Source organism: Bradyrhizobium sp. UFLA05-153 (assembly GCF_054185185.1).
This window is the reverse complement of sequence record NZ_JBBIAM010000032.1, coordinates 1-55505: the sequence shown is the minus strand read 5'-3', so window position 1 is coordinate 55505 and position 55505 is coordinate 1. Positions and strand designations below refer to the sequence as shown.

55 protein-coding genes (1 of these 55 running past the window's edge) are annotated in these 55505 nt (G+C 63.9%); 30 read left to right on the top strand and 25 right to left on the bottom strand.

Going from position 1 to position 55505, the window contains the following annotated elements; translation table 11 throughout:
- Window positions 1-650, top strand: partial view of a putative bifunctional diguanylate cyclase/phosphodiesterase gene (locus tag Q2941_RS20525; RefSeq protein WP_458193555.1) — the final stretch only. 1465 nt of this gene lie to the left of the window's left edge; only the last 650 of its 2115 coding nucleotides appear in the window; its start codon lies beyond the left edge, outside the window; its stop codon occupies window positions 648-650.
- A gap of 295 nt (window positions 651-945) precedes the next feature.
- On the opposite strand, the gene Q2941_RS20520 is transcribed toward Q2941_RS20525, so the two are convergent.
- Entirely contained in the window at window positions 946-1476 is a 531-nt protein-coding gene (locus tag Q2941_RS20520) for a MarR family winged helix-turn-helix transcriptional regulator (RefSeq protein ID WP_254109171.1), read from the bottom strand.
- Between the two features lie 174 nt (window positions 1477-1650).
- On the opposite strand from Q2941_RS20520, the gene Q2941_RS20515 reads away from it, so the two are divergent.
- The 3 genes from Q2941_RS20515 to Q2941_RS20505 are packed head-to-tail and all read left to right on the top strand — an operon-like array spanning window position 1651 to window position 5194.
- Complete coding sequence (locus tag Q2941_RS20515) at window positions 1651-2691, top strand: branched-chain amino acid ABC transporter permease (protein WP_254109172.1); 1041 nt, start codon at window positions 1651-1653, stop codon at window positions 2689-2691.
- A 5-nt stretch (window positions 2692-2696) separates the two neighbouring features.
- Window positions 2697-4466, top strand: a complete 1770-nt coding sequence (locus Q2941_RS20510) for a branched-chain amino acid ABC transporter ATP-binding protein/permease (RefSeq protein WP_458193554.1) — start codon at window positions 2697-2699, stop codon at window positions 4464-4466.
- Entirely contained in the window at window positions 4463-5194 is a 732-nt protein-coding gene (locus Q2941_RS20505; protein WP_027521317.1) for an ABC transporter ATP-binding protein, read from the top strand. The genes Q2941_RS20510 and Q2941_RS20505 overlap by 4 nt, the downstream gene beginning before the upstream one ends.
- A 205-nt stretch (window positions 5195-5399) precedes the next feature.
- Here the strand turns inward: Q2941_RS20505 and Q2941_RS20500 are convergent, their stop codons facing one another.
- A complete protein-coding gene (locus Q2941_RS20500; protein WP_458193553.1) occupies window positions 5400-6023 on the bottom strand; it encodes a pyridoxamine 5'-phosphate oxidase family protein in 624 nt (207 codons plus the stop codon).
- Between the two features lie 123 nt (window positions 6024-6146).
- Between Q2941_RS20500 and Q2941_RS20495 the strand changes: the two genes are divergently transcribed.
- Complete coding sequence (locus Q2941_RS20495) at window positions 6147-7031, top strand: LysR family transcriptional regulator (RefSeq protein ID WP_458193552.1); 885 nt, start codon at window positions 6147-6149, stop codon at window positions 7029-7031.
- Between the two features lie 133 nt (window positions 7032-7164).
- On the opposite strand, the gene Q2941_RS20490 is transcribed toward Q2941_RS20495, so the two are convergent.
- Together Q2941_RS20490 and pobA are read right to left on the bottom strand one after the other, a co-directional pair.
- Window positions 7165-7584 (bottom strand): PaaI family thioesterase, encoded by a 420-nt coding sequence (locus Q2941_RS20490; RefSeq protein WP_458193551.1) that lies wholly within the window; start codon window positions 7582-7584, stop codon window positions 7165-7167.
- Window positions 7585-7819: 235 nt separating this feature from the next.
- Window positions 7820-8989 (bottom strand): 4-hydroxybenzoate 3-monooxygenase, encoded by a 1170-nt coding sequence (gene pobA / locus Q2941_RS20485; RefSeq protein WP_027521321.1) that lies wholly within the window; start codon window positions 8987-8989, stop codon window positions 7820-7822.
- 261 nt (window positions 8990-9250) lie between these two features.
- Here pobA and Q2941_RS20480 point away from each other — a divergent pair, with 261 nt between their 5' ends.
- The 9 genes from Q2941_RS20480 (at window position 9251) to Q2941_RS20440 (ending at window position 18491) form a co-directional block, all read left to right on the top strand.
- Window positions 9251-10267, top strand: a complete 1017-nt coding sequence (locus Q2941_RS20480) for a TRAP transporter substrate-binding protein (RefSeq protein ID WP_254109177.1) — start codon at window positions 9251-9253, stop codon at window positions 10265-10267.
- Between the two features lie 260 nt (window positions 10268-10527).
- Window positions 10528-11037, top strand: a complete 510-nt coding sequence (locus Q2941_RS20475) for a TRAP transporter small permease (protein WP_027521323.1) — start codon at window positions 10528-10530, stop codon at window positions 11035-11037.
- 2 nt (window positions 11038-11039) lie between these two features.
- Window positions 11040-12359, top strand: coding sequence for a TRAP transporter large permease (locus Q2941_RS20470; RefSeq protein WP_027521324.1), 1320 nt, complete (start codon window positions 11040-11042; stop codon window positions 12357-12359).
- Between the two features lie 9 nt (window positions 12360-12368).
- Window positions 12369-12830, top strand: a complete 462-nt coding sequence (locus Q2941_RS20465) for a DUF3237 domain-containing protein (protein ID WP_027521325.1) — start codon at window positions 12369-12371, stop codon at window positions 12828-12830.
- 435 nt (window positions 12831-13265) lie between these two features.
- Window positions 13266-14075, top strand: a complete 810-nt coding sequence (locus tag Q2941_RS20460) for a crotonase/enoyl-CoA hydratase family protein (protein ID WP_027521326.1) — start codon at window positions 13266-13268, stop codon at window positions 14073-14075.
- Complete coding sequence (locus tag Q2941_RS20455; RefSeq protein ID WP_458193550.1) at window positions 14072-15955, top strand: feruloyl-CoA synthase; 1884 nt, start codon at window positions 14072-14074, stop codon at window positions 15953-15955. The genes Q2941_RS20460 and Q2941_RS20455 overlap by 4 nt, the downstream gene beginning before the upstream one ends.
- A gap of 25 nt (window positions 15956-15980) precedes the next feature.
- Window positions 15981-16742 carry an SDR family NAD(P)-dependent oxidoreductase gene (locus Q2941_RS20450; RefSeq protein WP_254109180.1) on the top strand — a complete coding sequence of 254 codons (762 nt, stop codon included), beginning with the start codon at window positions 15981-15983 and terminating at the stop codon, window positions 16740-16742.
- 86 nt (window positions 16743-16828) lie between these two features.
- On the top strand, window positions 16829-17248 hold the full coding sequence (locus Q2941_RS20445; RefSeq protein WP_254109181.1) for an acyl-CoA thioesterase: 420 nt from the start codon (window positions 16829-16831) through the stop codon (window positions 17246-17248).
- Between the two features lie 91 nt (window positions 17249-17339).
- Entirely contained in the window at window positions 17340-18491 is a 1152-nt protein-coding gene (locus tag Q2941_RS20440; RefSeq protein ID WP_458193549.1) for an ABC transporter substrate-binding protein, read from the top strand.
- 59 nt (window positions 18492-18550) lie between these two features.
- Here the strand turns inward: Q2941_RS20440 and Q2941_RS20435 are convergent, their stop codons facing one another.
- The gene (locus Q2941_RS20435; RefSeq protein WP_027521331.1) at window positions 18551-19279 is read right to left on the bottom strand and encodes a glutathione S-transferase family protein; all 729 of its coding nucleotides are present in this window, start codon (window positions 19277-19279) and stop codon (window positions 18551-18553) included.
- Between the two features lie 36 nt (window positions 19280-19315).
- Window positions 19316-19579 carry a hypothetical protein gene (locus Q2941_RS20430; protein WP_254109183.1) on the bottom strand — a complete coding sequence of 88 codons (264 nt, stop codon included), beginning with the start codon at window positions 19577-19579 and terminating at the stop codon, window positions 19316-19318.
- A 113-nt stretch (window positions 19580-19692) separates the two neighbouring features.
- On the opposite strand from Q2941_RS20430, the gene Q2941_RS20425 reads away from it, so the two are divergent.
- Window positions 19693-20391 carry a helix-turn-helix transcriptional regulator gene (locus Q2941_RS20425; protein WP_027521333.1) on the top strand — a complete coding sequence of 233 codons (699 nt, stop codon included), beginning with the start codon at window positions 19693-19695 and terminating at the stop codon, window positions 20389-20391.
- Window positions 20392-20396: 5 nt separating this feature from the next.
- Window positions 20397-20723 carry a YkgJ family cysteine cluster protein gene (locus tag Q2941_RS20420; protein WP_254109184.1) on the top strand — a complete coding sequence of 109 codons (327 nt, stop codon included), beginning with the start codon at window positions 20397-20399 and terminating at the stop codon, window positions 20721-20723.
- Window positions 20724-20831: 108 nt separating this feature from the next.
- Here Q2941_RS20420 and Q2941_RS20415 read toward each other — a convergent pair whose 3' ends face one another.
- Both Q2941_RS20415 and Q2941_RS20410 read right to left on the bottom strand, forming a co-directional pair.
- Complete coding sequence (locus Q2941_RS20415) at window positions 20832-21230, bottom strand: hypothetical protein (RefSeq protein ID WP_027521335.1); 399 nt, start codon at window positions 21228-21230, stop codon at window positions 20832-20834.
- Window positions 21231-21356: 126 nt separating this feature from the next.
- Window positions 21357-21704, bottom strand: a complete 348-nt coding sequence (locus Q2941_RS20410; RefSeq protein WP_051389621.1) for a DUF3307 domain-containing protein — start codon at window positions 21702-21704, stop codon at window positions 21357-21359.
- Window positions 21705-22103: 399 nt separating this feature from the next.
- Between Q2941_RS20410 and Q2941_RS20405 the strand changes: the two genes are divergently transcribed.
- From Q2941_RS20405 to Q2941_RS20390, 4 genes are all read left to right on the top strand, one after another.
- The gene (locus Q2941_RS20405; RefSeq protein WP_027521337.1) at window positions 22104-23558 is read left to right on the top strand and encodes a TAXI family TRAP transporter solute-binding subunit; all 1455 of its coding nucleotides are present in this window, start codon (window positions 22104-22106) and stop codon (window positions 23556-23558) included.
- A 485-nt stretch (window positions 23559-24043) separates the two neighbouring features.
- On the top strand, window positions 24044-25153 hold the full coding sequence (locus Q2941_RS20400; protein WP_458193548.1) for a cyclic nucleotide-gated ion channel: 1110 nt from the start codon (window positions 24044-24046) through the stop codon (window positions 25151-25153).
- 12 nt (window positions 25154-25165) lie between these two features.
- The gene (locus Q2941_RS20395) at window positions 25166-25951 is read left to right on the top strand and encodes an enoyl-CoA hydratase/isomerase family protein (RefSeq protein WP_458193547.1); all 786 of its coding nucleotides are present in this window, start codon (window positions 25166-25168) and stop codon (window positions 25949-25951) included.
- A 459-nt stretch (window positions 25952-26410) separates the two neighbouring features.
- A complete protein-coding gene (locus tag Q2941_RS20390) occupies window positions 26411-26650 on the top strand; it encodes a hypothetical protein (RefSeq protein WP_458193546.1) in 240 nt (79 codons plus the stop codon).
- Window positions 26651-26711: 61 nt separating this feature from the next.
- Here Q2941_RS20390 and Q2941_RS20385 read toward each other — a convergent pair whose 3' ends face one another.
- The 7 genes from Q2941_RS20385 to Q2941_RS20355 form a co-directional block, all read right to left on the bottom strand.
- Window positions 26712-27410 (bottom strand): nitroreductase, encoded by a 699-nt coding sequence (locus tag Q2941_RS20385; RefSeq protein WP_458193545.1) that lies wholly within the window; start codon window positions 27408-27410, stop codon window positions 26712-26714.
- 134 nt (window positions 27411-27544) lie between these two features.
- A complete protein-coding gene (locus Q2941_RS20380; RefSeq protein WP_458193544.1) occupies window positions 27545-28789 on the bottom strand; it encodes an acyl-CoA dehydrogenase in 1245 nt (414 codons plus the stop codon).
- Between the two features lie 111 nt (window positions 28790-28900).
- Complete coding sequence (locus Q2941_RS20375; protein ID WP_458193543.1) at window positions 28901-30148, bottom strand: acyl-CoA dehydrogenase; 1248 nt, start codon at window positions 30146-30148, stop codon at window positions 28901-28903.
- A 119-nt stretch (window positions 30149-30267) separates the two neighbouring features.
- Window positions 30268-31395, bottom strand: coding sequence for an acyl-CoA dehydrogenase family protein (locus Q2941_RS20370; protein WP_458193542.1), 1128 nt, complete (start codon window positions 31393-31395; stop codon window positions 30268-30270).
- Between the two features lie 157 nt (window positions 31396-31552).
- Entirely contained in the window at window positions 31553-33424 is a 1872-nt protein-coding gene (locus Q2941_RS20365) for an AMP-binding protein (RefSeq protein ID WP_458193541.1), read from the bottom strand.
- Window positions 33425-33742: 318 nt separating this feature from the next.
- Window positions 33743-34501, bottom strand: coding sequence for an SDR family NAD(P)-dependent oxidoreductase (locus tag Q2941_RS20360; RefSeq protein WP_027521347.1), 759 nt, complete (start codon window positions 34499-34501; stop codon window positions 33743-33745).
- An 83-nt stretch (window positions 34502-34584) separates the two neighbouring features.
- Complete coding sequence (locus Q2941_RS20355; protein WP_254109193.1) at window positions 34585-35244, bottom strand: TetR family transcriptional regulator; 660 nt, start codon at window positions 35242-35244, stop codon at window positions 34585-34587.
- A 152-nt stretch (window positions 35245-35396) separates the two neighbouring features.
- Here Q2941_RS20355 and Q2941_RS20350 point away from each other — a divergent pair, with 152 nt between their 5' ends.
- From Q2941_RS20350 to mbfA, 4 genes are all read left to right on the top strand, one after another.
- Entirely contained in the window at window positions 35397-36569 is a 1173-nt protein-coding gene (locus Q2941_RS20350; RefSeq protein WP_027521349.1) for an acetyl-CoA C-acetyltransferase, read from the top strand.
- Between the two features lie 187 nt (window positions 36570-36756).
- Entirely contained in the window at window positions 36757-38301 is a 1545-nt protein-coding gene (locus Q2941_RS20345) for an acyl-CoA synthetase (protein ID WP_458193540.1), read from the top strand.
- A gap of 184 nt (window positions 38302-38485) precedes the next feature.
- The gene (locus Q2941_RS20340; protein WP_458193539.1) at window positions 38486-39649 is read left to right on the top strand and encodes an alpha/beta fold hydrolase; all 1164 of its coding nucleotides are present in this window, start codon (window positions 38486-38488) and stop codon (window positions 39647-39649) included.
- 59 nt (window positions 39650-39708) lie between these two features.
- Window positions 39709-40680, top strand: a complete 972-nt coding sequence (gene mbfA / locus Q2941_RS20335; RefSeq protein WP_458193538.1) for an iron exporter MbfA — start codon at window positions 39709-39711, stop codon at window positions 40678-40680.
- Window positions 40681-40905: 225 nt separating this feature from the next.
- On the opposite strand, the gene Q2941_RS20330 is transcribed toward mbfA, so the two are convergent.
- Both Q2941_RS20330 and Q2941_RS20325 read right to left on the bottom strand, forming a co-directional pair.
- Window positions 40906-41994 carry a Zn-dependent alcohol dehydrogenase gene (locus tag Q2941_RS20330; RefSeq protein ID WP_254109196.1) on the bottom strand — a complete coding sequence of 363 codons (1089 nt, stop codon included), beginning with the start codon at window positions 41992-41994 and terminating at the stop codon, window positions 40906-40908.
- 75 nt (window positions 41995-42069) lie between these two features.
- On the bottom strand, window positions 42070-43854 hold the full coding sequence (locus Q2941_RS20325) for an acyl-CoA dehydrogenase family protein (RefSeq protein ID WP_458193537.1): 1785 nt from the start codon (window positions 43852-43854) through the stop codon (window positions 42070-42072).
- Window positions 43855-44098: 244 nt separating this feature from the next.
- On the opposite strand from Q2941_RS20325, the gene Q2941_RS20320 reads away from it, so the two are divergent.
- Window positions 44099-44800, top strand: a complete 702-nt coding sequence (locus tag Q2941_RS20320) for an SDR family NAD(P)-dependent oxidoreductase (RefSeq protein WP_254109198.1) — start codon at window positions 44099-44101, stop codon at window positions 44798-44800.
- A gap of 118 nt (window positions 44801-44918) precedes the next feature.
- Window positions 44919-45749, top strand: coding sequence for an enoyl-CoA hydratase (locus tag Q2941_RS20315; protein WP_458193536.1), 831 nt, complete (start codon window positions 44919-44921; stop codon window positions 45747-45749).
- A gap of 68 nt (window positions 45750-45817) precedes the next feature.
- Here the strand turns inward: Q2941_RS20315 and Q2941_RS20310 are convergent, their stop codons facing one another.
- The gene (locus Q2941_RS20310; RefSeq protein WP_458193535.1) at window positions 45818-46708 is read right to left on the bottom strand and encodes a LysR family transcriptional regulator; all 891 of its coding nucleotides are present in this window, start codon (window positions 46706-46708) and stop codon (window positions 45818-45820) included.
- A gap of 127 nt (window positions 46709-46835) precedes the next feature.
- Here Q2941_RS20310 and Q2941_RS20305 point away from each other — a divergent pair, with 127 nt between their 5' ends.
- On the top strand, window positions 46836-47678 hold the full coding sequence (locus Q2941_RS20305; protein ID WP_458193534.1) for an oxidoreductase: 843 nt from the start codon (window positions 46836-46838) through the stop codon (window positions 47676-47678).
- A 54-nt stretch (window positions 47679-47732) separates the two neighbouring features.
- On the opposite strand, the gene Q2941_RS20300 is transcribed toward Q2941_RS20305, so the two are convergent.
- Entirely contained in the window at window positions 47733-48356 is a 624-nt protein-coding gene (locus Q2941_RS20300) for a GNAT family N-acetyltransferase (RefSeq protein WP_458193533.1), read from the bottom strand.
- 69 nt (window positions 48357-48425) lie between these two features.
- Entirely contained in the window at window positions 48426-48629 is a 204-nt protein-coding gene (locus Q2941_RS20295) for a DUF1127 domain-containing protein (RefSeq protein ID WP_027521360.1), read from the bottom strand.
- Window positions 48630-48741: 112 nt separating this feature from the next.
- Between Q2941_RS20295 and Q2941_RS20290 the strand changes: the two genes are divergently transcribed.
- Entirely contained in the window at window positions 48742-49635 is an 894-nt protein-coding gene (locus Q2941_RS20290; RefSeq protein WP_027521361.1) for a transcriptional regulator GcvA, read from the top strand.
- 142 nt (window positions 49636-49777) lie between these two features.
- Window positions 49778-51109: an MFS transporter gene (tcuC, locus tag Q2941_RS20285; protein WP_458193532.1), complete on the top strand. Its 1332-nt coding sequence runs from the start codon at window positions 49778-49780 to the stop codon at window positions 51107-51109.
- Between the two features lie 122 nt (window positions 51110-51231).
- On the opposite strand, the gene Q2941_RS20280 is transcribed toward tcuC, so the two are convergent.
- The 3 genes from Q2941_RS20280 to Q2941_RS20270 are packed head-to-tail and all read right to left on the bottom strand — an operon-like array spanning window position 51232 to window position 53836.
- The gene (locus Q2941_RS20280) at window positions 51232-51645 is read right to left on the bottom strand and encodes a Rieske (2Fe-2S) protein (protein WP_458193531.1); all 414 of its coding nucleotides are present in this window, start codon (window positions 51643-51645) and stop codon (window positions 51232-51234) included.
- Window positions 51645-52754 (bottom strand): amidohydrolase family protein, encoded by a 1110-nt coding sequence (locus tag Q2941_RS20275; protein WP_458193530.1) that lies wholly within the window; start codon window positions 52752-52754, stop codon window positions 51645-51647. The genes Q2941_RS20280 and Q2941_RS20275 overlap by 1 nt, the downstream gene beginning before the upstream one ends.
- 23 nt (window positions 52755-52777) lie before the next feature.
- Complete coding sequence (locus Q2941_RS20270) at window positions 52778-53836, bottom strand: amidohydrolase family protein (RefSeq protein WP_458193529.1); 1059 nt, start codon at window positions 53834-53836, stop codon at window positions 52778-52780.
- Between the two features lie 140 nt (window positions 53837-53976).
- Between Q2941_RS20270 and Q2941_RS20265 the strand changes: the two genes are divergently transcribed.
- The gene (locus Q2941_RS20265; protein ID WP_458193528.1) at window positions 53977-54459 is read left to right on the top strand and encodes a CinA family protein; all 483 of its coding nucleotides are present in this window, start codon (window positions 53977-53979) and stop codon (window positions 54457-54459) included.
- Window positions 54460-54628: 169 nt separating this feature from the next.
- Here the strand turns inward: Q2941_RS20265 and Q2941_RS20260 are convergent, their stop codons facing one another.
- Window positions 54629-54904: a DUF1488 family protein gene (locus Q2941_RS20260; protein WP_027521367.1), complete on the bottom strand. Its 276-nt coding sequence runs from the start codon at window positions 54902-54904 to the stop codon at window positions 54629-54631.
- Between the two features lie 81 nt (window positions 54905-54985).
- A complete protein-coding gene (locus Q2941_RS20255) occupies window positions 54986-55504 on the bottom strand; it encodes a tetratricopeptide repeat protein (protein ID WP_458193527.1) in 519 nt (172 codons plus the stop codon).
- Window position 55505: the final 1 nt, after the last annotated feature.

Below are 55505 nucleotides of genomic sequence, written 5' to 3'. Positions count from 1 at the left end.
GACTGATCCCTCCGGGCAGCTTCATTCCGCTTGCCGAGGAGATCGGCCTGATCGTGCCGATCGGCGAGTGGGTGATCCGGCAGGCCTGCATGACCGCCAGCCGGTGGCCAAAGTACCTCCACGTCGCCGTCAACATATCGGCCGTACAATTCCGTTACGCCGGTCTTGCCGAGGTGATCGTGGGCGCGCTCGCGGCCGCGGGGCTGGACGCCAGCCGGCTCGAAATCGAGATCACCGAGAGCGTCCTCTTGCAGGACAAGGAGGGGACGCTCGCCACGCTGCACCGGCTGCGCGAGCTCGGGATCCGGATCGCGATGGACGATTTCGGCACCGGCTATTCGTCGCTGACCTATCTGCAATGTTTTCCGTTCGACAAGATCAAGATCGACCGCTCCTTCGTGCGCGACGTCGCCACCGATGCCGGATCACTCAACATCGTGCGGGCGATTGCTGCGCTCGCAAGCGGGTTGGGAATGACGGCGACGGCGGAAGGCGTCGAAACGCACGAGCAGCTCGACCGGATCGCGGCGGAAGGATGCACGGAAATGCAGGGCTATCTGTTCAGCCGCCCACTGCCCGCAGCCGAAATTGAGCGCCGCTTCCTGTCCCCGGAAGCGCCCGCCTTGCCCGACCGGATCGCTGCGGCGTAATCGCTTCCGGCAGCGGGGCCGAGCAAGCGATCGCCTTGGCATCAAACGCAAACCGCCAAGCCCGCGAGCATCGAGTCTCTTGCCGCGCGACAGGTGCGTTCCCTCCCCCCTTGCGGGGGAGGGCCAGGGAGGGGGGGTGCCGCACGGCGCGCTCTCTCGGCTCTAGCGAATCGACCGCTCGCGAATCTCACGCACCTTTTGCTGGGCTACCCCCCTCCCCTGCCCTCCCCCGCAAGGGAGGAGGGAGCGTAGGGTGTTGCGGGGCGAGAACCGAGCTCCGGGGTGACGAGATCGCTCAAAACTCGTTGGCGATCTTGGAGAGCATCGCGATCAGGGACTCGCGGTTGGCCCCACCCAACAGCTCGTTCAACCGCGCCTCATGCTTGGTGGCTACGAGCTTTTTGGCGCGGCCAAGCACGGCCTTGCCCTTGTCGGTCAGGACCAGGATGTGCGAGCGACGATCGTTGGTGGAACGGATCCGCGCGCAAAGGTCGCGACTCTCGAGATTATCCAGCATGGCCACGAAATTCGGGCGCAGGATGCCGAGCGTGGAGGCGATCTCGGTTTGATTGCGGCCGGGATTCTTTTCGACCAGCAACAGCACGGAAAACTGCGCCGGCGTGAGCTGGAGCGAAGCCATGCAGCGCAGGAAGTTCTCGAATACCTTGAGCTGGGCGCGCTTGAGCACGTAGCCGAGCTGTTCGGAGAGCTCGCCAAGCTGAAGCGCCTCGCCGGCTTCATCGCTGGCGTCCCTGCGCGCCCTGGCTGCCTCCGCGCCCTTTGCCGTTGCTTCCGCCGATTTTTCCGCCGCCTTGGAAACGGTCATCGCCTGTTGCTCGCAATCCCGTTAGATTTAAGCCCGGTGTTCCCCGGCCCTTGAAGTTATATTCGATAATTGTTATTGACCATATCAAATATCGTCAGCGATTTTCAATGGCTGTGAGGGACGATCCACCGCGAAAGGGGGATCGGTCCGGATCTTAAGGGGGAGCGTCCGGTCTTGAATACCACCATCCTGCTGTTCCTTCTCCAGGACGGCATCACCAACGGCGCGATCTACGCGCTGCTCGGACTGGCGCTGGTGCTGGTGTTCGCCGTCACCCGCGTCATCCTGATTCCACAAGGCGAATTCGTCACTTATGGCGCGCTGACCTATGCCTCGCTCGCCTCCGGCCAGATGCCGGGCACGGCCAAACTTGCGCTCGCGATGGGCATCGTCGCCTTTGTGTTCGACCTTTTCGCGGCGCGCAAAGCGCTGCACGGGCGGTTGATCCTCCGCACCTTCCTCACCAACATCGTGCTGCCGGGAATCGTGCTGGCGGCGACCCTTTACTTCGCCGGCCAGAAGCCGCCGGTTGCGATCTCGATGGCGCTGTCGCTCGTCATCGTCGCGCTGATCGGCGTATCGCTCTATCGCATCGTCTTCCAGCCACTGGCGCACACCTCGGTGCTCGTGCTGCTGATCGCCTCCGTCGGCGTCCATCTTGCGCTGCAGGGCCTCGGCCTTCTGTTCTTCGGCGCCGAAGGCCAGCGCGGACCGGCGGTGCTGTCGACGGCCTTCACGCTCGGCGCGTTGCGCTTCACCGGCCAGAGCATCACGGTCTACGGCATCACCATCGCCTTCATCGTCGGCCTCTGGCTGTTCTTCGGCTTCACGCGCTACGGCAAGGCGCTGCGCGCGACCGCCGTCAACCGGCTGGGGGCGCGGCTCGCCGGCATCCGCACCTCGCTGTCGGGGCAGATCGCCTTCCTGCTGGCGTCCGTGATCGGTGCGCTGTCGGGCATACTGATCGTCCCGATTACAACTCTCTACTACGACAGCGGCTTCCTGATCGGCCTGAAGGGCTTCGTCGCCGCGATCATCGGCGGCCTCGTCAGCTATCCCTTGACGGCGATCGCCGCGCTCTTTGTCGGCATCGTCGAGGCGTTCTCGTCCTTCTACGCCAGCAACTACAAGGAGGTCATCGTCTTCATGCTCCTGATCCCGGTGCTGCTGCTGCGCTCGCTCGCGGCCCCCGCGGTCGAGGAAGAGAAGGACTGAGCGCGATGAACGGCCGGCTCCCCATTCTCGTCTTCGCGCTTGTCATGGCGGCGATCCCGTTCATTCCCGGCATGCCGCCGTTCTGGATCGTGCTCCTGGACAATATCGGCCTCGCCGCGCTGGTCGCGATGGGCCTCGTGCTGCTGACCGGCGTCGGCGGCCTCACCTCGTTCGGACAGGCGGCCTTCGTCGGCTTCGGCGCCTACACTACTGCAGTGCTGTCGACGGCGTATGGCCTGTCGCCCTGGCTGACCTTGCCGCTTTCGCTGCTCGTCAGCGGCCTGTTCGCGGTGCTGCTCGGGCTGATCACGGTCCGCCTTTCGGGCCACTATCTTCCGCTCGGCACGCTCGCCTGGGGGCTCGGACTGTTCTACCTCTTCAGCAAGCTCGAATTTCTGGGGCGTAACGACGGCATCTCCGCGATCCCCCCGCTATCGATCGGCACGTTCAAGATGCTCTCACCCGGCTCGATCTATTACGCGATCTGGGTTGCGGTGATCGTCTCGGCGCTGCTCACCATGAACCTGCTGGACTCCCGCACCGGCCGCGCCATCCGCGCGCTCAGGCGTGGGCATGTCGCAGCCGAAGCCTTTGGCGTGCAGACGCCGCGTGCCAAGCTGCTGGTGTTCATCCATGCCGCCGTGCTCGCAGGTCTCTCCGGCTGGCTCTATGCGCATCTCCAGCGCGCAGTGAATCCGACGCCGTTCGGCGCGCAGGCTGGCATCGAGTATCTCTTCATCGCGGTGGTCGGCGGCGCCGGCTATGTCTGGGGCGGCGTTCTCGGCGCAGCGATCGTCGTGATCCTGAAGGAGGTGCTGCAGAGCTATCTGCCGCTCATCCTGCCGGGCTCAGGACAGGTCGAGACCATCGTGTTCGGCATCATGCTGGTGGCGCTCTTGCAGCTTGCGCCCGGCGGCGTCTGGCCGTGGCTGATGTCGTTCCTGCCGCAGAAGGCAGGCGGCAGGAAGCCGGACACCTCGCTGACCCTGCCGGCGCGGGTCCGCGCGCCAGGCGAGGCAAGTGTGCTGCTCCAGGTCGAAAAGGCGCGAAAGCAGTTCGGCGGCGTAATCGCGGTGAACAATGTCTCCTTCGACGTGCAGGCCCGCGAGATCGTCGCGCTGATCGGTCCGAACGGTGCCGGCAAGAGCACGACGTTCAACCTGATCACCGGCGTGCTGTCGGCGACGTCGGGCTCGATCTCGGTGCTCGGCAAGAAGGTCGATCGGGCGCCGCCGCAGGAGATCGTCAAGCTCGGCATTTCCCGCACCTTCCAGCACGTGAAGCTGGTGCCCGACATGACCGTGCTGGAGAACGTCGCGATCGGCGCGCATCTGCGCGGCCATTCCGGCCCGATTGCCTCGATGCTGCGGCTCGACCGCGCTGACGAGGCGCGGCTGCTGGCGGAAGCCGCGCGCCAGATCGAGCGCGTCGGCTTGGGCGAGCAGATGCATCAGCTCGCGGGCTCGCTCTCGCTTGGACAGCAGCGCATCGTCGAGATCGCACGCGCGTTGTGCGTCGATCCGATGCTGCTGCTGCTGGACGAACCGGCCGCCGGCCTGCGCCACATGGAGAAGCAGCAGCTCGCCAAGCTGCTGCGCGACTTGCGCGACGGCGGCATGAGCGTGCTGCTGGTCGAGCACGACATGGGCTTCGTGATGAATCTGGCCGACCGGATCGTGGTGCTCGATTTCGGTACCAAGATCGCGGAAGGCACGCCCGCCACGATCAAGACCAATCCCGAAGTGATCAAGGCCTATCTCGGAGTGGCGGCATGAGCGCGCTGTTGTCAGTCACCGACGCGCATGTGTCGTACGGCAAGGTCGAGGCGGTCCGCTCGGCCTCGCTCGAGGTCGGAGCGAACGAGATCGTCACCATCGTCGGCGCCAACGGCGCCGGCAAGACCACGCTGCTCTCCGCCATCATGGGTATCCTGCCGCTGAAGGGCCGCGTCGCCTTTGCCGGGCAGGATCTCGCCCGGCTCGACATCGAGGACCGCGTCGCGATGGGGCTAGGGCTCGTGCCGGAGCACCGCGAATTGTTCGTGACCATGAATGTCGAGGACAATCTGGAGCTCGGGGCCTTCCGCATCGAGAAGAGCAGGGCGAAGAGCTCGATCGAGCGCGTCTACGCGCTGTTCCCGCGGCTGAAGGAGCGGCGCAAGCAGCTCGCCGGCACGTTGTCCGGCGGCGAGCAGCAGATGCTCGCAATGGGCCGCGCGCTGATGGGAGAACCGAAACTGCTGATGCTGGACGAGCCGAGCCTGGGCCTGGCTCCGATTATCGTCGCCGACATTTTCCGCATCGTCATCGAGCTGCGCGCCAGCGGCGTCTCGGTGTTGCTGGTCGAGCAGAATGCACAGGCCGCGCTGAAGATCGCTGACAAGGCTTACGTGATGGAGCTCGGCGAGTTCGTGCTAAGCGGAAAGGCCAGCGACATCGCGGCCAACGAGCGCGTCGCGGCGAGCTATCTCGGCTTCCAGCACGAAGGTGAGAGTGCGCTGTAGTCTTGCCGCGAACTCCACTTCCCTTCTCCCCTTGTGGGAGAAGGTGGCGCGAAGCGCCGGATGAGGGGTTCTATCCGCGAATTCATGCGAGAGATTTACTCGTGGAGAGAGACCCCTCACCCGTCTCGCCGCTACGCGGCGAGCCACCCTCTCCCACAAGGGGAGAGGGGCAGCGTCTTCGCTGCGCTAGTTTGAATGCGACACTTCAGCTAACCACCGTCCGCCCCTTCAGCGCCGCCACCTCCGCCTCCAGCTCCGCAATCCTTGCATCGCGTGCCGCGAGTGCTGCGGCGACATCCGCCGCGTCGAATTTCTGCGGGATGTGCTGCGGGCAGTTGGTGTCCCAGGCTTCGATCCTGAACACGATGACCTGCTCGGGGCGGGCCTTGTAGCCTTTTGGCATCAGCGACTGCGTCAGCGCAGGATCGTCCTCCACGCCGCGCGCTTCGCCCCAGATCTTCACCCTGCGGCGATGGGCGTAGTCCATCACGAAGATATAGGCTTTTGGATTTTCGGAGAGATTTCCTTGCGTGAGGTACTGCCGGTTGCCGGCGTAGTCGGCGAAGGCGAGCGTCTGCTTGTCCAGCACCTTCAAAAAGCCCTTGGGACCACCGCGGTGCTGTATATAGGGCTGGCCGTCGGCTGAGGCCGTGGCGAGATAGAAACTGCTGGCATCGGCCAGAAACGCCGCGAGATTTTCGTCGACCTCCGTGCGCCAACCGCGCTGCTCGGCGTGGGAATAGGCCTCGCGCGAGCCTTTTCGCGTCTGAATCGATTTGACTGCCGGCGTGAAGGCGACGTCGCTGGCATAGGTATGGGCGGACGGCATCGGAGCACCTCCAGGACACTGGCGCGTTCTCGCGTCTCTCACACGCGAGAATATGGCCTCCTTTCGATTTAGAACAATCAGCCCGCTTGACACTTCATCGTTGCGATATATGCAATAATGGCCATGGACAGGCTCGAGGCCATGCACGTCTTCGTCACCGTCGCGGAGCTACGCGGCTTTGCGCCGGCGGCACGAAAACTGCGGCTGTCGCCCTCGGCGGTGACGCGGCTGATCGCGGCGCTGGAGGAACATCTCGGCGCCCGGCTGTTGCAGCGGACCACGCGGCAGGTCACGCTGACCGACGTCGGCACGCGCTATCTGGAGCGCGCGCGGCGGATCCTCGCCGATGTCGAGGAGGCCGACAGCTCCGCGCGGGAGGAGCGCAACCGGCCGAGCGGACGTCTCGTGGTGTCGGCACCGGTCGGCTTCGGCCGGCTCCATGTCGGGCCGGTCATGACCGCCTATCTCAAGCGCTATCCCGAAGTCGCCTGCGAACTCAGGCTGTCGGATCATCTCGTCAACCTCGTGGAAGACGCCGTCGATGCCGCGGTGCGGATCGGCCATCTCGCCGACTCATCTCTGGTCGCGCGCCAGGTCGGCGAGATGAGGCGCATCGTCGTGGCCTCGCCCGGCTATCTGAAGCGGTACGGCGAACCAAAGACGCCGGAGGCGCTGCTCGAGCATCAGACCATCCAGTTCGGCCTGGCGACCGACCGACGCTTCCTGCGCGACGGGCGCGAGATCGAGGTGACACCGTCTCCCCGCTTCACCAGCAACAGCGCCGACGCGGCCCTGCAATATGCCGAAGCCGGCGGCGGCGTGACGCGCGTGCTGGCCTATCAGGCCGCCGAGGGCTTGAAGCGCGGCCGCCTGAAGATCGTGCTGGCGAAGTATGAGCTGCCGGCGCTGCCGATCCACATCATCTATCCGACCTCGCGGCTGCTTTCGGCCAAGGTGCGCGCATTCATCGATCTCGTGGTGGAAACGACGAACTGGCGGTTCGGGTAGCTCTCGTGCCCCTGACGCAGCGCAGCAGGTACTGATATGCTGCAGAGCCGGGGCCCATCTCTTCGCGGACGCATGGGTCCCGGCTCTGCGGAGCGGCACTTCGCGCCGCACCGCGTCCGGGACACAAGACCGTTCACTCCTTCTTCGGCACCACGCGGAACGTGCCGTTGGCCCGCGCGATCACGACGTCGTCGGCCTTGATCAACGACTGCGCGAAGCAGATCGTGCTGCCGGTCTTGATCACCTCGCTCTCGACCGCACACCACTGCCCGATCTCGGCCGCGCCGACGTAATCGACGGCAAGCGAGATCGTCACGAAGGACGTCCTCCAGCCCGTCGCCTGCGCGCAGCTATAGCCCATCGCGGCATCGGCAAGGGCGGCAATGAGACCGCCGTGAATGAGCCCGCGCGCGTTGGTGTGCGGCTTTGCCAGCCGCAATCCAACGATCACGGCCTTGTCGGTGCGCTTTGAATAGAGCGGCTCCCAGGGATCGGTGAGTGGGCTTTTGCGGAAATGCGGCTCGAAGCCGTCGGGAATGGCGGTGGCGGTCATATGCATCTCGCATCGTTGATTGCCGCCATTGAACGCGATGGACGTGACGGATGCATCACCTACAAAGTTTTAAACGACATTTGCGCGGGCGTTTGAAATGCGCACGCGGCTGTCACGTCACGAAGATTGTCATCACCCGCGAAAGCGGGCGATCCAGTATTCCAGAGACAGCGATGGGATACGGAGAGGCCGCGGCGTACTGGATGCCCGCTTTCGCGGGGCATGACACCTGTGGTTAGAACGGCAGCCCGACATAATTCTCCGACAACGACGTCATCGCGGCCTGCGATTGCGTGACATAGTCGAGCTCGGCGAGCTGGATGCGCGCGCCGATGGTGCCGGTGTCGGGGAACTTGTGCAGCATCGAGGTCATCCACCAGGAGAAGCGCACGGCCTTCCAGACCCGCGCCAGCGCCTTGGTGGAATAGGCATCGATCCCGGCGCTCGACTTCTCGTCGTAATATTCGCGGAGCGCGGTTGCGAGGTAATGCGCATCTGACGCCGCGAGGTTCAACCCCTTGGCGCCGGTCGGCGGCACGATGTGGGCGGCATCGCCGCACAGGAACATCCGGCCAAAGCGCATCGGCTCGGCGACGAAGCTGCGCAAGGGCGCGATGCTCTTCTCGATCGAGGGTCCCGTGACGAGGCTGTCGGCCGCCTCCTGATCGATCCGGCGCTTCAACTCGTCCCAGAAGCGATCATCCGGCCACTGGTCGACGTGATCGTCGAGCGAGCACTGAACGTAATGCCGGCTGCGTTTCGTCGAGCGCATGGTGCAGAGCGCAAAACCGCGAGCGTGATTGGAATAGATCAGCTCATGACTGACCGGCGGCGTATCGGACAAAATGCCGAGCCAGCCGAACGGATAGATCCGCTCGAACTCCTCGATCGCCGACGGCTTGACACTGGCGCGGCTGACGCCGTGGAAACCATCGCAGCCGGCGATGAAGTCGCAGAGAATCTCGTGGCTGACGCCGTCCTTGACGTAGGTTACGCGCGGGTGACTGCCGTCGAAATCATGCGGCTGCACGTCCTTGGACTCGTAGATCGAGGTCAGTCCCGCCGCCTTCCGCGCATTCATCAAATCGAGGGTCACCTCGGTCTGGCCGTAGATCATGACCGTCTTGCCGGTCGCTGCCTTCATGTCGATGCGGTGACGGCGGCCGGAAAAGGCAAGCTCGATGCCCTCATGCAAGAGGCCCTCGGCATGCGCGCGCGCTCCTGCGCCGACTTCGTCGAGCAGCGCAACGGTTCCCTCCTCGAGAAGGCCGGCGCGGATGCGCCCGAGCACGTAGTCCGGGCTCTGCCGCTCGAGAATGACATTGTCGATGCCGTAACTGTGCAGCAATTGGCCAAGCAGTAGTCCCGCCGGCCCAGCGCCGATGATTGCGACTTTTGTCCGCAATACTTGCTCCTCCCGATCCTGTAGGGTGCGGCGCGAGCTTGCTTGTCGCGGTCGTCCGCGCGCGATAATTATAACATATAACGTTTGAGCAAAAGGGAGTGCCATTCGCCGCAGCGCGACATATCCGGGCGACAGCTTTCCGCGAGACGAAAGCAGCCGCGCTGCCAGTTCCGGCTTGAACCCGCGATCCAATTATATAACATGTTAAATAACGAGACCGGGCCGAAGAAGCCTGCGGTCAAGAACAGGGAGAGACGAGCAATGAGGAAAGCCTGTCTGGCGTTGCTGCTGGCAGCAAGCGTGACGCCTGCCTTCGCGCAGGACAAGAATTTCGATCTGAAGATCTCGCACTGGGTGCCGGCCTCGCATCCGCTTCAGAAATCGCTGGAAGACTGGGCTGCCGCGGTGGAGAAGGATTCCGGCGGCACCATCAAGAGCAAGGTGTTCCCGGCGCAGCAACTCGGCAAGGCGTTCGACCATTATGACATGGCCCGCGACGGCATCGCCGATGTCACCTATGTCAATCCGGGCTACCAGCCCGGCCGCTTCCCAATCGTCGGCGCCGGCGAATTGCCGTTCCTGGTCTCGGACGCCAAGGGCGGCTCGATGGGGCTCGATGCCTGGTATCGCAAATATGCCGAGAAGGAGATGAAGGACGTCAAATACTGTCTCGCCTTCGTCCACTCGCCCTCCTCGTTCCACTCCCGCACCAAGAAGATCGTGGTGCCGGAGGACGTGAAGGGGCTGAAGATCCGCCCGGCCCACGCCACCATGGCGAATTTCGTCACCTCGCTCGGCGGCACCAACGTGCAGTCCTCCGCGCCCGAAGTGCGCGACATCATCGAGCGCGGCGTCGCCGACGGCGTCACCTTCCCGTGGGGCTCGCTGTTGCTGTTCGGCATCGACAAGGTGACGAAGTACGACATGGAGGCGCCGCTCTATGTCACGACGTTCGTCTTCGTGATGAACAAGGACAAATACAATGCGATGTCCGACAGGCAGAAGGCGGCGATCGACAAGAACTGCACGACCGAGATGGCCGGCGTGGTCGGCGAGCACTGGGGCAAGTTCGAGGACGCCGGCATCGACAAGATCAAGGCGGAGGAAGGCCACGAGGTCTACAAGCTGAACCCGGAGCAGACCGCGTCCTGGAAGAAGGCCGCCGAGCCGCTGGTCAAGACCTGGGGCGAGGGCGTGAAGAAGACCGGCACTGATCCGGACGCAGCGCTTGCCGAGCTGAAGGCCTCGCTGAAGAAATACAACGCGCTGGCGGAGTGACGCGACGCCGTCGCGGGAGAGCTCTTCTTCCCCCTCTCCCCGTTCTTGCGGGGCCGCGACGAGCTTCGCTCGCGCTGGGAGGGTTGGGGTGAGGGGCAGCTTCCGCAGATATGGTGACAGACAGACTCGCGGAGACTCCCCCTCACCCGGAATCCGCGCTTACGCGCGCATTCCGACCTCTCCCCGCAAGCAGGGCGAGGTGAAGTACGCGGCGAGACCGGACACAAGCAAATGACGTCACGCAAAGGGATCACCACCCCATGAAGCGCGCCTGGATGGATCGCTTTATCGACACGATCGAATGGATCGCGGCCGGCTTCGTCGGCCTCGTCGCGCTCGACATCTTCGTTTCTGTCCTGCTGCGCAACACGCTGAACTATTCGATCCCCGACAGCTTCGACATCGGCCGCATGCTGCTCGGCATCCTGATCTTCTGGGGCATCGCCGCGACCTCCTATCGCGGCACGCACATCACGGTCGACCTGATCTGGGCCAATTCAAGCCCGCGCTACCAGCGCTGGATCGACGTGTTCGCAACGCTGGTGCTGCTGTTCGTCGTCACGGTGCAGACCTGGACGCTGTTCGACAAGGTACGCGGCACTTACAACGACAACGTCCAGACCTTCGACATGCACATGCCGACCTGGCCGTTCTTTGCGATCGCCTGGATCGGCGACGTCTCGGCGGTGCTGCTGATCGCGATCCGCACCTACCGGCTGATCTTCCACCCCGAAGAAATGCACGATCCCAAGCTGAAGGCGACGGAGTAATCATGAGCACCGATGCCGTCGCCGTAATCGGCTTCGTTTCCTTGTTTCTCCTGATGCTGCTGCGCGTGCCGGTCGGCATGGCCATGGGCCTCGTCGGCGTGTCCGGCTTCTCCTATCTGGTCGGCGCCACGCCGGCGCTGAAACTGGTCGGCCAGACGTCGATGCGCACGGTCACCGACTACACTTTTGGCGTCATCCCGATGTTCTTGCTAATGGGCTCCTTCGTCAGCAATTCCGGCATGAGCCGCGAGCTATTCCGCGCCGCCAACGGCTTCGTCGGCCATCTGCGCGGCGGCCTCGGCATCGCGACCGTCGGCGCCTGCGGCGGCTTTGCCGCGATCTGCGGCTCCTCCGTCGCAACAGCAGCGACCTTCTCCGCCGTCGCCTACCCCGAGATGCGCCGCTTCGGCTATCCGCAATCCTTTGCCACCGGCGTGATCGCGGCCGGCGGCACGCTAGGTGCAATGCTGCCGCCCTCCACCGTGCTCGCGGTCTACGGCATCATCACCGAACAGGACATCGGAAAGCTCTTCATCGCCGGCATCATCCCTGGCCTGCTCGCGATGAGCATGTACATGATCACCATCGGCCTGATCGGATACTTCCGTCCGGATTTTTTGCCAAAGGGCAAGAAGCTGCCATGGAACGAGCGCTTTGCGGGCCTGAAGGACATCTGGGCGCCGGTCTTGCTGTTCATCTTCGTCATCGGCGGCCTCTACGGCCTGCCCTTCCTGCCGCGCTTCACGCCGACCGAAGCCGGCGGCGTCGGCGCCACCGGCGCCTTCATCATCGGCGTGCTCACCGGGCGGCTCGACCGCGAGAAGATTTTGGCCTCGCTCCTGCAAGCGACGCGCACCGCGGCCGCCGTGTTTACCGTGCTGATCGGCGCGCTGATCTTCGGCTATTTCCTCACGGTGACGCAGACCCCGCAGAAGGTCACGGAATTCCTCACTGGCCTCGGCCTCGGCTCTTATGGCGTGCTGGCGCTGATCATGGTGATGTATCTCGTGCTCGGCTGCCTGATGGACGCCATGGCGATGATCATCCTGACCGTGCCGATCATCTTCCCCGTGATCACACATCTCGGCTTCGATCCGATCTGGTTCGGCGTCATCATCGTGATGACGGTCGAGCTCGGCCTGATCCACCCGCCGGTCGGCATGAACGTCTTCGTCATCAAGAGCGTGGTGAAGGATGTGTCCTTCTCCACCATCTTCAAGGGCGTGATCCCGTTCGTGGCCACCGACCTGGTGCGCCTCGTGATCCTGATCGCCTTCCCGCTGCTTGCGACCTGGCTGCCGACGCGGATGATGGCGCATTAGGGGGTGGCGATGACCACGCCTGAGCTCGAGACAAAGTACGTCTTCACGATCACCGCCCGTATCGGTGACGTCATCACCGCCGGCGAAACCGGCACGGGTGTCCGCCGCATCATCCCGATCATCGGCGGCGAGGTGCGGGGTGCTGTCAACGGCAAGGTCTTGCCGTTCGGCGCCGACTTCCAGATCATCCGCCCCAGCGAGCTGATCGACCTGGAAGCCAAGTACGCCTTCGAAACCGACGACGGCGCCATTGTCTATGTCGAGAACAAGGGCATCCGCTTCGGCCCGGTGGACCTGCTGCAGAAGCTCAAGCGCGGCGAGCCCGTCGACCCCGAGCTGATCTACTTCCGCACCGTGCCGAGGTTCGAGACCGGGCACGAGAAGTACCGCTGGCTGATGCAGCACATCTTCGTCGCCTCAGCCGCGCGGCACGCGGACCGCGTGGTGATCGACGTGCATCAGGTGATGTGAGGTCTTTTCGCGAGCGCCGCAACTGGATCGCAATTCTGCCCCCTCGTCATTGCGCGGAGCGAAACGAGGAAGCAATCCAGAATTCCTCCGCGGAAAGACCCTGGATTGCTTCGCTGCGCTCGCAATGACGAGGATATTGCAACAGCAGCGCCTCACACTCCGCTCGTCGTCCCGGAGCGCGACAAAGTCGCGAGCCCGGGCCCCATAACTCCGGGATAGAGTTGTTGGGGAAATTCGGGCCACGAGCCTTCGCCAAACTTCTCCCTGGGGTTATCTCGACGAGCGCAAGCGCATGCGCGGGGGTCCCGGCCTTCGCCGGGACGACACCGGATGTGGACCGCCCCCGCCTACCCAGCTGATGCCCGGAACTCGCCACCCGCGTATTGACTCCCCCGAAATTCGTTATACAACATAACTATTCTGAAAAGGACGCAAATGACCCAGGGAAACGCCGATACCGCAGCAGCGGGACCTGATGCGCTGCTCAAGATCGAGAGGGCGGACAAGGTCTTGACCGTGGGCCTGAACCGGCCGGCCAAGCGCAATGCGCTCAATGACGGTATCATTCACGCGATCGGCGATTGCTTTGCGACGCTGCCGGACGACATCGGCGCGGTCGTCATCCATGGCATCGGCGACCATTTCTCCTCCGGCCTCGATCTCTCCGAGCTGACCGACCACGACGCCACTGGCGGCCTCCTTCACTCCCAGATGTGGCACCGGGTGTTCGACCGCATCCAGTACAGTCGCGTGCCCGTGATTGCTGCGCTGAAGGGTGCTGTGATCGGCGGCGGGCTGGAGCTGGCCTGCGCCGCGCATATCCGCGTCGCCGAGCCCTCGACCTATTTTGCGCTGCCGGAGGGCCAGCGCGGCATCTTCGTCGGAGGCGGCGGCTCGGTGCGGCTGCCGCGCCTGATCGGCGTCGCGCGAATGATGGACATGATGCTGACCGGCCGCGTCTATCCCGCGACCGAAGGCGCCTCCTACGGCTTTGCGCAATATCTGACCGAGGAAGGCGGCTCGCTGACGAAGTCGCTCGAGCTCGCCGCGCGCATCGCCTCGAACGCGCCGCTGACGAATTTCGCCGTGCTCCAGGCGCTACCGATGATCGCCGAGGCCAATCCGCAGGCCGGCCTGTTGATGGAATCGCTGATGGCGACGGTTGCCCAGAGCGACAAGGAAGCCAAGCGTCGAATCCGCGAGTTCCTCGAGCACAAGACCGCCAAGGTGAAGCCCAAGTCATGAGCGCGAAGCCGTCCTCTTCCACCACGGAGCGCGGGGCGAGCACCTCCCCGCTGCGGCCGATCTCGTTCGGCGATCCCGTCGTCAACATCGAGCGGCGCGATGACGGCACGATTTACTTGCGGCCGAAACAGCCGCTCGGCGACTATCCGGTACGCATCACCGACCGCCTGCATCATTGGGCGAAGACGACGCCGGATCGCGTCTTCATGGCCGAGCGCGAAGGCGGCCGCGACTGGCGCAAGATCACCTATGCCGAGCTCCTCACCGCGAGCCGGCACATCGCATCTAGCCTGATCCAGCGTGGCCTGTCGGCAGAGAAGCCCGTCGTCATCCTCTCCGGCAATTCGATCGACCACGCGCTGCTCGCCTTCGGCGCGTACTATGCCGGCGTGCCGTTCTGCCCGGTCTCGCCGGCCTATTCGCTGGTCTCGAAGGACTACGGCAAGCTCTCTTATCTGATGAAGCTGCTGACGCCCGGCCTCGTCTTTGCCGAGGACGCCGACAGGTTTGCGGACGCGCTTGCCACCAACGTCTCGCCCGGCACCGAGATCGCCGCGTCCTACGGCACCGTGCCGGGACGCAACGTCACGCTGCTCGCCGACCTCATGGCAACGCCAATCCATCCTGCACTCGACGAGCTGCACGGGAGAATCGGCCCCGACACGATCGCCAAATTCCTGCTGACGTCAGGCTCGACCGGCAATCCCAAGGCCGTCATCAACACGCAGTGCATGATCTGCGCAAACCAGGTGATGCTGCGCGAGACACTGGCGTTCCTGAAGGACGAGCCGCCGGTCATCATCGACTGGCTGCCCTGGAACCACACCTTTGGCGGCAATCACAATATCGGCCTGACGCTCTATAATGGCGGCTCGATGTATCTCGATGCCGGCAAGCCGGTGCCTGGCGGCATCGAGGAGACCGTGCGCAATCTCCAGGAGATTTCGCCGACGGTCTATTTCAACGTGCCAAAGGGCTACGAATCGCTACTGCCTTATCTGCGCGACGACCAGGGCCTGCGCGCAAAGTTCTTCGACCGCCTGCATGCGATGTTCTTCTCCGGCGCGGCGCTCTCGCCCTTCGTCTGGAACAGCCTCGACGAGCTCGCGGTAAAGGAGAAGGGCTATCGCGTGCCGATGCTGACGGGCTTAGGCGCCACCGAGACTGCGCCGTTCTTCATGTCGGTCAATCCACGCACCAGCCGCTCCGGCCATGTCGGCCTGCCCGTCTCCGGCAATGACGCCAAGCTCGTGCCGAACAACGGCAAGCTGGAAGTGCGTGCCAAGGGCCCGAACGTCATGCCCGGCTACTGGCGCCAGCCCGACGTCACGGCAAAATCCTTCGACGAGGAAGGTTTCTACAAGCTCGGCGATGCGCTGAAGCCCGCCGATCCTGATGACCTCAATGCCGGCTTCGACTTCGACGGCCGCGTCAGTGAGGACTTCAAGCTCGCGAGCGGCACCTGGGTCAGCGTCGGCCCCCTGCGCGCGCGCTTCGTTGCGGCCTGCGCGCCGCTGGTGCGCGACGTCGTCATCGCCGGCATCAACCGCGACGAGATTTCCGCGCTCGTGGTGCTCGACCTCGACGGCTGCCGCCTGATCAACCCGACGCTGCCGGCGGACGATCTCGTCGTCACCACGCGTGACCGTCTCGTCCGCGAGGCGTTCCGCGAGCGCCTCACCCAATTCCTCGGCTCGGCCACCGGCTCCTCGACCAGGATCACCCGTGCGGTCCTTCTGGACGCGCCGCTCTCGATCGACAAGGGCGAGGTTACCGACAAAGGCTCGATCAACCAGCGCGCCGTGATCGAGCATCGCAGCCTCCTGATTGACGAGCTCTATGCTGCAAATCCATCGGACCGTGTGATATCGGTCGCCTAGAAACAATCCGCCAAAGGAGAACGCCATGTTGTTGAAGGATCAGGCAGCCATCGTCACCGGCGGTGCATCGGGACTGGGTGCGGCGACCGCACGCAAGCTGGCGGCGCAGGGCGCCAAGGTCGCGGTGTGCGACCTCAATACCAAGCTCGCCGAAACCGTTGCGGCAGAGATCAAGGGCGTGGCCGTGACCTGCGACGTCTCCGACGCCGCCTCGGCCGAAGCCGCGATCGCGGCGGCCACCAAGGCCCACGGTCCGGCCCGCGTGCTCGTCAACTGCGCCGGCATCGGCGTTGCCAAACGCGTGGTCGGCCGCGACGGTCCGATGGCGCTTGCCGATTTCGACAAGGTGATCAAGGTCAACCTGATCGGCACCTTCAACATGCTGCGTCTTGCCGCCACCGAGATGTCCAAGCTCGAGCCACAGGCCAGCGGCGAGCGCGGTGTCATCATCAACACGGCTTCCGTCGCGGCCTATGACGGCCAGATCGGCCAGTCAGCCTATTCGGCGTCCAAGGGCGGCATCGTCGGCATGACGCTGCCGATCGCGCGCGAGCTCGCACAGTTCGGTGTCCGCGTGCTGACCATTGCCCCCGGCCTGTTCCTCACGCCTCTGCTCGCCAGCCTGCCGCAGGAGGCGCAGGACTCGCTCGCCGCCGCGATCCCGTTCCCGCGCCGCCTTGGCAATGCCGACGAGTTCGCCGCGCTTGCACTGCACATGGTCGAGAATGCCTATCTCAACGGCGAGGTGGTGCGGCTCGACGGCTCGCTGCGCATGGCGCCGAAGTAAACCGAATGACTGAATTTGTAGCCGCGATTTCGACCTTACCTCTCCCTCGGGAGAGGTAGGGCGCAGCATTAGTGGGTACATTACGCATGTTCGTTCATCGGCGCGACGTTCAGATCCAGTGGGGCGACTGCGACCCCGCCAACATCGTCTATTACCCGCGCTACTTCTCGATGTTCGACGATTCGACCTCGGTCCTGTTCGAGAAGGCCGGCTTCTCGAAGCAGGACCTGGTCCATAAATACGGCCTGGTCGGCATTCCCATGGTCGACACGCGGGCGAAGTTCTACATCCCCTCGACCCATGGCGACTGGATCACCATCGAGACGAAGATCGAGAGCATCAAGCGCTCGAGCTTCGAGGTGAAGCACAACGTCTACAAGGGCGAGGCCCTGGCAATCGAGGCCTTCGAGACCCGCGTCCTCGTCGGCCGCGACCCGGCCAATCCCGACAAGCTGAAATCCGCGCCCTTTCCGCCGGAGATGGTGGCCAAATTCGTGGGCAACTAGATTCTGGAGCTAAATCGCCGCACCGCCCAAAGACGGGGCTGAATTCGATCACAAAGTCTGCTTTCAAAGACACACCTTAAGGGAGGAAAGAATGAAACGGTTTTACCTGAGCGCCGCGATAACAGCGGCAACACTGGCTCTGCCGGCGCTGCCCGCGATGGCCCAGACCAACGAAATCACCATCGGCATCACCACCACCACGACCGGCCCGGGCGCGGCGCTCGGCATTCCCGAGCGCAACGCGCTGGAGTTCGTGCCGAAGGAAATCGCCGGCGTGCCGCTGAAGGTGATCGTGCTCGATGACGGCGGCGATCCGACCACTGCGACCACCAACGCGCGGCGCTTCGTCACGGAATCCAAGGCCGACATCATCATGGGCTCGGCGCTGACGCCGCCGACGATCGCGGTCTCCAATGTCGCCAACGAAGCCGGCATTCCGCATTTCGGCCTCGCCCCCTTCCCGATCACGCCGGAGCGGGCGAAGTGGTCGGTCGCGATGCCACAGCCGATCCCGATCGTGGGTAAGGTGTTGTACGATCACATGAAGACCAAGGGCGTGAAGACGGTCGGCTACATCGGCTATTCTGACTCCTATGGCGACCTCTGGTTCAACGACCTGAAGGCGCAGACCGGGCCGATGGGCATCACCATCGCGGACGAGGAGCGCTTCGCGCGTCCCGATACGTCGGTGACCGGACAGGTGCTCAAGCTCGTCGCGGCCAATCCCGATGCGATCCTGGTCGGCGCGTCCGGCACCGCGGCGGCACTGCCGCAGACCGAGCTGCGTGAGCGCGGCTATCAGGGCCTGATCTACCAGACCCATGGTGCGGCGAGCATGGACTTCATCCGCATCGCCGGCAAGGCGGCGGAAGGCGTGCTGATGGCCTCGGGGCCCGTGATGGATCCGGAAGACCAGCCGGACGAGGCGCAGACCAAGAAGCCGGGCCTTGCGCTCAACACCGCCTATGAAGGCAAGTATGGCCCGAACAGCCGCAGCCAGTTCGCCGGCCACTCCTACGACGCCTTCGAGCTCCTGAAGCGCATCATTCCGACGGCGCTGAAGACCGCCAAGCCCGGCACGCCGGAATTCCGCGAGGCGATCCGCCAGGCCCTGCTGTCGGAGAAGGAATTGGCCGCAAGCCAGGGCGTCTACAACTTCACCGAAAAGGATCGCTACGGCCTCGACGAGCGCTCGCGCATCCTGCTCACGGTATCGAACGGCAAGTACAAGCTGGTGAAGTGAGCGCGCCTATCATTCCAGCCCGATCAGAGCCGGCCCCTTGGGCCGGCTCTTTTTCTTTGTCACGCCGCCTGCCGCAGCTTCGTCCAGGCGAACTCCGGATAGTACTGATCCATCATGCGGTCGACATAGGCGGTGAGGTTCGGAAACTCTTCCGCACGCTCGCGCAGCTTGGATTCGAAGAACGGCGTCAAAATTCCCGCGAGCGCACCGAAGGCGGTGGCGTCGACGCCTGAGGGCTTGTTGCCCATCAAATAGGCCTTGTCGCCGAGCTGCACGGACAGTGCAAACAGCGAGCGCACGGCGAGATCGACGTCGTCATCGGGCGCGTGGCGGCCAAGACCTGACAGCAGATAGTTCTCGGCGACGCGGAATTGCGCATCCTCCCGCAGCTTCTCGCGGTTGTGCTCCGGCGCGCCATCGAAGAAATGCGCCGGGCCCTTAGCGAAATTGACCGGGTCCACCCAGCGCGCGCCGACCAGTCCCCAATAGACGTGATGTTCGATCATGCGCTCGAAGGCCCAGGCCTGGGCGCGTTCCTGCAATGACAGGCCGGCATCGAAGTCGAAACCATAGCGACGTTCGATATGCGCCCGGATGAAGGTGGAATCGGCAACTGCCTCGCCATCGTCGTCGATGAACGGCAACTGCCCCTTGGGCGAAGCGGGCGGCATCGCCCGTTCCTTCCGGTAGGGCAGTCCTGCCATCTTCAACTGCACCTCAGTCTTGGTGACGAAGGGGCTGATTTCCGGCAGGCCGAAGCCGATGCCAAAGCCGTAAAGCGTGATCATGCTATTGCTCCTGATCCCCGAAACCGTTGTTGGAACCTACCGACCGGCTGCTGCCACCATGGTGGCAGCAGCCGTGATATCCTGCGCGAAACGGGCCCCCTGCCAGGCGCGGCCCATGACGTGGCGAACCACGGCGTCCGCAGCCCCGAGCAGCGAGCGTGCGATGAGAGCGACGATCGCGAGACGGAGATCGACGAACATGAGATCGAACGCGCCGAGACGGCCAAGAGTGAAGGTTTGCAGCAAGGCCTGCACCCGCCACAGCGGGCTCGCCTGGCTAAAGGTGGTGGGAAGCATCATGGACAAATCCTCTTCATTCGAAGTGTTGTCCCGGTATAAAACCCCCCTGCTGCCAACATCCTGTCAGCATCCGCGCGCCGGTTTTTAAACGACGCCAAATCGGAAGACGTGTCATGAGACGTGCCGACCGGCTGTTTCAGATCATCCAGGTGCTACGGCGCAGCCGCAAACCGCTGACGGCGGACGCGATCGCGGCCGAGCTCGAGACCTCCAAGCGCACCGTCTATCGGGACATCGCAACGCTGATCGGCCAGCGCGTGCCGATCCGCGGCGAGGCAGGCATGGGCTACATCCTGGAAAAGGGTTTTGATCTGCCGCCCTTGATGCTGACACCCGACGAGATCGAGGCCGCGGTGCTGGGCGCGCAATGGGTTGCCGGCCACGCCGACACGGCGCTGGCGCGCGCCGCCGAGGATCTGATGGCGAAGATCGCCGACACAGTGCCCGAGCGCCTGCGTCCCTTCGTGCTGGAGCCGGCAAGCCGCGCGCGACCGAGCTGGAATCGTGAACCCGACCGCATGGACATGGTGCGCACGCGCACGCAAATCCATGAGGGCAAGAAGATCACGTTGCGCTATCGCGACGAGCAGGGCCGCGACAGCCAGCGCACGATCTGGCCGATTGCGGTCGGCTATCTCGAAGCAGTGCGGCTGCTTGCAGCCTGGTGCGAGCTGCGCAACGATTTCCGCAGCTTCCGCACCGACCGTGTGGTGGATGCGACCTATCTCGACGAGAGATATCCGGAGCGGCGCGACGTGTTGCGCGCCAAGTGGCGGCAGAGCCTGGTCTGGGGTCCGCCAAAGGACAATTGAGCGACATGGACCAGAATTCCGCGACCGACCCGTCGCAGCTCTGCCAGGCTTGCGGCGCCTGCTGCGCCTATTCGGCGAACTGGCCGCGCTTCTCGATCGAGAGCGAGGACGAGCTCGCAGCTATCCCGCAAGCGTTCGTCAACGAGAGGCAATCGGGCATGCGCTGCGACGGCGATCGCTGTTCGGCGCTGAAAGGGAAAGTCGGGGATGCGACTGCCTGCGGCATCTATGCCGTGCGGCCGGAGGTGTGCCGTACTTGCATGCCTGGCGATGCCGAATGCGCGATGGCGCGGCGGAAGTTCGGACTGCCGGTGATCGAGATCGGCGCTTAAAGCATGACCCGGAAAAGTGTGAAACGGTTTTCCCTCGCGACAAACGCGGGAGGCGTTTGCGCGGAGATCATGCGCAGACTAAAGAACTAAAGCGCGATCTATCGCGCTTTAGGCTGGAACGGCTTCAGCGAGATCGTCGTCGAACTCGTCCTCGAGCGGCGCAAGCACCGAGAGCGGTTTGGTCGACAGCGTGATCGGCTTGCGGCTGCCCGACAGCGCCGGCGATGCCTTGGCCGTGCTTTCACGCGACAGCGTGTAAAGCGTGGAGCCGACGCGCCCCCCGCTCTCGATCAGTTCGCGCTCCGTGCAGCTCGCCGCGATCGCGACCGCCAGCGAATGCAGATGGCTGCGGCGGTAGCAGAACAAGGCCAGCCTGGCGCGAGCCTCGGGGGCAACACTCTCGACCAGCCTCGGCAGGCCGCTCTCGCTGGCGCGATACATCTCGCCAAGGAGCTCGTCGCGGACCGGGCAGAAATCGCTTTCGTAGGCGTCTCGGCTTGAAAACATTGCGGTTCTCCCTCGTATGCGGAAGATGCCGCGCGACTCTCTAACGAAAGGTTAACCACACGGGCCGGTATGTCCCGGGGTCATGCGCCCGATTTACGAATCAGAACGCAGCCGAAGCCGGCGGGGTCAGTTCGCCGCCATGAAGATCGACAGGCCGAACCCGGTGAGGTGGTGCAGTGCCTGGTCCACGCCGATCAGGGTCCAGAACCAGGGATGCTCCTGGTTGACTCCGAAATTCGCGGAGACCAGCCCCTTGGCCCGATCAACGGTGATGTGGATCGCAAAATCGATCAGGGCGACGAACCAGAATCTTGGAGCGACCAACAGGATCAGCGGCAGCGCAACCGCAAGGTGAACGAGGCAGTGCACCAGGAGCGGCAGGGCCCAGCCATGCTTCTGGTCCTTGCCGTGCGCCATCCAGGCGGTCTGCAGGACGAAGTCGGCGATGATGTGCTTGAAGGTGAGCAGCAGCATCCAGCCAATGAGCGCTTCGACCGGAACCGCCGATGACATGGGTGGAAACGACAAAGCTGGACGCCCTCATTGAACGTGGAAGAAAAAATGGAGCGTTCAGTGCGACTTCTTCTTGGGTCCGGCCAAATCGCCGAGATCGCGCTTTTATGACATCTCTCGCGGCGGAATGCACCCCGGAAGGAACCGGAATATCGCAAGGTGTGGCCGAACGACGATAGGGACGGACCGCCGCCACGCCCCTCGCGGTAACGTTACCTGCGGCTCGAAATTTGCATTCTGCCGCCAGGGAGCTATCATCCCGAGGTAGAAGATTATCGTACTTTTTCAGGCGTTTACGAATTTTCGGACGGCCTTTGCCGGCAAGCCGGCCCGCCGCCTGGCAACGGAATAAGGCCAGCCATGAGTGCTGAAGGCCAGATGTCATCGACCGAGCAGACCCCACAGTCGCGCCCGAAGGTCATCAAGACCAATCAGCAGCAGGTCGTGCTCTATGTCGTGCTGACCTTGATCCTGTCGCTTGCCACCGTTTGGGGCGGCCGGGCCATGCTTCGCAGTTCGGAGACCCTGATCTTTGCCGTCGGCGATGCCAATAGCGACGAGGCGCGTTTCGCCAATAAGCTCGCCGCCGTGCTCAAGAACAATGCGTCGCGGTTCCGGATCAAGATCGTCAGCAATCCTGACAACGCCAAGGCGATTGCCCAATTCGACCGCAAGCAGGCCGATCTCGCCATCCTGCGCACCGACGGCAAGGTGCCGCCGCGGGCGCGCGCGCTCGCCATCCTCGAGCACGATCTCGTGCTGCTGCTCGGCCCCGGCAACAAGAAGGTCAAGTCGCTCGCGGAACTGAAAAAGAAGAAGATCGCGGTGCTCGCCGAGAACGATTCTTCGCTCGCCTTCGTCCGCAGCATCCTCGACGTCCCCGACACGCCGGACGCTGCGGCACGCGTGCAGATGGCCCCGCAGGGCGTAACGCTGGACAAGCTGCTCGCACCCGCAAGCGGCTATAGCGCGGTGATTGCCATCGTCCACGCCTCGAAGGCGGTGCGCGACAAGGCCTATGAGCAGGTCGCCAGGCGCGGCGGATTCACACTGAACGCCATCGACGAGGCCAAGGCGCTGGCGCGCAAGATTCCCGGCATTTCCGAGGAAACCCTGACGGCGGGAACGCTGTCGGCCTCGCCGGAGATTCCCGACGACGATCTCGACACGATCGGGCTCGAATGGCTGCTGGTCGCGCAGTCGAAGATGTCGCTGTCCACCGCGGGCGATCTCGCGCGCATCGTCTACGAGAACAAGTCCGAGCTCGGCCTCGAAAGCGGGTTCGCGACCCGGATCGAGCCGGCCTCCGTCGACAAGGACGCCTTCGTCATGGCGCACCAGGGCGCGGCAGACTACATCAACGACGACACCAAGTCGTTCATGGATAAATACAGCGACATGATGTATCTGGGCGCCGGCGCGCTCAGCGTCATCGGCTCGATCTTCGCGGCGATCTACGCCAAGGTCACCAGGATCGCACCGGAGAAGGCCAGCGAGCTCTCCACGGCCATCCTCGATGTCGGCGAGCGCATCGAGCATGCCCATTCGCTCGACGAGCTCGAGTGCCTGGCGGACGAGCTCGAAGCGATCCTGCGCAGAGCCGTGGTGGGACTGAGAGACGGCACCATCAGTACCGACGGGCTCGATACATTCAAGCTCGGCTATGAATTCGTCCGCGACGAGATCGGCATGCGGCGCGAGCATCTGAAGCGGCACGCAGGCGATGCAGAGAAGCCTGGCGACGCCACAGCGCGCGAGGCTCTCGCGCATGACGACACCAACGTGGTGGTGGTGAAGACCGCACAGAGCGCCTGAAGCCTGGCCTCGCATGCGGCGCGGGAACCCGCGCGCGCGACGGCGCTCGCGGACCTGGAACTGACTTGATCTGCAACCGTTGATGCTCCGCGCAACCGGAGATCGGCCATGCGTTCACTGCTCATCATCATCCTGCTCGCGATGTCGCCGGCGTCGGCTATTTCGCCTACTCTGCCCTGTCCGTCGACGGTGAGCCGATTCCGACCGAAGGCTACGTGGCGCTCGCGCTGGGCGCGGGCTTCTCGGTGATCGTCGGCGTCGGGCTCATGGCGCTGCTGTTCTTCTCGAGCCGCCGCGGCTACGACGAGCCGCCCCATTTCAAATAGCGGTCTCGGCCATTTCGTCCCCAGGATTGCGGCTTGCATGGCAGGCGCCGATAACGCTGTCAGCGTCCTGTCGTTGACGGCCTCCGCCTGCGAAGGCACTTTGGCGCGGCAGTCCCGACCGGGACGGGCAAACCAGCCAAGACCGGACCTCAATCCCGCATGTCCAAGCCGTTGACCCCCGCTCTGGCGAAATTCGTGGCCGCGACGGCCGGCCGGAACATGACCACGGCGGCCTATGTCGCGGTCACGGTCGGCGTCGTGACCACGATGCTATTGACGGTCGACCCGGCCTATGAAGCCGCGCATCACTGGGCGAATGCCTTACTGTGGGCGTGTCTGGCCTATTTCGTGTTCGAATGGCTGGTCCGGCTGCGCCACATGGCAAGACAGCAGCGGCTTGGGGTCTACGTGCTGTCCTCGAGCGGGCTGGTCGATGCGATCGGGGCGCTGGCGGTGCCGATCGCGCTGGTGCTGGGCGTCGAACCCAAGACGGCGTGGCTCCTCAGCGTGCTCTGGGTGCTCAAGGTCGTGCCGGGCATCCCCGGCCTGCGCCAGCTTCGCCGCGTGCTGGTGCTGGAATCGGGGCCGCTGCTCAGCGTGCTCGTGATCTTCCTGATGGTGGTGTTTCTCGCCTCCGTTGCCGAGTATTTCCTGGAGCGCGACGTGCAGCCCCAGACCTTCGGCAGCGTGCCGTCGGCATTATGGTGGGCGGTGGTGACGCTGACGACGACCGGCTATGGCGACGTCGTGCCGGTGACGCCGCTCGGGCGGATGGTGGCCGCGCTGGTGATGATCTCCGGCCTTGGCGTGTTCGGCCTCTGGACCGGTATTCTGGCGACCGGCTTTGCCGCCGAGACGCGCCGCGACAACTTCCTTAAGACCTGGGAGACCGTCAGCAAGGTGCCGTTCTTTGCCGCTCTCGGACCTTCCGCGATCGCCGACGTCACCCATATGCTGCGCACCATGGACCTGCCGGCCCGCACCATGATCATCAGGAAGGGCGCGCAGGGCGACTGCATGTATTTCATCGCCTCCGGCGAGGTCGAGGTCGACCTGCCCGGCAAGAAGGTGGCGCTCGGCGAAGGTGCGTTCTTCGGCGAGATGGCGCTGCTCGGCAACAATGTGCGCGGCGCCAACGTCACGACCGTCACGGTCTCGCGGCTGCTCGTGCTCGACCTCGTCGATTTCCGCGTGCTGATGGCACGGCATCCCGATCTCGCCGAGACCATCGATGCCGAAGCCAAACGCCGCGCGCTCGAAAACAAGTAAGTGGAGACAGCAATGTCGGATGCGGCCGAGACCGCCAGCACGCCCCTGCTCGACATCGACGGCGCGCGCGCCACCATCCGCCTCAACCGGCCGAGGCATCTCAACCGGTTGCAGGCCGAAGATCTCGGCGAGCTCTTAAAACTGTTCGACCGGATCGAGGCCGATGCCGCCATCCGCGTGCTGGTGCTGACCGGCACCGGGCGCGCCTTCTCCGCCGGCTACGATCTCAATTCGGTAGCCGAGCGTGCGGTGAGCGCCAGGGAGCAGCAGAGCGCGGGTTCGGCGTTCGAGATCGTGGTCAACCGGCTGGAGGATCTCGGCGTGCCCACGATCTGCCGCCTCAACGGCGGCGTCTATGGCGGCTCGACCGACCTTGCGCTCGCCTGCGATTTCCGCATCGGCGCCGACACCGCCGAGATGTTCATGCCGGCTGCACGGTTGGGACTTCACTACTACACCAGCGGCATCAAGCGTTATGTGACGCGGCTCGGCGTCGATAACGCCAAAATGCTGTTCCTGACCGCGCAAAGGATCAGCGCGCCGGAGATGCTGCGCATCGGCTATCTCACCGCCATGGTGGCACCAGAGCTTCTCGACGAGGAAGTCGACAAGCTCGCCAATATCCTCGCCGGCAACGCGCCGATCGCGATGCGCGGCATGAAGCGCGCCATCAACGAATTCGCCCGTGGCGCGCTCGACGAGGACGCCGCCGACCGCCGCCATCGCGAAAGCATGCGCGGCGACGAGATCAAGGAAGGCATCAAGGCGTTTGCGGAGAAGAGGTCGCCGCGGTTTTGACTTCGGCAAAATCGGCAACCGCGATCTCGCGCCACAACACCTTCCTGTGGTTATCGCGACGAGCGCAGCGCGCTCGCGCGGAGGTCCCGGGCTCGCGCTTGGCGCGCCCCGGGACGACGAGTGGAGATTGAGCTCAACTGCCCTCCCACACGTCATTGCGAGCGCAGCTAAGCAATCCAGACTGTCGCCGCGGAAAGATTCTGGATTGCTTCGCTGCGCTCGCAATGACGGAAGAGAGATGGTGACGCCACCCTCATACAGTTGACCGCTGCTCGCCGCCGGAACGGCGCGCGGCGCCGCATCGCGACGCGCAAATCCTAAAGGCCGGCCCGCCTCCCGCTCTCCACGAAACAATCCTGAAACACGATTCTTCTCGGCGCATGTGAACGCGTTTCGGAGTCACACCGACCGAGATGCAGGGACACAACAACGGCTTCGTGCCACACTGGAGAGAAGAGAATGTTTCGTAAGCTTGCCCTTGGTCTCGTCGCCGCCGGTTCGCTCGGCGTTGCTGCCCTTGCGCCCAGCGCCGCGTCGGCCCACGGCTTCCATCATCATTGGGGTCCCGGCTGGGGCTGGGGTTATGGCGGAATCCATGTCAACACCGGCGCGAGCGGCTGCTACCAGCAACGCGTGGTGCCCACCCGGCACGGCCCGCGCGTGCGCGTCGTGAACGTCTGCGCGTACGGCATCTACTAGCGACAACTACGCCGACAACGAAGCCCCGATCTTGGCGATCGGGGCTTTCGTCGGCCGCAACTCACTCGTCCACGAACGTCACGGTATCAGCTACGCTTGCCCGCGAGGTGCGGTAGCTATTGACCTTGTGATCATGGTCGGCATAGCCGAACGAGATGCCGCACACGATGCGGCGGTCGTCGGCCAAATTGAAATGCCGGCGGATCAGGCCGGAATGACGCGCCAGCGCGGCCTGCGGAATCGTGCCGAGCCCGAGCGCCTGCGCGGCCAGCATGAAATTGCTGACATAGGCGCCGCAATCGATCGCACCATAGATGCCGAGCGGCTCGTTGGTGTGGATGATCGCGACATGCGGCGCACCAAAGAAGTTGTAGTTCTCCAGCGCCTGTTTTGCGTAGGCGGCCTTGTCGCCGCGGGCGATGCCCAGCGTGTTGTAGAGCTGAAAGCCGCTCTCGCGGCGGCGCTCGAGATACGCGCCGACATATTCGCGCGGGGGGGTGAAATCGTAGTCATCGCCGAGGCCGCCTGAGGCCTCCTGATAGATCGCCTTGCGAAACCGCTCATTGGCCTCACCGCTCGCGATGACGACCTGCCAGGGCTGGCTGTTGCACCAGGATGCGGTGCGCTGGGCCGTCGTCAGAACATGCGCGATGGTCGCGCGATCGACCTCCTTCGGCAGGAAGGCGCGCACCGAATAGCGCTCGTTGAGGAGCTCTTCGAGCACGCCGATGCGGTCTTTTTGGTTCACGCTTGCGTCCATGGATCAACTCGCTTTCGTGCCCCGGACGCAGCGCAGCGCGAAGTGGTGCGCTGCAGAGCCGGGGCCCATTGTGCTGGGTCCCGGCTCTGCGAAGCAGCACTGCGTGCTGCATCGCGTCCGGGACACGAGAGATTTCACCGCCCCTTGGTCGGGATCTTGTTATATGGCACGTCCTTGTCGACACGAATGTCACCGGGCAGGCCCAGCACGCGCTCGGCGATGATGTTGCGCAAGATCTCGTCGGTGCCACCCGCAATACGCATCGAGGGCGATGACAGCAACATCTGCTGGAACTGGCCGTGGACGGTTTCCTCGTCCGCGCCTGTGAGAACGCCAGCCGCGCCTTGCAGGTCCATCGCATAGGTCGCGATGTCCTGGAGCATCATGCCCGAGACCAGCTTGCCGATGGAGTTTTCCGGGCCCGGACGCTCGCCCTTCGACAGCGCCGAGATCGCGCGGTAGCTGGTATATTTCAGCCCGCTCGATTTCACCGCCCAGCTCGCAAGTTTCGACCGCACGGCGGGATCGTCGATCGCAAGGCCATCCTCCAGCATCAGGTTCGAGCAGAACTCGAACATTTCCGGCACGCCGGTCGCAAGCCGCGAGCCGATCGACATGCGCTCGTTCATCAGCGTGGTCAGCGACGCGTTCCAGCCGTCGCCGACGGCGCCCAGGCGCTGGCTGTCCGGGATCACCACGTCGGTGAAATAGACCTCGTTGAACTCCTGCATGCCGTTGGCCTGCCTGATCGGCCGCACCTCCACGCCCCGGCTCTTCATGCTGAGGAAGAACATGGTGAGGCCCTTGTGCTTGGGCACGTTGGGATCGGTCCGCGCAATCAGGAGCCCATAGTCCGAATAATGCGCGCCCGACGTCCAGATCTTCTGGCCATTGACGACCCAGTTGTCGCCCTTCTTCTCGGCGCGGGTGCGCAAGCCCGCAACGTCGGAGCCGGCCGACGGCTCGGAGAAAAGTTGGCACCAGATTTCCTCGCCCGAGGCGAGCTTCGGCAGGTAACGGCGCTTCGCCTCCTCGCTGCCCCAGGCCATCACGGTCGGGCCGCACATGCCTTCGCCGATCTGGAACGGCTGCGTCAGCTTGCCGTAGACGCCCTCTTCCTGCTGCCAGATCACGCGCTCGATCGGCGTTGCGCCACGACCGCCATATTCCTTCGGCCAGTGCAGGCAGGCCCAACCCGCCTCCGATTTCTTCTTCTGCCAGGCCTTGCCGACCTCGACCATGTCGTGTTTCGCAAGCCGGATGCGACCGAGCGAGGACTTTGACAGCTCCTCCTCGAACTCCTTCGGCGCGTTGGCGGCGACCCATGTACGGGCCGTAGCTCGAAACTCGGCTTCCTGCGGCGTGTCGTCGAAATTCATGGCGCTTCCCTTTTTCTTGTCATTCCGGGGCGCGCGAAGCGCGAACCCGGAATCTCGATCCACAACCTCTGGATTCCGGGCTCGATGCTTCGCATCGCCCCGGAATGACGGCTAAGTTCTCCCCTTCGTCGGGATCTTGTTGAATGGCACGTCCTTGTCGACGCGGATGTCGCCGGGCAGGCCCAGCACGCGCTCCGCGATGATGTTGCGCATGATCTCGTCCGTGCCGCCCTCGACGCGGGTGCCAGGCGCGCGCAGCAGCATGGCCTGGAAGCGGCCTGCGACTTCGGCATCCTCGGGGCCGCTGACGACGCCGGCCGCGCCCTGCAGGTCGAGCGCGTACATCGCGACCTCCTGGATCATGGAGCCTGCGACCAGCTTGCCGATGGAGTTTTCCGGCCCCGGACGCTCGCCGCGCGACAGCGCCGAGATCGCGCGCATGCTGGTGTACTTCAGGCCGCTCGCCCTCACCGCGTAATTTGCAAGCTTTGAGCGCACGCTACGGTCTTCGATCGCCGGACCCTCGTCGAGCATCAAGCTCGCGCAATAGTCGAACAGCTCCGGGAAACCGGTGGCAACGCCGGCACCGATCGACATCCGCTCGTTCATCAGCGTGGTCAGCGAGACGTTCCAGCCGTCATTGACCTCGCCGAGACGCTGGTGATCGGGAATGCGGACATTGGTGAAATAGACTTCGTTGAAGTCGGAATTGCCGTTGGCCTGCCTGATCGGCCGCACCTCGACACCCGGACTCTTCATGTCCAGGAAGAACATGGTGAGCCCCTTGTGCTTGGGCACGTTGGGATCGGTACGGGTGAGCAGGATGCCGTAGTCGGAATAATGCGCGCCCGAGGTCCAGATCTTCTGGCCGTTGATCACCCAGTCGTCGCCGTCCTTCTCGGCGCGCGTGCGCAGGCCTGCGACGTCCGAGCCGCCGGCCGGCTCGGAGAAGAGCTGGCACCAGATCTTCTCGCCGGAGGCAAGTGGCGGCAGATATTTGCGCTTATGCTCCTCGCGCGCGAACGCCATCATGGTCGGCCCGCACATGCCGTGGCCGATGATGAACATCGCCGAGAGCTTGCCGAATACGCCCTCTTCCTGCTGCCAGATCACGCGTTCGATCGGGGAAGCGCCACGGCCGCCATAGTCCTTCGGCCAGTGCAGACAGGCCCAGCCCGCATCCGCTTTCTTCTTCTGCCAGGCTTTTGCGACGTCCAGGATGTCAGCGTTCCTGAGCTGCGTGCGGCCGAGCGAGGATTTGCGTAGCTCGTCCTCATACTGCTTCGGCGCATTCGCGGCGATCCAGGCGCGCGCCGTGGCGCGGAACGCGGCTTCCTGCGGGGTGTCGTCGAAGTTCATGGTCTCAGTCCTCGGCCGTACCGATCATCTTGTAGGATGGGTAGAGCGCAGCGAAACCCATCTCTTTCGTCTCCGCGTGTTGATGGGTTTCGCTTCGCTCTACCCATCCTACGACTACGTTACGCCGCGTTCTTCTTGCGCATGCGGTCGATCAGCTGATCTTCCCAATACGATAGGCTGCCGAGCCCCAGCGCGAGCGCGTTGGCGCGGCGGTAGTACATGTGACAGTCGAACTCCCAGGTGAAACCCATGCCGCCGTGAACCTGGATGTTGTTCTTGGCGCAATGCTGGAACGCCTGCGTCGCGCTGATGCGCGCGGCGGCAGCGGCCTCCGGCAGCTCGGATGCATTGGTCGAAAGCGCCCAGGCGCCGTAGTAGCTGTTGGAGCGCGCCAGCGTTGCCGCGACATACATGTCCGCCAACATGTGCTTGATCGCCTGGAACGAGCCGATCGGACGGCCGAAGGCGATGCGGTCGAGCGCGTAGTCGCGCCCCATCTCCAGCGCGCGATCGGCGCCGCCGACCTGCTCGAAGGCCGTAAGCACCGCGGCGCGATCGAGCACCTGGGTCAGGATGCTCCAGCCTTCACCCGCGGTCCCCAGCGGCTCGGCCTTGCAGTTCTTGAACGTCAGCTCGGCCTGCCCGCGGGTCGGATCAAGATTGGTCAGGCTCTTGGCTTCGACGCCGCCAGCCTTGAGATCGACCAGGAACAACGAGATATCGCTGTCGCGACCGCTCGATCCCGTCCGCGCAGCGACAACGGCGAAGTCAGCGATTGCGCCATCGGCGACCGGCTTCTTGAGGCCGTTGAGCGTGCCACCTGCGGCGGTAAGTTTGACGTTGGCCGGTGACGGATTGCCCTTGCCCTCGAACAGCGCCAGCGTGCCGATCGCTTCGCCGGAGGCGATCGCAGGCAGCCATTTTGTCTTCTGCGCGTCGCTTCCGGCGATCAGCAGCGCTTCAGCCGCGAGATAGACCGTGGAGGAGAACGGCACTGGCGCGTTCGCCCGGCCCATCTCCTCGGCGATCACGCAGAGTTCGAGATGGCCGGCACCCGCGCCGCCGAACTCCTCGGGAATGGCGACACCGAGGAAGCCCATCTCGGCGAGGCCCTTCCACAGCTCCTTGTCATAGGGCGCCTTGCCGTCGAGCACGACGCGCACCGCCTTGGGCGAGCATTTTTCACTGAGGAATTTGCGCGCCTGGTCGCGGAGCTGCTTTTGGTCATCAGAGAAATCGAAGTTCATGGCGGCTTACCTTTTTTATTTTGTCATTAGTTTGTGCCGTCATTCCGGGATGGCCCGAAGGGCCAGGCCCGGAATCCATACCCCCGACTGGTGGTTATGGATTCCGGGCTCGCGACTTCGTCGCGCCCCGGAATGACGAGTGGTGAGAGTGTTGATTTCATCTCAGCACAATCACGTCGTCATCCGGCTTCTCAGCATAAAGCCGCTCCACCAGCGCGGCGCGGCGCTCGAGGCCAGCGCGCTGGTTGATGTAGCCTTTGTCTGTCAGCTCATTGCCATCGATCGATGGCGGTTCGATCATCAGCATGGCGCGGGCAATGATGCGGCTGCTCGCGCCCTCGCATTCCCTGTTGTGTGTCTCCAGCCCACGCCCGAAGCAGGCGATCACCTCGGGGTGCTTCACTGCGTCCTCAAAACTCAGCTCCGAATTGCCGACGAGCTGGCGGCATGCATGCAGGTTCGGCCAAGCAAGCAAACCAATGCAGGCGCGATCCTGTCCGGCGACCAGCGCGTCATGCACGACCGGCGTCGCGGCCGCGATCGCATCGGTGCGGAGCGAGCCGACATGCACGAAGGTGCCAGTCGTGAGCTTGAAATCCTCGACGACGCGCCCCGCGAAGATGATGCCCTGTACCGGATCGGCGTCGTCGACGAAGATGCCGGCATCGCCGATGCAGTAAAAACCTTCCTCATCGAACATCTTCCTGGTCAGCTCAGCCTGACCGAAATAACCGGGCGTGACGTTGACGCCGCGCAGACGCAGCTCGTACTTCGAGCCGCATGGCACCATCTTCAATTCGACGCCAGGGAACGGCAGGCCGATCAGGCCGACGCGCTCGGTGTCCCAATAGGTGCCGGTCGAGGTCGGCGCGGTCTCGGTCGAGCCCCAGCCGGTGTAGAACACGATGCGTTCGCCGGTGGTTTTCACCGCGAGGGCCTGCATGCGGTCGTAGAGGTCGTCCGGTAGGCGCGCCCCGCCATAGGCCATGATGGAGAGGTTCTTGAAGAAGGAGCGGCAGAGCGCATCGTCCTTCTCCATCGCGGCAGCGAGCGCGGCGTAACCTGCCGGCACGTTGGCGTAGTAGGTCGGCGAGATCTCGTGCAAATTGCGCAGCGTCTCCTCGAACTGGCCCGGCATCGGCCGTCCGTCGTCGATATAGAGCGTGCCGCCATCGACCAGGATCGGATGAAACGCGGCATTGCCGCCCATGGTGTGATTCCAGGGCATCCAGTCGAGCATGGTCGAGATCGGACCATTCGGGTCGCGCGGCCGCACCTGCATCATCATCGCCGCGTTGGCACACATCATCGCCTGCGTGTTGATGACGGCCTTGGGCATGCCGGTCGAACCCGACGTAAACAGGAGCTTGCCGACCGTCTGCGGTGTGATCTGCGCGATCGAGGCATCGACGTCAGCCGTTACCGGCGTTGTCGCAAACTCAGCGAAACTGACGCTCTTGATGCCTTCACAGGGTCGCACGACGTGAACGACGGTAACGCCGTTGAGGTCGAGCGCTTTCAGCGCCTTCTCGAAAGTCGGACCGTCCTGCACCATCACGACGGCCGGCTTGATCAGGTCGAACAAATATTTCAGCTTGACGTGATCATGGCTCATCAACGAGTAAGCCGGCGACACCGGCGCGGCCGGCGAACGCGCCTGCATCGCAGCCTGCGTCATCAGCGCGTGCTCGATCGAATTGCCGGAGAGGATCGCAACGGGCCGGCCGTCGAGACCGAGATTGAGCAGCCCTTGCGTCAGCGCATCCACCGTTCGCTTGGCTTCACCGTAGGACGCCTTGCGCCATGCGCGATCCGGGCCGCCGCGCTGCGCGAGCCAGATGCGCTCGGGCGCTTCCCTCGCCCATTTCGCCAGCGAGGCGGGAATGTGCGTCTCGTAAGGCTGCAGCGGAATGCGCGACTTCAGCACCACCGTGCCGTCGTCGCGCCGCTCGACGTCGATGTCGCGCGGCAGCCATTCGATCTTGCGAAAAGCGGGCTTCGTCATCACCGCCGCCGCATTCCCACTCATTTTGCGTCTCCCGGAATTATCGTCCTTTGCGGATCATTCTGGTTCAGCGCTTGATATAGACAGGCTTTCGCTCGTCGAGGAAGTGAACTTCCTGCATCCGCGGCATGAGGTGCCGATTGCTGCGCCCTCTCCCCTTGTGGGAGAGGGCATGGATCGCTGTGAGCCAAGAGTTCGCTTGGGTGAGGGGTTTGTCTCCACGGATAGAGACCCCTCATCCGGCCATAGCCGATGCGAAGCATCGGCGTCCTTTTAAGAACGGCGGCCGAAGGCCGCCTATGCCACCTTCTCCCGCAAGGGGAGAAGAAAGAAACGCATCACTTACCGCGGCGCCATGCGGATGGCGCCGTCGAGGCGGATGGTCTCGCCGTTGAGCATGGCGTTCTCGACGATGTGCACGGCGAGCGCGCCGTACTCGGCTGCATCGCCGAGGCGCGAGGGATGCGGCACCTGCGAGCCAAGGCTCTTCAGTGCCTCTTCGCTCAGGCCCATCAGCAGCGGCGTGAAGAACAGGCCGGGCGCGATGGTATTGACGCGGATCTTCTGGCTCGCCAGATCGCGCGCTGCGGGCAGCGTGAGACCGACGACGCCGCCTTTCGAGGCCGAGTAAGCGATCTGGCCGATCTGGCCTTCATAGGCCGCAGCGGACGCGGTGTTGATGATGACGCCACGCTCCTCGCCGATCGGCTCTGCCGTGACTAGGCGCTCGGCGAACAGGCGCAGGCAGTTGAAGGTGCCGATCAGGTTGACGTTGATGATGCGCGCGAACTTCGCCAGCGGATAGACGCCGTCCCTGCCGACGATGCGCTGCGAGCCGCCGATGCCGGCGCAGTTCATCAGCACACGCGCGATGCCATGCGCGCTCTCCGCCTTCGCGATCGCGGCCTTGATGCCGTCCTCGTCGGTGACGTCGGCGTGCAGCGCGACGCCCTTTACTTCCGCCGCGACCTTCTCGGCGTTCTCCTTGCTCTGGTCGATCACGCCGATCCTGGCGCCCTTGGCGGCCATGGCGCGGGCGGTCGCGGCACCAAGGCCCGAACCACCGCCGGTGATGAGAACGGCTACGTCTTTCAACTGCATCGCTAGTACCTTTCCTTGGGCGTTTCTTCTCTGGACTTGAACGTCTCTGGACTTGAACGTCTCTCTTGAACGTTTTGGGCCGATTATCCGGCCGCGGCAGCTTCCTCGGCTTGCGTGAGGATGCCGCCGCAGATCAGCGTTTCCATGTGCTTGATGTATTGCCGGCAGACTTCGTCGGTGACCGGGCCGACGCCGGTCGCGCGAGACATCGCGTGCCGGCCGAAGAACAGGTGATCGCAGGCGCCGATCAGGCTGGTGTAGAACAGCACCGGATCGGTGATACGGAACTCGCCGCGGCTGACGCCCTCGGCGAGCAGGCGGCGATGGAAATCGAGCAGGGGCGCGACGAAGAACTTTGAGACCTCGTCGGCGGACTCCGCCGTGCTCTCATGCAGGAGATAATGGATCAGCCGGTTCATGTAGGGGAACCGGTGATAGGCGCGGATGATCCCGCCGATATGCAGCTTCAGCTTCGCGGTCGGCGTGATCGGCTGCACAAGGAGATATTCGAGGTTGGACAGCTCGGTCGCGGCATCACGTGCGAGCAGCGCGAGCAAGAGGCCGTCCTTGTTGCCGAAATGATATTTGACCAGCGCGGCGTTGGCGCCGGACTTCTGCGCAATGTCGCTGAGCGAAATCTCGATCGACGAGCGTTCGATCATCAGCTCGCTCGCGGCCACCAGCAGTTTCTCTGCCGTGGAATTTTTGCCGCCCGGAAGCCTGTTCGGTACGCTGGTAGTCACGGAGATCCCTGTCCCGCCGTGTGAAGGGCCGCAGATAAGCGCATGCAGCGCCTCCCCACAAGAGTTAATTGATCGATTGACTAAATCATCATCGACCCCTTTAATCCGCCCCCGACAACCAACCGTTCAGAAGAATTCAGGGAGAAACCGATATGGCCGAGGCTTACATCGTCGCCGCCGCGCGAACCGCTGGCGGGCGCAAGGGGGGCCGCCTCGCCGGCTGGCATCCGGCCGATCTCGCCGCAAAGGTGCTGGACGAGCTGGTCGACCGCAGCAAGGTCGATCCGGCCCAGGTCGAGGACGTCATCATGGGCTGCGTGATGCAGGTCGGCGAGCAGTCCAACAACGTCGCGCGCAACGCGATCATGGCCTCGAAACTGCCGGAGAGCGTGCCGGGCACCTCGATCGACCGGCAGTGCGGATCCTCGCAGCAAGCACTGCATTTCGCTGCGCAAGCCGTGATGTCCGGCGCGATGGACGTCGTGATCGCGGCCGGCGTGGAATCGATGACCCGCGTGCCGATGGGCCTGTCCTCGCAGCTCGCGGCGAAGAACGGCTTTGGCCACTACAAGAGCCCGGGCATCGAGCAGCGCTATCCGAACATCGTGTTCAGCCAGTTCACCGGCGCGGAGATGATGGCCGAGAAGTACGGCCTCTCCAAGGACGAACTCGACGAGTATTCCTACAACAGCCATCAGCGCGCGATTGCCGCGACGCAAGCAGGCCACTTCAAGGACGAGATCGTACCGCTCGAGATCACCCGCGCCGACGGCTCGAAGGACACCCATCACATCGACGAAGGCATCCGGTTCGACGCCAGCCTCGACGGCATCAAGAGCGTCAAGCTGATCGCCGAGAACGGCAAGCTGACGGCTGCGAGCGCCAGCCAGATCTGCGACGGCGCCTCCGGCGTGATGGTGGTGAACGAGCGCGGCCTCAAGTCGCTCGGCGTCAAGCCGCTCGCGCGCGTGCATCACATGACCATGACGGGCGGCGATCCCGTGATCATGCTGGATGCGCCGCTGCACGCCACCAAGCGCGCGCTGGAAAAGGCCGGCATGGCAATCGGCGACATCGACCTGTTCGAGGTCAACGAGGCCTTCGCCTCGGTTCCGACGGCGTGGCTGAAGGCCACCGGCGCCGATCCCGCCCGCCTCAACGTCAATGGCGGCGCGATCGCGCTCGGCCATCCCCTCGGCGGCTCCGGCACCAAGCTGATGACGACGTTGCTGCATGCGCTGAAGCAGCGTGGCAAGCGCTACGGCCTCCAGACCATGTGCGAAGGCGGTGGCATGGCGAATGTGACGATCGTTGAAAGACTGTAAGCTGCTGCCACAATCAGAAGTGTCGTCCGGACCAGCGAGCGTCAGCGAGTGCAGATCCGGGACCATAACCACAGGACGTGGTTTGGCGAAGAGTGGTAACCACTATCTCACGCTACAACCTCTCCCTTGAGTTATGGGTCCCCGCCTTCGCGGGGACGACATCTCGTTTGCCTTGGGATCTGCGTCAATGACCCGCCCCTCCGTCTACGCCCGCACCACACCCGACAAGATCGCCTACCAGATGGCCGGAACCGGCAAGGCGATCACTTATCGCGAGCTCGACGAACTCTCGAACCAGGGTGCAAACCTGTTCCGCTCGCTCGGACTGAAGGCCGGCGATCACATCGCGCTGTTGATGGAGAACCGTCTTGCATTCATGGAGATCTGCTGGGCCGCGCAGCGCAGCGGGCTCTATTACACCGCGATCAGCCGCTACCTGAAGCAGGACGAGATCGACTACATCATCGGCGATTGCGGCGCCAAGATCGTCATCACCACGCCGACATGCGCCGACCAGATCAAGGGGTTGATCAAGGGCGCAACGGGCGAGCCCATCTTCTACATGATGGACGAGCCGCTGCCCGGCTTCCGCTCCTACGACAAGGAAGCCGCGGCGCAGCCGGTTACGCCGATCGCGGACGAGGTCGCCGGCTATGACATGCTGTATTCGTCGGGCACCACGGGCCGCCCCAAGGGCATCAAGAAGGCCTTCGAGGGCAAGCCCATCGACGAGCCGAACGCATTTCTGCGCGTGCTCTGCGCCGACACGTGCGGCATGAACGCCGGGACCATCTATCTGTCACCCGCCCCGCTCTATCACGCAGCTCCCTTGCGCTTCAACATGATGGCGATCGTGCTCGGCGGCACCTCGATCATCATGGAGCATTTCGACGCCGAGGAGTTCTTGAAGCTGGTCGAGAAGTACAAGGTGACGCAGTCGCAGCTCGTCCCGACCATGTTCGTGCGCATGCTGAAGCTGCCGGACGAGACCCGCGCGAAGTACAATGTCTCCACCCTCAAGGGCGCGATCCATGCTGCCGCGCCCTGCCCGGTCGACGTGAAAGCGAAAATGATCGAATGGTGGGGGCCGATCCTGATCGAGTATTATGCGGGCTCGGAAGGCAACGGCGTCACCGTCTGCAACTCCGCGCAATGGCTCGAACATCGCGGCAGCGTGGGCCGCGCGGTGGTCGGCAAGATCAAGATTTTGGACGAGAACGACGAGGAGCAACCGACCGGCGAGATCGGCACGGTCTATTTCGCCGACGCGCCGGCCTTCACCTATCACAACGATCCCGACAAGACGAAAAAGGCCTATAACGCCAAGGGCTGGTCGACGCTCGGCGACGTCGGTTATCTCGACAAGGACGGCTTCCTCTATCTCACCGACCGCAAGTCCTACATGATCATCTCGGGCGGCGTGAACATCTACCCGCAGGAGACCGAGGACGTGCTGATCAGCCACCCCGAGGTCGCCGACGTCGCCGTGTTCGGCGTGCCGAACGAGGAGATGGGCGAGGAGGTGAAGGCGGTGGTGCAGCCGCACGACATGGGCCGCGCCGGCAAGGCACTCGAAGCCGACCTGATTGCCTACTGCAAAAGCCGCCTCTCCGCCCTCAAGTGCCCGCGCTCGATCGATTTCGAGGCCGAGCTGCCACGCACGCCCACCGGCAAGCTGGTCAAGCGCCATTTGCGCGACCGGTATTGGCCGAAGGCGGCGGTGAAGATCTAAGTGAGCTCTCGTGTCCCGGACGCGCCGCACCGCGCAAGCGGTGCGGCGCAGAGCCGGGACCCATGGCGATTTTCTGTATAGTGTCGAAAAGCTGGGCCCCGGCTCGGCAGCGCAACATTGCATGCCGCGCTGCGTCCGGGGCACGCGAAAGCTTGCTGCGTCCGCGACACGACGAGGAAATGCCATGACCGATCTCCCCGACATCCCCCTGCCCTCCGGCATCCGCTCGCGTTACGTCGATGGTATCAACGGCCTGCGCATGCACGTGCTCGAAGCCGGCTTCGAGACGCGGGGGCGGCCCTGCGTGCTGCTGCTGCACGGCTTTCCGGAGCTCGCCTTCTCCTGGCGCAAGGTCATGCCAGCGCTCGCCGCTGCCGGCTATCACGTGATCGCCCCGGACCAGCGCGGCTATGGGCGCACCACCGGATGGCAGGCAGACTACGACGGCGATCTCGCGCCCTTCCGGCTCTTCAACCTCGTGCGCGACGCACTCGGGCTGGTGTCGGCGTTCGGCTATCGGCACGTCGACGTGATCGGGCATGATTTCGGCAGCCCGGTTGCATCCTGGTGCGCGCTGGTGCGGCCTGACGTGTTCCGCTCGGTGGTGATGATGAGCGCGCCGTTCGGCGGACCGCCGCCCGTGCCGTTCAACACGATCGACAAGCCGGCGGCGGCGCCGAGCGATGATCCCGTGCATCGCGAGCTCGCCGCGCTGCCGCGACCGCGCAAGCATTACCAATGGTACTATTCGACACGTGAAGCGAATGCCGACATGCATCTCGCGCCGCAGGGCGTGCACGATTTCCTGCGCGCCTATTATCATCACAAGAGCGCAGACTGGAAAGACAACAAGCCCTATCCGCTGAAATCCTGGTCCGCCGGCGAGTTCGCAAAGCTGCCGACCTATTACGTGATGGATCTCGGCGAGACCATGCCGCAGACGGTCGCGAAGGAAATGCCCTCGCCTTCCGAGATCGCCGCCAACCAGTGGCTGCCGGATCAGGAGCTTGCCTACTATAGTGCCGAATATGGTCGCATTGGATTCCAGGGCGGGCTGCAATGGTACCGCTGCGGCACGTCGGGTGCTTTCAATAACGAATTGCAACTGTTCTCCGGCCGCACCATCGACGTGCCCTCCTGCTTCATCTCCGGCAAGCAGGATTGGGGCACGTATCAGCGTCCTGGCGTGTTCGAGGCGATGCAGGCCCGCGCCTGCACGAACATGCTCGGCTGCCATCTCGTCGATGGCGCCGGTCATTGTTGGGTGCAGCAGGAGCAGCCCGCCGAGGTCAGCCGGCTGTTGATCGAGTTCCTCGCCCGGGCCCAAACGGCCAGCGGGACGGTTTGACCGCGGAAACTCGGAGCCCTATAACACTTTAGAACCATTCTAAAGTTGTTGGACCCGTCGTGAAGAATTTCGCCGATCTGACCGAACGCGAGGTGCTCGCGGTCGCCATCGCCTCCGAGGAGGAGGACAGCCGCATCTACATGGCTTTCGCCGAGGACCTGAAGGACCGCTATCCGGACTCGGCAAAACTGTTCGAGGAGATGGCCGAAGAGGAGCGCGGCCATCGCCATATGCTGCTGGAAATGTATGAGCAGCGCTTCGGACCGCATCTGCCGCCGATCCGCCGCGAGGACGTCAAGGGCTTCCTGCGCCGCCGCCCGATCTGGCTGACCAAGAACTTATCCCTCGACACCATCCGCAAGGAGGTCGAGACGATGGAGCTGCAGGCCGAACGATTCTACATCAAGGCCGCCGAACAGGCCCAGGACGTCGGCGTGCGCCGGCTCCTGGGCGATCTCGCCGAAGCCGAGAAGGCCCACGAGAAGACCGCAACGCGGCTGACCGGCGAGATCCTCAGTCCCGACGTGCGCGCCGAAGAAGATCGCACCAGCCGCCGCATGTTCGTGCTGCAATATGTGCAGCCGGGCTTGGCCGGCCTGATGGACGGCTCGGTCTCGACGCTCGCGCCGCTGTTCGCCGCGGCCTTCGCGACGCATCAGAACTGGCAGACGTTTCTGGTCGGCCTTGCAGCTTCGATCGGCGCCGGCATCAGCATGGGCTTTGCGGAAGCCTTGTCGGACGACGGCTCGCTCACCGGCCGCGGCTCACCCTGGCTGCGCGGCGTCACCTGCGGCCTGATGACGACGCTCGGCGGGCTAGGCCACACCATGCCCTATCTCGTCCCGGACTCCTGGCCCAACGCGTTCTGGATCGCCACCGTGATCGCCTGCGTCGTCGTGTTCTTCGAATTGTGGGCGATCGCATTCATCCGCGCGCGCTACATGGATACGCCGTTCCTCCAGGCGGTGTTCCAGATCGTGCTCGGCGGCGCCATCGTGCTCGGAGTCGGGATATTGATAGGCGCGGCGTAGGTCTTGCTGCGTTCCTGCGTCCCACCGCAATCACCGTCAAACGGCGGCTGCGGCGTTCGGCCAAGCTGCGCACCACTCTCCGCTGTCATGCCCCGGGCTCGACCGGGGCATCCAGTATTCCAGAGGCCGCGAGGCCTACAACAACTGCCGCGGCGTACTGGATCGCCCGGTCAAGCCGGGCGATGACACCTGAATTGGGGCAGCAACGCTGAGTTCGCGTCGGCACTAGCTATCGAACATGATCACGCTGCGCAGCGTCTTGCCGGCTTTCATGTTGGCGAAGCCTTCGTTGATTTCGGAGAGTTTCAGCTTGGCGGAGATCCAATCTTCCAGGTGCAGGCGGCCGCGCAGATAGAAATCGACCAAACGCGGCATGTCGACGCGAAAATGGTTCGAGCCCATCGAGGAGCCCTGGATCTTGCGCTCGCGCAGGAAGTCGAAGCCATGCAGCTCGATCTTCTGGCCGAACGGGATCATGCCGACGATCGTCGCGGTGCCGCCGGCGGCGAGCATGCCGAACGCCTGCTCGGCGGTCTCCTTGCGTCCGAGCACCTCGAAGGAATGATGCACTCCGCCATTGGTGAGGTCGCGCACCTGCTTCACAACGTCGCCCTCAGTGGGATTGATGATGTCGGTCGCCCCTAACTTGGTCGCGAGCTGGAGTTTTGCCGGGTTGGTATCGATGGCGATGATGCGGCCGGCACCCGCAATCTCGGCGCCGTTGATCGCGGCCATGCCGACGCCGCCGCAGCCGATCACCGCCACGGTCTCGCCCGCCTGGACTTTTGCGGTGTTCACGACCGCGCCATAGCCGGTGATCACGCCGCAACCGATCAGCGCGGCAAGCTCGAGCGGCATGTCCTTGCGGATTTTGACGATAGCGTTCTCGTGCACCAGCATCTGCTCGGCGAAGGACGACAGGTTGAGGAACTGGTGCAACTTCTCCGGCTTCGACCACTGCATCCGATCGGAGACGCCCGGCAGCATCTTCACCGTGGTGTCGGTGCAGAGCACGGTGCGTCCCGTCGTGCAATTGTCACAGGTGCCGCAGAACACGGAGAGACAGGTGACGACGTGATCGCCCGGCTTCACATAGGTGACATCGGAGCCCACCTGCTCGACGACACCAGCCGATTCATGGCCGAGCACCGCGGGCAGCGGATGCGGATAGAGCCCTTCCATGAAGTGCAGGTCGGAGTGGCAGAGGCCCGCGACCGCGGTGCGGATCAAAACCTCGCGCGGGCCCGGCTTCGACAGGCTGACATCCTCGATGACGAGCGGCTTGTTGACTTCATGGAGAACGGCAGCCTTCATCGGTCTTTCCTCGTTTTTTTGATTTCGTTGGGTGCAGGCCCCCACCTCTCCCATCGGGAGAGGTGAAGGACGAGCCTACGCCGCCAGAACCAGCTCGCCAACCTCGGGCATCGCAGCCGCACGCTCGCCCAGCAGCAGCGACACGATGGCTTGTTGCGTCGGATTTTCCGTGACCCGGAACGGATCGCTCGCCGAGACCCGATGATCGATCACGAGCCGCGACAACAGCAGCCGTCGGGCATCGCCGCGCATCTCGTGGATGCGATGTGATTCCCATGCGAGCGCGACCGCGCTTGCGACATGATAGAGCAGGCTGGTGGCGCGCCGCGCATCGGCTTCATTGTCGGCGCTATCAGCGACCTCGCGCGCGAAGCCGACGGCACGATCGGTAAGCCCGTGCAGGCGATCGCGCCAGGCCTGCGGCACGGATGCGCTGTCGTTCAGCCGGGCATGCAGATCGGCGGCGAGTGCGGCTTCTGCGCCATGACGGCCGATCGCTCGCGTCAAGGCGTCGATCGCCACGATGTTGCCGGTGCCTTCCCAGATCGAGCCGAGATGGGCATCGCGCAACAGGCGCGCGGTGGCGAACTCCTCGATATAGCCGATGCCGCCGCGCATCTCGAGCGCATCGCCGCAGACCTTTCGCGCATCGCGCGTGGCGCGGAACTTCAGCGTCGGGGTGAGGATGCGCAGCAGCGCTGCTGCATCCTGGCTGCCGGCCTCGGCGCGGTCGAGTGCGTCGGCGGTCAGAAAGCTCATCGACAACGCCTGCTCGACCGGCAGCAGGATCTTCATCATCTGCCGCCGTCCGAGCGGCAGGTCGATGATGCGCTTACCGAACACGACGCGATTGGTCGCCACAGTCATCGCATCGTGGTAGGCGCGGCGCATCAGCGCCGTCGACTTCACGCCGTTCGAGAGCCGCGAGGAGTTGACCATCTCAGCCATCTGCACGAAGCCGCGTTCGAGCTTGCCGACAGCATAGGCGATCGCGCCTTCGAGCTTGATCTCGCCCGAGGCCATCGAGCGGGTGCCGAGCTTGTCCTTCAGCCGCACGATCCGGTAGTGATTTTGCGAACCGTCATCGAGGAAGCGTGGCATCAGGAACAGGCCGACACCACGTGTGCCGGGACCGGCGCCTTCAGGACGCGCCAGCAGCATCACGACTTTAGCGTCGGCATTCGAGCAGAACCATTTTTCGCCGTGGAGCCGCCAATGATCGCCCTCCGACACGGCGCGCGTCGTCAACGTGCCGACATCGGAGCCGCCCTCCTTCTCCGTCATGAACTGGCCGCCTTGCGTCAATTTGGTCATGTCGGTCTGGGTCAGGCCGTCCAGATATTTCGCCTTCAGCGCCTCACTGCCGAAATTCGCCAGAAGCTTGGCGCAGCCGTCGGTGACGTTGATCGGGCAGCCCATGCCGAATTCGGTCTGGTTGAACAGGAAGGTGAAGGCGTGTTTTGCCACGACGGGATATTTGTCCGGCCAACCCATGATGCCCTTGCGGATCGACAGCGCGTGAATGCCGAACTCGCCGAACGCAGCTCTCTCGAGCTCGCGATAGGCCGGATGATATTCGATCCACTGCACGTCGCGCCCGAACTTGTCGCGCTGATGCAGCACCGGCGTATGCCGGTCGGCGAGCCGCGCACACTCGTCGAGAGTGCCGCCGGCGAGCTCGCCGAGACGATCGAGATGCGGCTCGATGTGACGGAATAACGGATCGGGCAAGTGGATGTGCAACAGGTCCGTCAACGCCGGATCGGCGCGATAGAAATTCATGCCTGTGGTGTCGGGCGCAAGCAGGCCCGGCTCCTCAGCCGCGACGCTTTCCTGCTGCGACGTACCCGGCTTGTGCATGATCGACCTCTTTCGTTTCCGTCCCGCGGCATTTCCTGCCGCTTTGGTGCTTGCTGCTTTGGATGATGTCGATCATGCTCCAGGCGAGGCTGTCGATAAAGCCGCAAATCGTCAGGGAGGCATGAGCGTGGCGGTGGCCGGGACCGCTCTGCGGAATTGTGATCGACCGCCTCAGTGGACGCGGCTGGTCGTCCGAGCGAAGCATGCATAGATCCGCTGTTCCCGCTCCCCAAAGGATCGCACCATGGAACATCCCAAATACAACATCGCGCTCATCGTCGGTGCCGGCGAAGGTTTGAGCGCCTCGCTGGCACGGCTGTTGTCCGCCCGGGGCCTGCGCGTAGCGCTCGCCGCGCGGAAGATCGAAAAGCTCGGCGCACTCTGCGGCGAGACAGGCGCTAAGGCCTATATTTGTGACGCAAGCAAGCCGGAGGAGGTCGAACGCCTGTTCGGCCTCGTCGAGCGCGAGATCGGCACGCCCGACGTCGTGGTCTACAACGCGAGCGGCCGGACGCGCGGGCCGTTCGTCGAGCTCGTCGCAGCCGATGTCGCGCAGTCGATCACGGTCAGCGCCTTCGGCGGTTTCCTGGTGGCGCAAGAGGCGGCCAAACGCATGCTGCCCAACAAGCACGGCGCGATCCTGTTCACGGGCGCATCGGCGAGCGTCAAGGGCTATGCGCAGTCGGCGCCATTTGCGATGGGCAAGTTCGCGCTACGCGGGCTCGCGCAGAGCATGGCGCGCGAGCTCGCGCCGCAGGGCATTCACGTCGCACATTTCGTCATTGACGGCGGCATCGGTAGCGCAGCCCGCACGGAGGCGCCGGACAGGCCGGATTCGATGCTCGATCCCGATGCGATCGCACAGAGCTACTGGAACGTCCTGCAACAGCCGCGCAGCGCCTGGACCTGGGAGATGGAGCTGCGCCCCTGGGTGGAGAAGTTTTGAGGTGAACTGCCGTAGGGTGGGCAAAGGCGCGCAGCGCCGTGCCCACCTCTCATGATCACACGGGATGCAGAAGCGGTGGGCACGCTGCGCTTTGCCTACCCTACGGGAGCATGGAAGCATGACCATCGAAACCACCATCGACACCGGCACCGACGAACTCCTCTGCGTCATTCGCGACCGCGTCGCGGTGATCACGCTGAACCGACCCGAGGCGCGCAACTCGCTGTCGGACACGCTGACGCCGGCGCTGCGCACCATGATCCGGACCTGCGGCGAGGATCAAAGTGTCGGCGCGCTGCTGATCACCGGTGCCGGCGCCGCCTTCTGCGCCGGCGGCAACGTCATGGGCATGGGCGCGCATCGCGACAAGGCCAAGCTCGAAATGTCCTTCGACGACCGGGTCGCCGATTTGCAGGAGCGGCAGCGGCTCCTCACCGGCGCGCTGGTCTCCGTGCGCAAGCCGACAATCGCGGCCCTGTCCGGGCCCGCGGTCGGCGCGGGGCTCGCAATCGCCATGGCCTGTGACATCCGCATCGCCGCGCAATCGGCGTTCGTTGCCACCGGCTATGCCCGCGTTGCGCTCAGCGGCGACTACGGCATCGCCTGGTTGCTCACGCGTCTGGTCGGCACGGCACGAGCGCGCGAATTGATGTTCACGGGCGACAAGGTCGATGCCATCAGGTGCGAGGCGATTGGCCTCGTCAATCGCGTCGTGCCGGACGACAAATTGCAGGAGGAGGCGTTCGCACTGGCCAAATCGCTGGCCGAGGGCCCGCGGCTCGCGCTGCGTTACATGAAGGACAATCTGGACGAAGCGTTGCTGTTCGATTTCGAGACCGCCCGCGACCACGAGGCCGGGCGGCTGATCCGCCTGACCGCGACGGCCGATCACAAGGAAGCGGTGCAGGCCTTCATCGAGAAGCGCAAGCCGGTGTTCACGGGGAAGTAACGCGCTTCGCCGTTCATTCGGCAGCGATCGATATTTCGCAGCCCGGATTGCGCTTCGCTCCGGCCGGGCTACGCGGCAGGCGTCCGTGCGAAATCGACGAAGGCCCGTAGTGCTGCCGGCAATTGCCGGCGGCTCGGATAGTACAGGAAGAAACCCGGATAGGCCGGGCACCAGTCGGCAAGCACGCGGACCAGCTTGCGCTTCGCGAGCAGCTCTTCCACCTGCCCTTCGAACACATAGGCAAGGCCGGCACCGTCGAGCGCTGCATCGACCATGAGGTCCTGGTCGTTCAGCGTCAGCGGTCCCATGACGTCGATATCGACCTCGATGCCTCCGCGCTCGAACTCCCAATGATAGAGCGCACCGCTGGTGAAGCGGTAGCGGATGCAGGGCAGTGCTTTCAGGTCGTGCGGCGTCGCCGGCGTCTTGTAGGACTTGAAGAAAGCAGGCGAGCCGATCACTGCAAAGCGATGCCGCGGGCCGATCGGCACCGCGATCATGTCTGCAGCGACGGTCTCGCCAAAGCGCACGCCGGCATCGAAGCCGGCCGCGACCATGTCGATCAGGGCATCGTTGATCATGATCTCGATGCTGACGTCCGGAAACGCCTTGAGGAAACGCGTCACGATCGGCAACAGCACGAGCTGCGCCGACTGGCGCGCGGCGGTGAAGCGCAGCGTGCCGGCCGGCTTGCCGCGGAAATTGTTGAGGTCTTCGAGCGCGTCGTCGATATCGCGAAACGCCGGCTTGATGCGGGCAAACAGACGCTCGCCGGCTTCGGTCAAGGCCACGCTCCGCGTGGTGCGGTTCACCAGCCGCAGGCCGAGCCGTTCCTCGATGTTGCGCAGCGCATGGGACAACGCCGATGGCGTGACACCGAGCTCGGTCGCCGCCGCCCGAAAGCTGCGGTGACGGGCAATGGCGAGGAAGGTCGCGAGGTCGGATGGGTCGATCCGCATTGTTGATGAATTTTGCTCACTAACTTGAAGAATATATAGCGGATTATCTCAGCTATGGCGAGGCGCTACACGTTTGTCCATCAGCTTCGGCACGTCGTCGGGGCCTCAAATGGAAAGAGCAAACACCATGCGTGTCTGGTTCATCACAGGAGCGTCCCGCGGATTTGGCGCGTTGATTGCCGAAGCGGCACTCAAGGCTGGCGATGCCGTGGTCGCGACCACGCGCGATCCCTCGACCGGCACCGCGCGGCTCGGCAGTCACGAGCGCCTGCTGGCCACCCGGCTCGACGTCACCAGCGAGGCCGAAGCCCATGAGGCCGCGGGCCAGGCGGTGAAGCGCTTCGGGCGTATCGACATCCTGGTGAACAATGCTGGCTACGGCCTGCTCGGTGCGATCGAGGAGGCGAGCGCCGCGGAAACGCAGAAGCTGTTCGCCACGAATGTGTTCGGCCTGCTCGGCGTCACCCGTGCGGTGCTGCCGCATATGCGCCGCCAACGCTCAGGCCACATCATCAACATCTCGTCGGTCGGCGGCTACACCGGCTATCCTGGCTGGGGCGTCTATGGCGCCACCAAATTCGCGGTCGAAGGGATCAGCGAGGCGCTGGCCGGCGAAGTGGCTCCCCTCGGAATCAAAGTGACCGTGGTCGAGCCGGGCTTCTTCCGCACCGATTTTCTCGACGAGACCTCACTGTCGCGCACGGCACTCCAGATCGACGATTACAGTGAGACCGTCGGCAAGACGCGCGCGCACGCCGCCGACGTCAATCACGGCCAGCGCGGCGATCCGCGCAAGCTGGCGCAGGCGTTCCTCGAACTGGCCGACGCGGCGAAAGCGCCGCTGCGCTTGCCGCTCGGCAGCGACACCGTGGAACGGATCGAGGCAAAGAACGCCTTTGTCGCGAGGGAGCTCGCGGAGTGGCTGATGGTGTCGACCTCGACCGACTTTACCGGCGATCAGGCCGTGTGATGTGGGAAAAAATCAGCCCGGTTCTGGTTCGCCAGAACCGGGCTTTCAGTCGTGTCAGGCTGTGGCTGAGGGGCTTTCGGCCTGACGGGAAAGGGCGGCGAGACGCCAGCTTGCGCAGGGAATGTCGTTCGGCTCGACTGCGCTCTCCTTGTCGAAGCGAACCAGCTTCCAGTCGTCCGGGTGATTGACGAAGGCAAAGCCGGATTTGCGGGCGAGCGAGATCATCACGTCGTTGGCGCGAAGCGTGTCGCCGAAAATGTGTTCGGCGCCGAAGGCAGCCGCGCGGCATTCGAGATTTTTGAGGAGCGCTGTGCCGATGCCGTGGCCCTGCCAGCGGTCGTCGACCGACAAGCCGAATTCGAAGCTCGAGCTCTCGGCGTGGAAGGCATAGCGCGCTTCGCCGACGATGGTCTCGAAACCATCGACCATCATGGTCGCGATCACGCTGAAGCGTTCGCGCTCGCCGACATGGGTGAAGTCGTGCAGGAGTGCCTTCGGCAACTCGCTCAGCGCTCCGAAGAAACGGTTGTAGCGGGAGCGGGACGACAGCGAGCGGAAATAGTGCTGGATTTCGTCGGTGTCGCGCGGCTCGACGAAGCGCACAGTCAGCACGTCGCCGTCGCGGGTCCGCAGGGTGTCCGAATATTGCTTGAGATCATCCAGACGCAGCGTGCTCATGGGAGCCTCCCGCGACAAAAAGGTACCGCCGGCGCCCCTCTCCTGAGGCGGCGCCGGCCCGGCGGCCAATCAGGCCCGCCAGAAGGGCTTTTCAGCCTCAAAGGCAATGTCACTCCAGGAGAGGCCGACGTCCTGAAGATCGCGGGTGGTCCACTGGGACAGCTCTTTGCGGGTGCGGTAGCGCTCGTGCCAGACATGGAGGGTTTCGCCGATCTGGTAGAGCAGGCCTGGCGCATGATGATTTGTCATCGAATTGTCGGTCAACGTAGACATTTTCAGCTCCTGGAGCTAACTTGTAGACCGCAATATCTGCCTTGATCATCGCTTCGACAAACGACAATTTGTACCCTTTCGCATGAAATAAGCTCATGCATCCTGCTGCCAAATGACTGCCAGATTGCCCTCCCTGAACGGTTTGCGTGCCTTTGAGGCCGCCGCGCGCCACCTCAGCTTCACGCTGGCCGCGACCGAGCTGAACGTGACGCAGACCGCGATCAGCCATCAGATCCGCAGGCTCGAGGAGGAGCTCGGCATCCGCCTGTTCGTCCGTCAGAACCGCGCGCTCTCGCTGACGCCCGAAGCACGCGACTACCTCCCCGGCGTACGCGCCGCCTTCAACGACCTCAGGCTTGCCACCGACCGGCTGCTCCGCAAGGACGACGACAAGGTGCTGACCGTCTCGACCATTGCCTCTCTCGCCGCCAAATGGCTGTTGCCGCGGCTGACCAATTTCCAGGAGCAGCATCCCGGCATCGACGTCCGCATCACGACATCGACGAGCCTCGTGGATTTCCAGCGCGACAATGTCGATGCCGCGATCCGTTACGGCCGCGGCCAATGGCCGGGCGTGCGCGCCGAGTGGCTGATGCGGGACGAGCTGTTCCCGGTGTGCAGCCCGTCGCTGCTCAGAGGTGACAAGCCGCTGCGCACGCCACAGGACCTGAAGGACCACGTGCTGCTGCACACCAACAATGGCGACGACTGGCGACTGTGGCTGACGGCGGCAGGACTCTCGACCAGCATTTCCAAACAGCTTGGCATCACCTTCGACATGACGCTCATGACGGTCCAGGCGGCGATCGACGGCATGGGGGTGGCGATGGGACGAACCACCTACGTGCAGGACGACATCGCCAAGGGCCGCCTCGTGGTCCCCTTCCGCATCGCGCTGCCCGCAGATGCCGGCTTCTACCTGGTCGCGCCGGATGGCCGCCGCGAGGCGCCGAAACTGGTTGCGTTCCGCGACTGGCTGGTCGCTGCAGCGCAGAATAAAGCCTGAAAAATCATCAGCTTCGCCCGCGAAATCGGTTGACTCCCGCCCCCCTGCGCGAGAGGGGTAAGACAGATTGTCGCACCTGAAATCTGTCGCCTGCGGCGAAGTCGAGTTCCGGGTCCGGCCACATGTTCAGGGAGTAAGCGTCATGGCAGGACCTGCCACTTCAACCAATCCGCCCGAGATCACGTCGCGAATCGGCGCCATCCTGCGCGCGACCTCGGGCAATTTCCTCGAGCAGTTCGATTTCTTCCTGTTCGGCTTCTATGCCGCGGCGATCGGCAAGGCGTTCTTCCCCTCGACCAATGAGACGGCCTCGCTGCTTAACACCTTTGGCGTGTTCTGGCTCGGCGCGTTGATGCGCCCCGTCGGCGCGATCGTGCTTGGGGCCTACATCGACCGCATCGGCCGCCGCCAGGGCCTGATCGTCACGCTCGCGATCATGGCCGCCGGTACGGTGGTGATCGCGTTCTGCCCGAGCTATGCGACCATCGGCATCGCCGCGCCGATCATCGTGCTGCTCGGCCGCCTGCTGCAAGGCTTCTCCGCCGGCGTCGAGCTCGGCGGTGTGTCGGTCTACCTTGCGGAGATCTCGACGCCCGGCAATCGCGGCTTCTACACCTCGTTCCAGTCCTCGAGCCAGCAGGTCGCAATCTTCGTGGCGTCGATCCTCGGCTACATCCTCTCCGAGCTGATGCCGGCCGACATGGTTGCCGACTGGGGCTGGCGCATTCCCTTCTTCGTCGGCTGCCTGATCATTCCGCTGATCTTCTTCCTGCGGCGAACGCTCCAGGAGACGCCGGAGTTTCTGGCGATGAAGAAGCATCCGACCGCTGCGCAGGTGTTCACGTCGGCCCTCGCCAACTGGCGCATCGTCATCCTCGGCATGATGATCGCGATCCTCACCACCACGACGTTCTATTTCGTCACGGTCTACACGCCGACCTTCGGCAAGAACGTGCTGAAGCTGTCGACGCAGGATGCGCTGCTGGTCACGCTGCTCGTCGCCGTGACCAACTTCATCTGGAATCCGGTCGGCGGCGCGCTATCCGACCGCATCGGCCGCAAGCCGGTGCTGCTCACCATCGCCTGCCTGTCGCTGTTCACGGCCTATCCGGCGCTGCATTGGCTGGTGGCGGCGCCGACCTTCGGCAAGCTGCTCGCCGTCGAGATGATGTTCTCGTTCTATTTCGGCGTCTATAGCGGCACCATGCTGGGTGCGCTCGTCGAGATCGTGCCGGCGCATGTGCGCACCACCTGCTTCTCGCTCGCCTTTGCGCTCGCGGCCGCCTTGTTCGGCACCTTCACGCCGTTCGCCTCGACCTGGCTGATCGAAAAAACCGGCGACAAGGCCTCGCCCGGCTTCTGGCTGATGTTCGCCGCCGCGCTCGGCATCATCGCGGCCACGACCGTCTATCGCGGCGGCGGCAAGGCGGTGGCGACGTATGATCCGGTGGCGGAGCCGGTTGCCGGTCGCTAACCGCATTGTCATTCCGGGGCGATGCGAAGCATCGAGCCCGGAATCCATGATGCCACAGGAGTGCTGGGAGAAATGGATTCCGGGCTCGCCTCTTCGAGTGCGCGCCGGAAATGACGGTGGTGCTAGAGTTCCACCACCACGTAGTCGCTCTCGACCCTGACAGGAATCGTCTCGGCGATATACGGGCCCTTCACGACGCTTGTGCCCGGTTCGACGCCGGCTAGATACGCCTTCACGCGGAAGCGGCGGGGGTCGCAGTAGGATTGCCCCGTGCGCACGTCAAATTCCCATCCGTGCCAGGGGCAGCGGATGATCTCCCCCAGCTTGCTGTACTCGATCTCGCCTGGATCCTTGGATTGCGCGAGCCCGATCACCGGCCCCTCGCACAGCGCTGCGCCCTGATGCGGGCAGCGATTGAGCAGGCCGAAATATTCGCCCTTGATGTTGAAGACCGCGATCGGCCGGCCGTCGATCTCCAAAAATTTTCGTGTGCCGGGCGGCAACTCATCAACCGGCGCAATCACATGACGCGCCATCAATTGATCCCGTACAGCTTCCGCGCATTGCCGAGATAAAACGCCTCGCGGCTCGCTTCGCTGACGCCGGGCGGCAGCACGCGGGACGGCTCGTCATAGTCCCAATGCGGATAGTCAGTCGCGAACAGAAGCCGGTCCCAGCCGATCCATTTGATGACGTCGAACAGGTCTTCGCGCCGCTCCGGATCTTCCATCGGCTGTGTCGTCCACCACACCTGCTCGCGGATATATTCGGACGGCGGCCGCTTCACATGCGGCACCTCGCTGCGCAGCCGCTGCCAGACCTTGTCGAGCCGCCAGGCGAGCAACGGCGTCCAGCCGAAGCCGGCCTCAATCATCACCATCTTCAATTTTGGGAAGCGCTCGAACACGCCTTCGAGCACCAGACTCGCGAGCGCCGATTGTTGGCACTGCGAATGTCCCACCATCTCCTCGATGTAGTAGCTCGGCCAGCCCGAGGGCGTGATCGGATTGCCGCCGAAGCCAAAGGCGTGCACGCCGACCGGCAGGCCCGCCTCTTCCGCGGCCTGATAGATCGGCCAGTAACGGCGTTGGCCGATCGGCTCGACATTGCGGCTGAGCAGCAGCACTTGGACAAAGTTCTTGTCGCCTGCGCGCTCGCGGATCTCGGCAGCCGCCGTCATCGCATCCTCATTGCCGACGACGATCGAGGCCTTCAGCCGCTTGTCCTTCGAGGTCCATTTGTCGATCTGCCAGTCGTTGATCGCCGAGCACAGCGCCGCCGAGAGCTCGTGATTGCGGATGCCCTGCCCAGTGCCGAGCGGATTGAGTACCCCGAACTGCACGTTGTTGGGATCGAGGTGCTGCTCTTGCATGAAGGAGAGCGAAGAGCCCTGCGGGCCGCCTTCCGGCGGATAGGCATCGCGGCGCGAAGCGTTGGGCTGGGCTTTCGGATAGGGCGGGCCTTCCATCATGCCTTGATAGGCATGCACGCCGTAGACGTCGAGATGATGCTGCCAGCGTTTGGCGAGATAGGGATAGAGCTCGGTTCGAGTCGCGCGCGCCGGGTGAATGTCGCAGTCCGCAATTGCCGTTTTGGTGGTCACGGCGGACGCGGACTCGGTCGCTTCGCGGAACTGGATATTCATCGCCTTGCCTCCTTTGGCAGCGGCTAAGTCAGGCGGGGGTAGGTCGCATGCGGATTGTCGATCATGATCTTGCGCACGAGATCGGGGGTGAGACCTTCGGGCAGCGCGTCCTGGCCGTCGAATTGCCAGTGCGGATAGTCCGTGGAGAATAGGACTAATTCGTCAGACTGCATATGCTCAAACAGGCGAATTAATGTCGCCTGTTCCGGTGGTGCGTCAAATGGTTGTAACGAGAAACGGATGTTGCTGCGCACAATTTCCAGCGGAGCGCGATCGACCCAGGGAGTCTCCATCCGCACCCCGCGCCAGAACTTGTGCAGCCGCCAGAGATAGGGCGCGATCCAGGTGATACCGGATTCCAGCATCACCATCTTCAGCCGCGGATGGCGGGCGAACACGCCCTCGACGATCAGGCTGGTGAGCTGGGTCTGAAACGCCTGCGCCTGACCGACATAGTCCTCGATGTGATAGGAGCCCCACCCCACAGCGGTCGGCGGGTTGTGATAGGCGGAACCAGCATGGATGCCAACCGCGAGGTCGAACCGCTCGGCCGCCGCATAGACCGGCCACAGTGCGCCCTTTCCCAGCGGCGTGTCGCCCATGACAAGCATCAGCACCTGCACGAAGCGCTTGTCCGCCGCGCAGCGCTCGATCTCGGCCACCGACTTCTCGACATTTTGTACGGGAATGACGATCGAGCCGCGCAGCCGCGGTTCCCGGTCGAGCCATTCCCTCGCCAGCCAGTCGTTCAGCGCGCGGCAGAAGGCGTTTTGCATGTCTTCGGAAAACACCATCTGTACGCCATAGAGCGGGTTGCAGATGGCGTGGCTAAGCGCGAAGGGATCGAGCACATGGCGCTGCATGTCCTCAAGGCCGGATCCCGGCTTGCCGGTTTCCGGGCGCCAATCGGGGCGGGCCGTGATCGGCGAATTCTGCGGATAAGACTGCGAGACCAGATCGACCATGCCGCGCGTCGTCACCTGGTCGCGCCAGTAATCGTTCAGATACGGCAAAAGGCTGGTGAGATGCGGCACCGCCGGGTGCACGTCGCAGTCCACGCCGCCGGCGATCAGGGACGTCATGACGCTTCCTCTTCACGCGTGCTCGGCCGCGCCGCTTGCTGATGCCATTCAAGCAGGCCCGCAAGCCGCCTGCAACTCGGCCAGCGCCGCTGTCATATGCTAGAACAGCGCAGCTAGGTTGCCAGGTGGTGAGGCGCAAGATGAAAGAGCTCGTGGGGATTGCGGAACAGGTCGCGGCCAAATTGATCGCGCGCAAAGAAACCATTGCAGTGGCGGAATCCTCCGCCGGCGGCTTGATCGCCGCGAGCCTGCTCGCAGTGCCTGGCGCCTCGGCCTATTTCCTCGGCGGCGCTGTGGTCTATACGCGCGATGCGCGGCGCGTGCTTATGGATATTTCGGATGACGGCATGAAGGGCTTTCGCTCCTCATCCGAGGCTTACGCAAGACTGCTCGCCGAACGGATGCGCAAGCGCTTCGGCTGCGACTGGGGCCTGTCCGAGACCGGCGCGGCGGGCCCGACCGGCAATCGCTACGGCGACGCCGCCGGCCATAGCTGCATGGCGATCGCCGGCCCCGCGACCGAAGTGATGACGCTGGAGACGGCCAGCAACGACCGCTTCGCGAACATGCAGACGTTTGCCGCGACGGCGCTGAGGCTGCTGCTGCGAAAACTTTCGGAGTGATTTCGATCCGCGACGTGAGGATGAGAAAGTATCGCTGCACATACCGCAGTCATGCCCCGCGAGAGCGGGGCATCCAGTACGCCGCGGCTTCTCGATTCTAGCTGCGCTGTCTCTGGAGTACTGGATCGCCCGGTCAAGCCGGGCGATGACGGCAGAAGGCGCATCGGCGCTATCTCCCCAGATGCTTGGTAAAAATCCGCACCACATACCCCTTGAAGCGCGGCGCTTCGTCGTAGAGGTCTGAGGCGATCCGTTCGATGGTCTCGCGCAGCGAGAGGAATTGCGCCTGGCGTGCGCTGCTTTCCGTGCCCTGCATGCCGGCGAGCTCATCCATCGCGGCGTCGCTGATCTGGCACGTCACTTCCTCGCCGTCACTCAGCATGGTGAAGCGGAAGGCCAGACGTTCAACGTCGTGGCCGATGATCTTGTCGCGCGTCAGCGGCATCCAATCGTCCCGGTCGCGCCCCCGGCCGGGACAATGCGGAAATTTTTGCGGCTTGTCACCGCTTTTGGGGTGAGTTAGCCGTCAATACACCAGCGCCGTGCCCGTCGGCTTGTCCAGTGCCGCCGCCAGCGACTTGTATTCCTCGCAAGTCGTGCCGCAGATCGCGGCGATCTTTTCCAGGTGATACATCGCCTGCTCGCGATTGCCCTGTTCGAGCTGCCACAGGCCGTAATACTGCCAAGTCAGCACGTGGTTCGGATCGATCGCCAGGGCGTGCTCGTACCAGACCTGCGACTGCTTGTAGTCGCCGAGCTTGCGGTAGGAATAGCCGATGAGATTGGCGACGTTCGGATTGTCGTCGCGGCCGAGCGCCTTCAGTTGCGCGATCGCGGAGGCATAATCGTTGCGCTCGTAGATGGTGTCATAGGCCGCGCGATAGGCAGCCGCAAAGGCGGGGTCGCCGATGCTCGACTGGTTGTTGGGCTTCTTGCCCTTCTGGGTGGCCTTCGTGCCGGACCGATTCGGATAGGACGGCGCGGGCGTATTCCGGTTCTGGCCTGCGGACGTACTCGCAAAGGGATCAACCTGTCTCTTATACACA

Excerpts from the sequence above, each read along its gene's own strand:
- Q2941_RS20520 (WP_254109171.1), bottom strand. The coding sequence starts at position 1,476 with ATGACCGTTTCCAAGGCGGCGGAAAAATCGGCGGAAGCAACGGCAAAG.
- Q2941_RS20510 (WP_458193554.1), top strand. The coding sequence starts at position 2,697 with ATGAACGGCCGGCTCCCCATTCTCGTCTTCGCGCTTGTCATGGCGGCG.
- Q2941_RS20505 (WP_027521317.1), top strand. The coding sequence starts at position 4,463 with ATGAGCGCGCTGTTGTCAGTCACCGACGCGCATGTGTCGTACGGCAAG.
- Q2941_RS20500 (WP_458193553.1), bottom strand. The coding sequence starts at position 6,023 with ATGCCGTCCGCCCATACCTATGCCAGCGACGTCGCCTTCACGCCGGCA.
- Q2941_RS20495 (WP_458193552.1), top strand. The coding sequence starts at position 6,147 with ATGGACAGGCTCGAGGCCATGCACGTCTTCGTCACCGTCGCGGAGCTA.
- Q2941_RS20490 (WP_458193551.1), bottom strand. The coding sequence starts at position 7,584 with ATGACCGCCACCGCCATTCCCGACGGCTTCGAGCCGCATTTCCGCAAA.
- Q2941_RS20480 (WP_254109177.1), top strand. The coding sequence starts at position 9,251 with ATGAGGAAAGCCTGTCTGGCGTTGCTGCTGGCAGCAAGCGTGACGCCT.
- Q2941_RS20475 (WP_027521323.1), top strand. The coding sequence starts at position 10,528 with ATGAAGCGCGCCTGGATGGATCGCTTTATCGACACGATCGAATGGATC.
- Q2941_RS20470 (WP_027521324.1), top strand. The coding sequence starts at position 11,040 with ATGAGCACCGATGCCGTCGCCGTAATCGGCTTCGTTTCCTTGTTTCTC.
- Q2941_RS20465 (WP_027521325.1), top strand. The coding sequence starts at position 12,369 with ATGACCACGCCTGAGCTCGAGACAAAGTACGTCTTCACGATCACCGCC.
- Q2941_RS20460 (WP_027521326.1), top strand. The coding sequence starts at position 13,266 with ATGACCCAGGGAAACGCCGATACCGCAGCAGCGGGACCTGATGCGCTG.
- Q2941_RS20455 (WP_458193550.1), top strand. The coding sequence starts at position 14,072 with ATGAGCGCGAAGCCGTCCTCTTCCACCACGGAGCGCGGGGCGAGCACC.
- Q2941_RS20450 (WP_254109180.1), top strand. The coding sequence starts at position 15,981 with ATGTTGTTGAAGGATCAGGCAGCCATCGTCACCGGCGGTGCATCGGGA.
- Q2941_RS20445 (WP_254109181.1), top strand. The coding sequence starts at position 16,829 with ATGTTCGTTCATCGGCGCGACGTTCAGATCCAGTGGGGCGACTGCGAC.
- Q2941_RS20440 (WP_458193549.1), top strand. The coding sequence starts at position 17,340 with ATGAAACGGTTTTACCTGAGCGCCGCGATAACAGCGGCAACACTGGCT.
- Q2941_RS20435 (WP_027521331.1), bottom strand. The coding sequence starts at position 19,279 with ATGATCACGCTTTACGGCTTTGGCATCGGCTTCGGCCTGCCGGAAATC.
- Q2941_RS20430 (WP_254109183.1), bottom strand. The coding sequence starts at position 19,579 with ATGATGCTTCCCACCACCTTTAGCCAGGCGAGCCCGCTGTGGCGGGTG.
- Q2941_RS20425 (WP_027521333.1), top strand. The coding sequence starts at position 19,693 with ATGAGACGTGCCGACCGGCTGTTTCAGATCATCCAGGTGCTACGGCGC.
- Q2941_RS20420 (WP_254109184.1), top strand. The coding sequence starts at position 20,397 with ATGGACCAGAATTCCGCGACCGACCCGTCGCAGCTCTGCCAGGCTTGC.
- Q2941_RS20415 (WP_027521335.1), bottom strand. The coding sequence starts at position 21,230 with ATGTTTTCAAGCCGAGACGCCTACGAAAGCGATTTCTGCCCGGTCCGC.
- Q2941_RS20410 (WP_051389621.1), bottom strand. The coding sequence starts at position 21,704 with ATGCTGCTGCTCACCTTCAAGCACATCATCGCCGACTTCGTCCTGCAG.
- Q2941_RS20405 (WP_027521337.1), top strand. The coding sequence starts at position 22,104 with ATGAGTGCTGAAGGCCAGATGTCATCGACCGAGCAGACCCCACAGTCG.
- Q2941_RS20400 (WP_458193548.1), top strand. The coding sequence starts at position 24,044 with ATGTCCAAGCCGTTGACCCCCGCTCTGGCGAAATTCGTGGCCGCGACG.
- Q2941_RS20395 (WP_458193547.1), top strand. The coding sequence starts at position 25,166 with ATGTCGGATGCGGCCGAGACCGCCAGCACGCCCCTGCTCGACATCGAC.
- Q2941_RS20390 (WP_458193546.1), top strand. The coding sequence starts at position 26,411 with ATGTTTCGTAAGCTTGCCCTTGGTCTCGTCGCCGCCGGTTCGCTCGGC.
- Q2941_RS20385 (WP_458193545.1), bottom strand. The coding sequence starts at position 27,410 with ATGGACGCAAGCGTGAACCAAAAAGACCGCATCGGCGTGCTCGAAGAG.
- Q2941_RS20380 (WP_458193544.1), bottom strand. The coding sequence starts at position 28,789 with ATGAATTTCGACGACACGCCGCAGGAAGCCGAGTTTCGAGCTACGGCC.
- Q2941_RS20375 (WP_458193543.1), bottom strand. The coding sequence starts at position 30,148 with ATGAACTTCGACGACACCCCGCAGGAAGCCGCGTTCCGCGCCACGGCG.
- Q2941_RS20370 (WP_458193542.1), bottom strand. The coding sequence starts at position 31,395 with ATGAACTTCGATTTCTCTGATGACCAAAAGCAGCTCCGCGACCAGGCG.
- Q2941_RS20365 (WP_458193541.1), bottom strand. The coding sequence starts at position 33,424 with ATGAGTGGGAATGCGGCGGCGGTGATGACGAAGCCCGCTTTTCGCAAG.
- Q2941_RS20360 (WP_027521347.1), bottom strand. The coding sequence starts at position 34,501 with ATGCAGTTGAAAGACGTAGCCGTTCTCATCACCGGCGGTGGTTCGGGC.
- Q2941_RS20350 (WP_027521349.1), top strand. The coding sequence starts at position 35,397 with ATGGCCGAGGCTTACATCGTCGCCGCCGCGCGAACCGCTGGCGGGCGC.
- Q2941_RS20345 (WP_458193540.1), top strand. The coding sequence starts at position 36,757 with ATGACCCGCCCCTCCGTCTACGCCCGCACCACACCCGACAAGATCGCC.
- Q2941_RS20340 (WP_458193539.1), top strand. The coding sequence starts at position 38,486 with ATGACCGATCTCCCCGACATCCCCCTGCCCTCCGGCATCCGCTCGCGT.
- Q2941_RS20330 (WP_254109196.1), bottom strand. The coding sequence starts at position 41,994 with ATGAAGGCTGCCGTTCTCCATGAAGTCAACAAGCCGCTCGTCATCGAG.
- Q2941_RS20325 (WP_458193537.1), bottom strand. The coding sequence starts at position 43,854 with ATGCACAAGCCGGGTACGTCGCAGCAGGAAAGCGTCGCGGCTGAGGAG.
- Q2941_RS20320 (WP_254109198.1), top strand. The coding sequence starts at position 44,099 with ATGGAACATCCCAAATACAACATCGCGCTCATCGTCGGTGCCGGCGAA.
- Q2941_RS20315 (WP_458193536.1), top strand. The coding sequence starts at position 44,919 with ATGACCATCGAAACCACCATCGACACCGGCACCGACGAACTCCTCTGC.
- Q2941_RS20310 (WP_458193535.1), bottom strand. The coding sequence starts at position 46,708 with ATGCGGATCGACCCATCCGACCTCGCGACCTTCCTCGCCATTGCCCGT.
- Q2941_RS20305 (WP_458193534.1), top strand. The coding sequence starts at position 46,836 with ATGCGTGTCTGGTTCATCACAGGAGCGTCCCGCGGATTTGGCGCGTTG.
- Q2941_RS20300 (WP_458193533.1), bottom strand. The coding sequence starts at position 48,356 with ATGAGCACGCTGCGTCTGGATGATCTCAAGCAATATTCGGACACCCTG.
- Q2941_RS20295 (WP_027521360.1), bottom strand. The coding sequence starts at position 48,629 with ATGTCTACGTTGACCGACAATTCGATGACAAATCATCATGCGCCAGGC.
- Q2941_RS20290 (WP_027521361.1), top strand. The coding sequence starts at position 48,742 with ATGACTGCCAGATTGCCCTCCCTGAACGGTTTGCGTGCCTTTGAGGCC.
- tcuC (WP_458193532.1), top strand. The coding sequence starts at position 49,778 with ATGGCAGGACCTGCCACTTCAACCAATCCGCCCGAGATCACGTCGCGA.
- Q2941_RS20280 (WP_458193531.1), bottom strand. The coding sequence starts at position 51,645 with ATGGCGCGTCATGTGATTGCGCCGGTTGATGAGTTGCCGCCCGGCACA.
- Q2941_RS20275 (WP_458193530.1), bottom strand. The coding sequence starts at position 52,754 with ATGAATATCCAGTTCCGCGAAGCGACCGAGTCCGCGTCCGCCGTGACC.
- Q2941_RS20270 (WP_458193529.1), bottom strand. The coding sequence starts at position 53,836 with ATGACGTCCCTGATCGCCGGCGGCGTGGACTGCGACGTGCACCCGGCG.
- Q2941_RS20265 (WP_458193528.1), top strand. The coding sequence starts at position 53,977 with ATGAAAGAGCTCGTGGGGATTGCGGAACAGGTCGCGGCCAAATTGATC.
- Q2941_RS20260 (WP_027521367.1), bottom strand. The coding sequence starts at position 54,904 with ATGCCGCTGACGCGCGACAAGATCATCGGCCACGACGTTGAACGTCTG.